The following is a 57671-nucleotide window of genomic DNA, read 5'->3' as shown; positions in this document are numbered from 1 at the left end:
GAAACCTGTCCAAATGGGGTCGATGTCTTTTTTGACAACGTCGGCGGCGATATTTTAAATGACGTCCTCACGCAAATTAATCTACATGCCCGTATCGTTATCTGCGGTGCGATTAGCCAATATAACAACACTACAGAAGTAAAAGGGCCGTCAAACTATCTGTCATTATTGGTCAATCGTGCCCGTATGGAAGGCATCGTTGTATTCGATAATATCAAAGAGTATCCGGTAGCGATGAAAGACATCGCAGGCTGGATTCAAGCGGGCGACATTAAAGTGAAAGACCATATCGTTGAGGGTATTGAGACTTTCCCTGATACCTTGATGATGCTATTTAAAGGTGAAAATTTCGGTAAACTGGTACTTAAGGTAGAGGGATAAATCATGACACTGAATACAAATGGAATTGCATCAGACGTCACTGGTAAACGTATTTTAATCACGGGCGGCGCGTCTGGCATCGGTGCGGCAAGTGCGTTATTGTTAGCCAGTCGCGGTGCGAAAGTTGTCATTGGCGATTTGGCAGAAGAGATGGGTGCTGCTGTTGCCAAGCAAGCCCAAGATGCTGGTAATAGCATTGTCTTTAAAAAGGTCGATGTGACTAACGGCGATGAAGTGCGGGCGCTATTTGCTTTTGCTATGGAAACGCTTGGCGGTCTTGATGTGGTGATAAATAATGCGGGTATCGACCATAAACCGGCACCGATGCATGAGCTAAGCGATGAAGATTTTGATCGTAATATCGCGGTTAATCTAAAAGGCGTCTGGCATTGTATGCGCGCTGCTGTTACTTGTATGGCGCCCAATGGCGGCGGTCATGTGATTAATATTGCCTCCATTGCTGGTTTACGTTCAGCACCACTGCTGACAGCTTATAGCGCGGCCAAGCATGGCGTTATGGGGCTGACCAAGTCTGCTGCTCATGAATATGCCCGTGTCAATATCCGCTTTAATGCGGTATGTCCAAGCTTTATCGATACGCCAATGGTGCGTAATACCATGGCAAAAATGGACGAGCGTGCCCAGCAAGCAACTATCAAAGCTAGCCCAATGCGGCGTTTGGGTGAAGTTGATGAAGTATCTGGCGCGATTGCATGGCTAGCTAGCGATGAGAGCAGCTTTATGAATGGTCATGCGTTTACCCTTGATGGCGGTATGCTGGCTTAATGTGCTTTCTTAAAAAGATTGATACGAAGTTTCTAAGCTCTGCTACACATTTAAAATGTATAAATAATATATGTAAAATATAAGGAATAATGATGAAAGATTTATTTGATTTAACGGGCAAGATTGCTTTAGTTACCGGTGCGAGCCGCGGTATTGGCGAATCTATCGCCCGCTTATTGGCGTCAAGAGGCGCGCATGTGATTGTCTCTAGCCGTAAGATTGATGCTTGCCAAGCGGTCGCGGATAGCATCATCGCTGATGGTCATAAAGCCAGCGCCTTTGCTTGTCATGTGGGCGATATGGATCAGATTGAAGCGATTTTTGAGCACATCAAAAGCGAATTTGGTCAAATCGATATCTTGGTCAATAACGCCGCGGCAAACCCTTACTACGGGCATATCTTAGATACGGATTTAGCGGCTTTTGATAAGACCGTTGAAGTCAATATTCGTGGTTATTTCTTTATGTCGACAGCTGCCGGCAAAATGATGCGTGAGCAGGGCGGCGGGGTGATTCTAAATACTGCCTCGGTCAATGGCTTGGTCGCAGGTGATAAGCAAGGTATCTATTCAATTACTAAAGCGGCAGTGATTAGCATGACTAAAGCCTTTGCTAAAGAATGTGGTCCATTAAATATTCGCGTTAATGCGCTGCTGCCGGGTTTAACCGACACCAAGTTTGCCTCAGCATTGACTACCAATGATAAAGTCTTAAAGATGGCATTACATGCGATACCGTTAGGGCGCGTGGCTAATCCTGACGAGATGGCAGGCACGGTATTGTATTTGGTGTCTGATGCATCAAGTTATACCACTGGCGCAACGATAGTCGTTGATGGCGGTATGCTTGCCTAGTTATCAATGAGTAGTTTGAAAGATAAAGACAGCACTTAACATAGAAAAACCGCATGATATTAAAATCGTGCGGTTTTTCTTATTACATATTTCCATTTTTTAGTTAGTGTACTGTTTTTTATATCAATACTAAGACAATAAAAAAGGCGCAGTACGACTCTCTTTGGACTTAGCTACCTCTTTAGGCGTGCCCGCGGCGACAATAAGACCACCTTCATCGCCAGCACCAGGGCCCATATCGATAATCCAATCGCTGTTGCTCGCAACTTGCATATCGTGCTCAACCATAATCACTGTATTACCGGTTGCGACCAGCCCATTTAACTGTGCCATCAGCATCGCGACATCAGAAGGGTGTAAGCCGGTCGTTGGTTCATCGCGCACATACAGCGTATCGCCGCGCTGGGTACGCTGCAGTTCGGTAGCAAGTTTGACACGCTGTGCTTCGCCACCAGACAACTCGGTCGCTGGTTGCCCAAGTCTTAGGTAGCCAAGCCCAACTTTTAGCAAGGCATCTAAGGCGCGCATTATTGGGGCATCATCAATGAAAAATTCAGAAGCCGCTTCGACCGTCAAATCGAGTACTTCAGCGATGTTTTTACCTTGATAAGTAATTTCTAAGGTTTCGTCATTGTAGCGCTGACCATGGCACACTTGGCAAGGCGAGTAAACACTCGGCAGAAATAGCAGCTCAACGCTGACAAAACCGACGCCTTCGCAATTTGGGCAACGGCCTTTTTTTACGTTAAATGAGAAACGTCCAGCATCATAGTGCCTTGCTTTTGCTTCTTTAGTGGCGGCAAATAATTTGCGCACATGGTCAAACAGTCCAGTATAAGTGGCCAGATTTGAGCGCGGTGTGCGCCCGATGGCTTTTTGGTCGACGGTGACTAAGCGTTTGATATGCTCCATACCATTGACTATCTCTCCGCCTATTGGCGTTTCTTGTTCTTGCTCCAGTAAAGCCGCTTCATCGGTGGGTGCTTCAATCACGGTTTTTTGCCCTAGCGCATTGTAGACCAGTTCAACCAATGCTTGACTGACCAAACTCGATTTCCCCGAACCTGAAACCCCCGTCACTGTGGTTAATACCCCTAAAGGAAATGCCGCATCTAACCCTTGTAGATTATTACGCTCGATATTGGCAAGTTTTAGCCAATGATTAGGTTGTCTTGGCTGCTGGCTTGTTAATTGATGGGCTTTTGGTTGCTGGGTTTTTGATTTTTTATTTTTGGAATCACCATTAAAAAGATATTGTCCAGTATAAGAATCAGAGATATCTTGCAAGCCTGCGACAGGGCCGCTATAGATGATTTCACCGCCATGACTGCCCGCTTTTGGTCCGACATCGACTATCCAATCGGCGTGGCGAATGACGCTGACATCATGCTCGACAATGAATAATGAATTACCCGCCGCTACCAGTTCATCTAGGGCGCCTAATAGCGCCTGAGTATCGACAGGATGCAGGCCAGCGGACGGTTCATCGAGCACATAAACCACGCCAAATAGTTTAGAGCGAATTTGAGTGCCAAGTCTTAGGCGCTGTAGCTCACCGGGCGATAAGGTAGGTGTGGTACGTTCAAGCGATAAGTAACCTAGCCCAAGTCTGGTTAACGCTTCTACACGCGATAAAATATCGCTGGTAATACGCTTGGCAACAATGGCTTTTTCTCGGTCGGGCATATCATCGCTGAGTTTTTTATTGGCAGCGCCGTGAAGTTTAAGCGCCAGTTCAGTCAAGGTTAATTGTGATAACTCGCCAATATCAAGCCCTGCAAATTTAACCGACAGTGATTCTTGTTTTAACTTTTTGCCATGGCAGCTTGGGCATTCTGAAATTTGCATGAACTGCGCCACACGTTTTTTGGTACGTGGACTTTGGGTCGTGGCAAAAGAATGTAAGACGAAATTTTTTGCACTGGTAAAAGTGCCTTTATAATTGGGCTTTTCACCTTTTTTAATCGCCTCGCGTACTTGCTCGAGATTGTATTCTGGGTAAACCGGCACTTCTGGGGTTTCATTCGTAAATAAAATCCAATCGCGGGTTTCCTTGGGTAAGGTGTTCCAAGGTTTGTCGATATCGTAGCCCAGTGTGGTCAATATCCGGCTCAGATTTTGCCCTTGCCATGCCGGTGGCCAAGCAGCAATGGCGCGTTCTCGAATGGTTTTCGTCTTGTCAGGTACGAGCAAATCTTCTGTGACCTTAAACACGCGGCCAATACCTGAGCAAGTAGGGCAAGCACCTTCTGGCGTATTTGGCGAAAAGGCATCGGCATACAACATGTCTTGCCCAACAGGGTATTCGCCTGCTCGCGAGTACAGCATGCGCAAACCATTTGAAATCGTCGTCACGCTACCAACCGATGAACGTACCGACGGCGTACCGCGTTGTTGTTGCAGGGCGACGGCTGGTGGTAAGCCTTCTATCGAATCGACATCAGGCTCGCCAACTTGGTCAATCAAGCGCCGTGCATAAGGCGATACCGAATCAAGGTAGCGGCGTTGCGACTCAGCAAACAAGGTACCAAATGCCAGTGACGATTTGCCTGAGCCTGATATACCGGTAAAAACGACCAACGCATTACGCGGTAAATCCACATCGACATTTTTGAGATTGTGCACCCGCGCGCCCCTGACTTGAATGCTTTGTGCAGCTGTAAGGTGGTGATTTTTGAGAGAAATGTTAGATTTTTTATGATTAGATTTCTTATTATTGGTTGTCATACAACGCTTATTCCTTTGACTAAAATCGGCTTGTTAACGCTTTGATTCAACAATACCGTATCTGTTTAATACTGTATTTATCTAAAGTCATCCTACCACCTTAAAATCAAATCACTGCGCAGGCTTACGCTTTATAGACAGAGGTTAGACACAGCAACGTCAAACGATAACATTTATAAGGTTTACCCTATAAATTGCAGATTATAGAGGTTAAGAAATACGGCGTTTTGGCCGCTATTAAGCGGGCAAGTGGCGCGTTAATTGAGAATGCTTTATCATTAACTTCATCTATCAATCATTTATAAAAGTATTTTATGATTTTTATCAGCAATACCATCAGTCTGAATGACAGTGAAGTAGAGATTAGCGCCATACGCGCGCAAGGGGCAGGCGGGCAAAACGTCAATAAAGTGTCGTCTGCGATTCATCTGCGTTTTGATATTCATGCCTCAAGCTTGAGCGATGTCATTAAGCAGCGTTTATTGGACAGCAAAGACAGCCGAATCACTAAAGAAGGTGTGCTTATTATTAAAGCGCAGCAGTTTCGTACCCAAGAACGCAATCGAATTGATGCGCTTGAGCGGCTGCAAAGCTTTATTATAAAAGCCACTCATGTCAATAAAACCCGCAAAGCGACCAAACCTAGCAGAAATGCCAAACGTAAACGCGTCGATGAAAAAACCCAACGCGGTAAGACCAAAGCGTTACGCGGTAAGGTGGATTTTTAAATAAGCGGCTTAATTTTTTAATAAAGCAAACAGCAAAATGCCAGCCCATTTAATTGGCTGGCATTTTTTTGTGCGTTGAATGAACTTTGGTTAATCTGCCCTTAGCTAACCAAGTCTTCTGCTTAATTCAGGAAAGCGCTTTATCATAAATAACATCAAGAGCAGCGACACACTGGCGATAGCGGCACCAACATAGCCGACGCTTGATATTGAAATATGCGTCACTGCATAACCCCCAAACAGCGCACCGGCGCCAATTCCTAAATTAATAATGCCTGAGAACATCGACATCAGCATGTCTTGCGCCGTGACATCGACCATGATGACTTTGGCTTGCATAGAGATAATCAGCAGCATCAGCGCCGCGCCCCACAGTAACGCAATGAAACTCAGCGCCCAGATAGAAGTCACGGCAAACAATAGCACCAGCATAGATATCAGCATTAATATGATCGATATCAGCATCAATCTGGTATTAAAACGATCACCCCAACGGCTGAATATCACACTGCCGGCAATCCCTGCCACCCCAAATAATAGCAAGACAACCGTCGCGGCGTTTTCACTAATAGCGCCAACCTGCCGCATAAAGGGTTCGATATAAGAATAAGCGGTATAGTGCGCGGTAAAGACCAGTAAAATAAGCAGATACAAACAGACCAATAAGGGGTTTTTAAGCAATTCTGGAATTTTTCTAAACGAGCCTTCAAACATACTGGGCAGCGTTGGCAATAGCCTTGCTTGCAAGATAAAGACGATAAAAGCAATCACCCCAATACCGCCAAAGGTCGCCCGCCAACCAAACCATTGACCGACCAAGCGCCCTAATGGCACGCCAAGCACCATCGCCAATGAAGTACCGGTCGCAAGTACACTAAGTGCCAGTGCTTTTTTGCCTTCTGGTGCTACGCGTATCGCAATCGCTGCGGTGATGGACCAAAATATCGCATGCGATAGCGCAATACCAACACGGCTAATCAGCAATACATCAAAACTCCATGCAAATACTGATAACACATGGCTGGCAATAAAAACCACAAACAAGCCCAAAAGTAAGCTTTTACGCTCAAATCGGCTGGTAAGCAGCATCAATGGTAATGACATGGCCGCGACAATCCACGCATACAGTGTCAACATCCAGCCGGTCTCAGCTGTAGTGATGGAAAAATCTTGGGCGATGTCACTTAATAGGGCAACGGGGACAAATTCGGTAGTATTCATAATAAAGGCGCTGACGCCCATCAAAAATACTTGGAAATACTGAGTTCGGCGAGCATTTGCGCTCACCTCAAGGTTATGTTTCATATGATCCAATACAAATAAAGAAGGCGCTAATAGTGCAAATTAGCTGAAAAATAATTCATGAGTTTAAGAATAACGGCGGCATAGGTCGTAATGATGAAAAAGAGGAGGTCAAGATAGCAAATCAGTTGCGGTATGTCAGAGCCTATCATCAGACCCTACTATTTTATCAGGAATCGACCGTTTTTTTGTAGGAGAGTCTTTAAAATTAGCGACCGAGTAACTGGTTGAATGGTTAAGTAAATACGATGATGGCATCAGTGTCAGTTACATAGTGTTTATAGTGAGGTATCGCTATTTACGCTTGAATATAGGTATGATGACGCCATAGGCTAGGAATGCCTGATAACGTGATTTTAAATAATCATTGATATTTTACTAAGATGGAATAAAAGAAAAGCAATCTATGAAAACAGACACCAATAAACCATTAGCCTTTAGAAGATACCCTTCAACGACGGCGCTGCAATGTTTTGAGACCGCTGCTCGTCATTTGAGTTTTACCAATGCCGCGCAAGAGATGCACATGACCCAAAGCGCCATCAGTAAGCAAGTGGCGCAGTTAGAGGAGATGCTAAACCTGTCTTTGTTTTATCGGACGCCGCACCGGATTTCATTGACCCCTGCTGGCAAGTCATATTATCTTGAAGTGTTAGAGATTTTAAAACATATCGAGGTGGCGACCACCAATTTGATGTCGCATAGCAGTAACACCGAGCTGCTAAAAATCGTCTCGCATCCGACATTTTGTGCCCGTTGGTTGATTCCAGCACTCAGTGGCTTTAGTCAAGAATATCCCCTTATTAACTTGGATATTAAAGAGCTGGCGGGGCCATTTTTTTCTGAAGACCAAAATGTCGATATTGCTTTTTTATATGGTGATGGCATGTGGAGCAATATGGAGTCTATAAAACTGTTCGATGAATACTGCGTTGCAGTCTGTCAGCCGCAGTATTTGCGAGATAAAACACTGAGTACTGAGTGTTTGACAAGTAGGGAGTGTTTGGATGACTATGTGTTATTGCAAATAAGTTCACGCTTAAGTGCGTGGTATGAGTATTTTAAGCAACAAGATATCAGCGTCGATGGCACCTTTGTAGGTCCACGTTTTGAGACTTTCCATGCTTGCATTTCTGCCGCCTTACTGGGTTATGGTATAGCCTTGGTGCCGTTACGTTTGGTTGAGCCCGAGTTACAATCAGGCGCTTTAGTGATGGCGTGGGATTATGCGGCAAAGGGTCGCGGCAGCTACTATGTGACTTATCCTGTCTCTTCAGGGCAATCGCATAAGGTCAAAGCGGTTTTAGAATGGATTACGGCTTATTTAGCAATCTCAGATGAACGTGAAAAGGCGTTAGGGTTGGTTTTATAATGTTGCTTTCTTATGTCTCTTTATACCCTAAAGTATTTCTTTATAACACTGGTCTTGTGACTTTTATTCTGCAAAGTTATTTGCTGTGAAAATTTAACAAGCTAAACAAAAAAACTGCCTTGATACGCAGTTTTTTTGTTTTTAAAGGATTCGTTTAGGGAGCTAATTTACTGGTAATGACAAAAAGGAATGCCACCACAACTATTATTCGTTTGCTGCTGGAATGATGTTTTGTTGAAATGAGTCAAACTCAAGGAAGAGATAGAGATTCATCATGGACAAGCTTTATAACGTGACCGATGCCTTTACGATGGTGCATCCGCTCACGCTCGTCAAAGGCAAAAATGCCAGAGTTTGGGACGACAATGACCGCAGTTATATCGATTTTGTCGGCGGTATCGGCGTTTTAAACTTTGGTCATTGCCACCCTCACATCGTTGACGCCATCATTCAGCAAGCCCAGTCGCTGATTCACTATGCCTACAATGCGGCAGCGCATCAGCCGTATCAAAGCTTTATGCCGCGATTGTGTGAGCTTGTACCTATCAGCGGCGAGCTGGCAGGGATGCTCACCAACTGCGGTGCAGAAGCAACTGAAAACGCCATCAAGATAGCACGCATGAAAACGGGTCGCACAGGCGTTATTGCGTTTGACGGTGGCTTTCATGGGCGCACACTGGCTGCGCTCAATCTCAATGGTAAGGTCGCCCCGTATAAGCGCGGACTTGGTGCATTAGGGAGCGGCGTTTATCACATTCCTTTCCCCAGTCCCGATAACAATATCAGCGACGAGCAAGCGATTGATGCGCTCCAGCGTTTATTTATGGTAGAAACCGATATCGATAATATCGGTGCCATTATCGTCGAACCTGTACAAGGGGAAGGCGGCTTTCAGTTGTTATCGCCCACCTTTGCGCAATATCTACGTAAGTTTTGTGATGAGCACGGCATGTTACTTATCATGGACGAAATTCAATCCGGTTATGGTCGTACGGGTACGCCGTTTGCTTTTACTCATTTAGGGATTGAGCCTGACCTTATTTTACTTGGCAAAAGTATTGCAGGTGGCTTGCCCTTAGGCGCAGTCATCGGCAAGGCTAATGTGGTCAATGGTTTGCCTAAAGGCAGTTTGGGCGGTACTTATTCTGGCAATCCAGTTGCTTGCGCCGCTGCCAATGCCACGCTTGATATCATGCAAGCTAATGACGTTTGGCAGTCAGCCAAGCATTATGCCCAGACGATTGAGACGACCATCCGCCAATGGCAGCAAGAAGGTATCTCGCCTTGGTTATTTGGTCTTACCGGTATCGGTGCGATGCGCGGTATCGAGCTGCGCCATCCTGAGCATGATGTGCATCCAAGTGTGATGGCGCAAGTATTAACCAAAGCCCGCGAGCGTGGTCTATTGCTGATGCCAAGTGGGCAATATCGCCATATCATTCGCTTATTACCGCCACTTACCATAGAGCCTGACACCCTAAAAGAAGGGTTGGATATTCTAAAAGAGGTGCTCATCGCGCTTCCTGATGGATTGCCTGCCGCTTAATGTTTAGGAATGCTTAGGAATGCTTAGGAATGTTTAGGAATGCTTAGGAATGTTTAGGAATGTTTAGGAATGTTTAGGAATGTTTAGGAATGTTTAGGAATGTTTAGGAATGTTTAGGAATGTTTAGGAGTGCTTAGGGGTGCTTAGGGGTGCTTAGGGGTGCTTAGGATTGATAGCGCATCGTCATAACCAAATGCTCGAAATCAAATACTTATTATTAAGCTAAAAATTTATTAACTCTATTACAAGGATGTTTATTTGTGAAAAATAGTAGCGTCAGTCCAGATAAGGATTTTATCTGCAGCGATGATATCCGCCATGATTTCTCTATGGCCATGTCAGCGATGTACCAAGATGAGGTGCCGCTATACGGCGACTTGGTTGATTTGGTCAGTGATGTCAATGCCGAAGTATTAACCTCACATCCCGATATTAAATCACAACTGCTGCATACGGGCGAGATTGAACGTCTAAGCATGGAGCGCCACGGGGCGATTCGGCTGGGTACCGCAGCAGAGCTGAGCATGATGCGCCGTCTCTTTGCCGTGATGGGTATGCACCCTGTCGGCTACTACGATTTAGCTCCTGCTGGCGTGCCCGTGCATTCAACAGCTTTTCGCGCGCTTGACTCGCATTCATTGCATAAAAGTCCCTTTCGCGTCTTTACCTCGTTATTGCGTTTAGATTTGATTGCCGATGAAACCTTAAGACAAGAAGCCACGGCCACACTGGCGCAGCGTCAGATATTCACTACGGGCGTCATTGAGCTTATTGAGGTCTTTGAGGCGCAAGGTGGTTTAACTGCTGCGCAAGCAGAGCAGTTTGTACAAGAAGCGCTAGAGACATTTCGCTGGCATGATAAAACGCCGGTGGCAAAAGCGCTCTATCAGCGTCTATTAAATCAGCATCCGCTCGTCGCTGATGTAGTCGGCTTTAAGGGTCCACATATCAATCATTTAACGCCTCGAACCTTGGATATTGATGCGGTACAACAAGGCATGCAAGCAAGAGGCATACCCTCAAAAGCCATCATCGAAGGGCCGCCACGTAGAGTTTGTCCTATCTTATTAAGGCAAACCAGTTTTAAGGCGCTACAAGAAGCGGTTGGCTTTAAAGTTGCTAATAATTCAGACGCTAGCCATGAAGAGTACGAGCAAGGGCATCATACCGCGCGCTTTGGAGAGATTGAGCAACGCGGTGTGGCGTTAACACAAAAGGGCCGCGCGCTTTATGATGAATTACTGGCCGCAGCTCGCCGCCAGCTTGGTGCTACCCCAAATGAGGACAATGCGGCTCAGTATAATCAAATTTTAACTGAGGTATTTACCGCTTTTCCTGATGATTATCAAACTCTACACGATGAGGGGCTGGCGTATTTTTATTACCAGTTGACGGATAGCACCCTTGATTCTGAAGACGGTCAAGCGTTGTTGGCCGCTACCTTAAGCACTGATGATTTGAATAAACTGCCTAATGCTAAGCTGACTGCTCTGATTAATGATGAAGTGCTTCGCATTGAACCTATCGTTTATGAGGACTTTTTGCCTGTCAGTGCCGCCGGTATCTTCCAATCAAATCTGCAACAGGCGCAGCCAAGCCAATATGACGGTTACTCAAGCCAACAAGAGTTTGAGCGTGATTTGGGCGCAGCCGTTTATGATGAGATGGCATTGTACGAAGCGATGCAGGCGCAAAGCCTTGAGCAGTGTCTGTCTAGTGTCAGTATTTAGTAAAATTTAGGCTAGAAATGACTAGCTTATAGCCGACTTATTAGCACGTCATTCCAAAAAGGAATGACTGCAAGAAATTTATTATTTTGCAACTTAGTAGGTAGCAGGGTAATTTTATAAGTCAGTCAAGGACGTAGTAAACCATTATACCAATATGCAAGGGATTGATTATGATTAAGCAATATATGTCTGCAATGGGCGTAGAAGAAGCACACTATCAAAATGGCGACTTTGAAGTCACCACCCCAATTGATGGCTCAGTCATCGGTAAAGTCACGTTAGATACAGTGGCCGACGTCGATACTAAAATCCAAAATGCCAAACAAGCCTTTCAAGAATGGCGTGTCGTTCCTGCCCCTAAACGTGGTGAGCTGATTCGTCTGTTGGGTGAAGTCCTGCGTGAGCACAAAGAAGATTTAGGTATCTTAGTATCGCTAGAAGCCGGAAAAATCAAAGAAGAAGGCCTTGGCGAAGTCCAAGAAATGATTGATATTTGTGACTTTGCCGTGGGCGTATCACGTCAGCTTTATGGTCTAACCATCGCCTCAGAACGCCCAGGTCACCACATGCGTGAGACATGGCATCCACTTGGCGTCATCGGCGTCATCTCTGCCTTTAACTTCCCAGTCGCCGTTTGGTCTTGGAACACGGCACTGGCCATCGTTTGTGGCAACCCTGTCATCTGGAAACCTTCAGAAAAAACCCCACTTGTCGCCTTAGCATGCCAAGCGTTATTTGAAAAAGCCTTGGCAAAATTTGGTGAAGCACCAGCACATTTATCGCAAATCATATTGGGTAAAACCGATATCGGTAATGCGTTGGTTGAAAATAAAGATATCGCTTTAGTCAGTGCCACCGGCAGTACGCGCATGGGCCGAGAAGTGGGGCCAAAAGTCGCTGAGCGTTTTGGTAAATGTTTGCTTGAGCTCGGTGGTAATAACGCCATGATTTTGGCACCCACTGCCGATTTAGATTTGGCGTTACGAGGCATTCTATTCTCAGCAGTAGGAACGGCAGGTCAGCGCTGCACCACCTTACGCCGTCTGTTCGTTCATGAGTCCGTCAAAGACGATATCTTACCGCGCGTTAAGTCTGCATACGAGACGGTGAGCATCGGCCATCCGCTTGAAGGCAATTTGGTCGGTCCACTAATCGATGAAGACAGCTTTAATAATATGCAAGCGGCGTTAGAAAAAGCCCGCAATACTGGCGGTAAAGTCACGGGCGGCGAACGGGTACTAATGGATAAATTCCCCGATGCTTATTATGTGACCCCTGCGATTGTTGAGCTTGATGAGCAAAATGACGTGGCACGTAGTGAGACGTTTGCGCCGATTTTATATGTCATGCCTTATAAAGAGTTCGACGATGCGCTAGCGATGCAAAACGATGTGCCACAAGGGCTGTCATCTTGTATCTTTACCAATGACTTACGTGAAGCTGAAACTTTCCTCAGCGACCGCGGTAGTGATTGCGGTATCGCTAACGTCAACATCGGCACCAGTGGCGCTGAGATTGGCGGCGCATTTGGCGGCGAAAAAGAAACCGGCGGTGGTCGTGAATCAGGTTCTGATGCATGGAAAGCTTATATGCGTCGTCAGACCAATACGGTCAACTATTCAACCGAGCTGCCACTGGCACAAGGCATCAACTTTGGCTAATAACAATGTGACGTGACGTGACGTGATGCTTGTTAAGTAGGCTCAGCGCCTATTTAACAAGCCAGTTATTAGCTATTTTGGTCGCCAATTATCAAGTATTTATTGTTTTAGTATGAAAGCCTGCGGAAGTGATGAATAACCATTCATGATTTCAAAACAGGCTTTTTACTCCCTTTTCAGTAACCTTTTTAGCACTTTTTTCAGCATTATCAGCAGCCATGGATTGGTTGTTTACACTACTGTTATATCCATGACAGCAGTATCCACTACTAAGGAAGGTAGGTATCTTATGATGGATGATAAACCTTATGACGAAGCTAAAGATGGCTACGGTCCGTCTTCTAGTTTTTTATTAGATATTGCACCTCTGGTGTTGACTGCCATTATTCTGATGGTGCAGTTTTTTGTATTCAAAGATTTTACCCCTCACATACCCTTAGCTTGCGGTATTTTAATCACTGGCTTGTTTATGAAGCTGCGTGGCCGTGACTGGGATGGCATGGAACAACGCTTTTTAAAGGTTGTCAAAATTGGTCTACCGGCCATGATTATCTTGATGGGCGTTGGTATGCTCATCGGTGCTTGGATTATCGCTGGTACGGTTCCCACGATTTTATATTACGGTTTTAGCGTTTTTTCTCCTTCATCATTCCTAGTCTCTGTCTGTCTTATCTGCGCCATTATTTCTGTCGCAACCGGTACATCTTGGGGCACGGTTGGTACGGTTGGTCTTGCCATGATGGGTATTGGGCTAGGCTTGGGCATTCCGCCGTCACTAACGGGCGGCGCCATTGTTTCCGGTGCTTTTTTCGGCGACAAAATGTCCCCTTTATCTGACACCACCAACTTAACCCCAGCGGCTGCCGGTATTGACCTTTGGGAGCACATCCGCGGTATGTTGCCAACCACCGTACCTGCCATGGTGACTGCATTGATTATCTATGCTTGGATTGGGATGGGCTACGGCGCAGAAAATGTCGATTTATCTTCAATCAGAGACATTCAAGCCTCACTAGCCGCCAACTATAACTTGAGCATCATTACTTTATTACCTGCTGTGGTCGTTGTCATTGCAGCGGTGATGAAAATGCCTGCTATTCCAACGGTATTATCAGGTGTGGTGGTTGCAGGATTGGTCGCGTTCTTTATGCAAGGCGTGGGTGTGCACGACATTTTTACTGTCTTACAAAATGGCTTCGTCAGTGAAACAGGCTTTGCTGTCGTTGACCAACTGCTGTCTAAAGGCGGCATCATGTCGATGACATGGGTTGTGACCTTGACCATCTTTGCTTTAGCTTTCGTCGGCTCAATTGAGCATTACGGTACGCTCAAAGCCATCATGGCAAAAATCAATAAGATGGTGAAATCAAGATTTGGTTTGGTAATTACCACGTATGCCAGCACGCTTGGTGTCGGTACGCTCATCGGTGACGTCTATACCACACTGGTATTGCCAGGCCGTCTACTCAAAGACAAATATCAAGAAATGGGCTACAAGCGCACGACGCTTACCCGCTCTATTGAAGATACCGGCACTCTGTTATCTCCTTTGATTCCTTGGAACATGGGTGGTAGTTTCGTCGCGGCAACCTTAGGTATTGCAACGCTTACTTATGCGCCATTTGCTTTTGCCTGCTGGTTATCGCCGCTATTTGGCTTGCTATGGGTATTCTTAGATAAATTTATTCCCCGTGAAGAACCTACTGTTAATAACGACACAAGCACGCTCTCCACTGTAGACAACGTGTAATTTAGAAGGAATATAAGATGTTGCAAGAGCAATGTTTGTGGAATATGACCGCCCCTATTATTGATACTTACAGCCAGATGAATAGCGATACTGAAGCGACTATTTGTATCATAGGCGGCGGTTATACAGGGTTATCGGCGGCGATTCATTTGGCAGAAAAAGGCGTCAAAGTTATCTTACTTGAGAGCCATACGATAGGCAGTGGCGGCTCCGGTAAAAGCGTAGGGCTCGTCAATGCAGGTACTTGGGCGCGCCCTGATGATTTGAATATTGCGCTAGGTGAAGCGGCAGGTGAGCGTTTAACTGAAGCCCTCGGACAAGCGCCAAGCTTAGTATTTGACTTAATCAAACGTTATAATATCGACGCCCAAGCCACTCAAGCCGGTAATATCCACATGGCACATAACGCTAAAGGTGAAGTCGATGTCGATATTAGATACGAGCAGCTTAGCCGCCGCGGTGCGAATGTTGAGGTATTAACCGGCAGTAAATGCCATGAGTATTGTGGTACTAAAAATATCAATAAGGCACTACTCGATCACCGTGCTGGTACCATAAACCCGCTGGCTTATGTCAGAGGGCTGGCCAAAGTAGCAAAAGATCTTGGCGTCACTATTTATGAGCATTCCGCTGTTGAAGCCTTAGAAAAGGTGGATGGCTATTGGTATGCAAGGACTTCTAAAGCGCGCGTGAAATCTGAGCGCGTCATTATTGCGACCAACGCTTATACCGAAGGCGAGTGGACAGAAATTAAAAAGACCTTTTATCTGGTTTATTATTATCAGATTGCATCTGAGCCGCTCAGCGGAGAGGCGGCAGATCGCATTTTACCATATAAAACAGGGGCATGGGATACACGCTTGGCCTTGTCTAGCTTTCGCCGTGATGACGATGATCGCCTATTATTGGGAACGGTAGGTGGTACACAGCTTAAACCAAAATCCTTTTATCAATCATGGGCCAATGCGGTGCAAAAAAGCTATTATCCAGATTTGCCAGCATTTAAGTGGCAGTACGAGTGGACTGGTAGTTTTGGCTTTACGCAAGATCATATTTTTCGAGTCATGGAGCCCGCTGAGGGCTTGCTGACCGCAACGGCTTATAACGGTCGCGGCATTACCACAGGCACGCTAATGGGTAAGTGCTTTGCAGATTATATAATGACCGGTAATAGAGACAGTATTCCCTTACCATTTAAGACTTTAGAAGAGGCAAAAGTTTCTTTTGGAAGCATTAAGTCAGGCTTTACTGAGCTGGGATTGACTTTGTATCATGCGGGTCAATGCCTAAGAATCATTGGGTAGAGAATTTGAATAGGGAATAAGGACACGCCTTAGTCTGATAGAAATGTTGAACTTTGCCTAAATTGCTAAGTCAGTTTAGGCAGTATTTTTCTTTAAATTGAATCGCCTATACCTTTTTATATTGAGCTGACTATACCTAAATAAAACCGCTCTCATGAGTGGACGACACTTCTGCAAACAACCAATCACGAAAGGCTTTAAGCGTTGTCATATGGGCAGATTCCGCTTGATAAACGACGTAATAAGCCAATGGCGAGCTAAAGGTAATCTCAGGAAACAATCGTACCAAGCGTCCGGCAGCGACATCATCACGTGCCATCACACTACGCGCCAACGCAACCCCATGACCATTGATGACCGCTTGGAGCACCGCTGCTGAGTTATTGATTTGCATCCCTCGCGAGGTATCTAACTTGGCGAGCGTAGCATTGGTTAAACTGGCTTGTACAAGCCAATCATCCCACGAAGGAAAGCCGATAAAACCATCCATGGAGCGATCATGGATGAGCATCTCTTGGGTCAAATCAAGCACGTTTTTTCCTTGTAACAATTGCGGCGAGCAAACCGGATAAATCTCTTCTTCCATCAGCTTTTCGCTAACTAATCCTGCCCAAACTCCAGCACCATAGCGCACGCCGATATCGACGTCTTGAACGGCAAAGTCGATTGATTTAGCACTGGTGTCAAGGCGTACATCGATATCTGGTTGCAGGCTTTGGAATCGATCGATACGCGGTAACAGCCATTTAGCGGCAAAGGCAGGGCTGACCGTCACCGTGAGTACGCCGCTATTTGAGCCTGCTTGTAACTGTGCCAATCCTTGTGCCAAGCTGTCTAAGCCTGCCCGAATATGAGGCAATGCCAGCTCGACTGTTTTTGTAGGAATTAAGCGCGATTTACCGCTAGGTTTGCGATAAAAAAGCGGTAAGCCTACCGCATCCTCCAAGCTACGTACCAGTTGACCGACGGCAGCAGGAGTCACGTTTAGCTCGTCTGCCGCCGCAGAAAAACTTTGATGACGGGCGCTTGCTTCCAAGGCACGTAGGGCGTTTAAATGCACGGCTTTCTTCATAGTGGCAAACATTTTCTTTTAGAGAGATGAATATTATCTCGTTTGTCAGCCGATGTAAATCAGCGGATAATTGACGGCATCAAACCTTATCTTTGGAAAATATTTATGCTCATTAATGCAGATTTTACCTGCCGTGCTTCATTAGCGCCCGAACACTACCAATGGGTGTCATCGCCGCAAAATGGCGTCGAGCGCGTCATGCTTGACCGCGTCGGCGCAGAAAAAGCCCGTGCCACCAGTATCGTGCGCTATGCCCCTGACTCCTATTTCCCTCATCATTTACACCCGGGCGGCGAGGAGATTTTGGTGTTGTCGGGTACTTTTTCGGCAGATAATATCGATTATCCAGCAGGTTGGTACTTACGCAATCCACCAAACTCTGGTCATCAGCCGTATAGTAAAGAGGGCGCAGTTATTTTTGTCAAACTTTGGCAAATGCCAGCAGCAGAGGCGCGTTATGTCGCCATCGATACCAATGATGCGGCAAATTGGCAAAAACAAGGCAATCGTGATGTCTGTCATTTATTCTCAGACGCCAGCGAGCAGGTCAGCTTACAACGCTTAGATGCTAATGAGGTGCTATTTACTGAAGCTGTCAAAGGCGGCGCTGAGATATTAGTGCTAGACGGTGAATTGATAGACGGCGAGCTGATAGATGTCGAATTAGTAGAGGAAAGGATAATAGATAACGCTCAGACTTACGCTCGCGGTGGTTGGATACGCTTGCCAGTAGGTGCGCTGCCACCAATAAAGGCAGGCGAGTACGGCGCTACGGTTTATCTTAAAACTGGTCATCTGTCTCATATCATCGGCGCTGACGTGGAAGGAGCATAATATGCAAACAGTATCTGTAGCGATTATTGGCGGCGGCTTAAGTGGCTTGTATGCAGCTTATTTATTAGAGAAAAAAGGTGTTGATTATGTGCTGTTAGAAGCGCGTCCAACCTTGGGTGGTCGTATTGTGACAGCGCGGGCAACTGACCTAAATACTGCACAAATAACAGATAACACCAGTGGCTTTGATTTGGGACCATCATGGTTTTGGCCAGAGTATCAGCAGCAGTTGGCGCGTTTGATTGATGAGTTGCAGTTAGAGAGTTTTGCGCAATTTGAAGAGGGCGATATGTTGGTTGAGCGCTCGCCCAATGAGCCTGCTATGCGTACGCACGGCTATAAAAGTGCGCCGCCGTCTATGCGACTTAAGGGTGGTATGGCGACATTGATTGACGCACTCTATCAGCGTTTAGATGCCACGCGGATTTTGACCAATCAAAAAGTGTGTCAGCTGCATAATACTGGGCACTATATTGAAATCACTAGCGAAGATGAGTCTGGGCAAGAGGCTGTTTTTCAGACACAGCAGTGGCAAGCGCAGCATGTGTTACTGGCGCTACCGCCTCGATTGGCAGAAGCAACCATAATATTCGAGCCTGCTTTACCGACCAATCTTACGACTCAGTGGCGAGGGACGGCCACTTGGATGGCGCCGCACGCTAAGTACCTTGCTGTTTATGACAGTCCATTTTGGCAACAACAAGGATTGTCAGGCTCGGCACGCAGCGGACAAGGACCGATGGTTGAGATTCATGATGCATCGGTGGCAGATGGTAACGGGGCACTATTTGGTTTTATAGGCGTACCTGCAGCCGCACGCCAAACTGTCTCTGCAGACGTATTAAAGCAGCATTGCCGTGCGCAACTGGTGCGTTTATTTGGGGCACAAGCAGAATCACCTCAGGCTGAATATCTTAAGGACTGGGCGCAAGAGCCATTCACAGCAGCCGCTGCCGATGCTAATAGTGATGGTCAGCATGCCACAGCACCTATGTCTAAAGCGCTATCTGGCGTCTGGGCAAACAGTCTGAGCGGTATAGGAAGCGAGTGGTCAGCGCAGTTTCCCGGTTATATCGCGGGCGCTATCGATGCGGCAAGCATCGGCGTTAAAAATTTACCTGAGTCGATAGCATAGTCAGTTCAAAATAAAAGCGCTACGTTATAGCTATGTGCGACTGGTATAAATTTTCCTTGCTGTTATCAAGTGTCACCATATTGATACTTAATAATCTCCATCAGTCTACTTGACTTAAAACTTCAACAGTCATTTCTCTACCTATTTAGACCATGCAGCTTTATCTAAGCCAATGTGGTCTAAATCAGCCTCTTCTAAAATAGTATTTTCTAGAACAACTTTCTCTAGAATAATGCTCTATAAAACCCAGATACATACTAGCCCTTCACATTGCTGTATTATTTCTATAAAATACCGACCGTGTGGTTTCTTTTATGAGATAGATAACTTTATCCTTATAAAACGGCTTTCTAAGCTTAGGATAAATAAATAACCCCTATCTTCTTTAAGGTAGAAACCTCATATCTGCGTCTTAGCATTATGGTTGAGAGCTTATGATGAGCTTGCAAGAGTCATCATTTTTAAGTGCTAGGCGTAAGATATTTAGTAAAGACTGGTTATACGGCGGTAGTTGCCATCACTAGCATTGTCAAAATTGTCAGAATTATTGATGGTATAGATAGCGGCAATAGTAGCAATAGTGGCGACAAACTTATTCTCAAACTCTTTGGTGCATGAACATCGAGATAAAAATGAAAACAGAAAATGCTTATAAACGTAAAAAACAGCCAGAAATCGTTCGTCGTGCACTGCTTGATCAGGCAGCACGCATCACGCTAGAGCAAGGGTTGTCTAAAGTCACTTTTCAAGCCGTCGCCGATGCGGTTGGGGTGACCAAAGGCGGGGTGATGCATCATTTCACCACCAAGAATGCGTTGATTTTGGAAGTATTCCATGACGCGATGAAAAAGTTTGAAACAGAGGTCGATACGGCGATGGCCAAAGACCCAGTGCGTTATGGTTCGTTTACCCGTGCCTATATCAATGCCACGATTAGCTTAGGCGAAAAAGGGCAGGAAGAGTTTGATAATCAGGCAACCTTATATGTATTGATGCTGGCGGACAGCGAGCTGCGCAAGCTGTGGGCTGAGTGGTCAAATGCGCAATTAGACAAGCATAAACCAACTGACAATACCGAAACCCTATGCATGGTGCGTCTGGTCGCTGATGGTATTTGGCTCTCTGATTTTTCCGGCATTAATATATCCGATAAAAAATCATTACGTGAGCGCTTGCTAAAAATGACCCAACCTGAACATGAATAAAACGCCGCTTTGTTTTGATTTAAACACAATACTTTAAGAAAAAATTTTAGAAATAAACGATATAAATTTATTTTAAATACTTAACCCATGACGACATTATTTGGTGTTGGCGTCCTTACAAAGCCTTTACCAGTCGTCGATAGGAGAACCTATGACAGATTCAAACATAAGCAACCCAAACAACTTAAAAGACATCATCGATTTAGAGCAAATACAAACCGCTTATATTAACGGTCGTTATTTGGCGGTCGATGAATCATTAGCGACTTTTGAAGATATTAATCCGGCGACAGGTGAGGTGCTCGCTATTATTCAACAAACAACTAATGAGCAGATTAATGAAGCGGTAAAAGCGGCGCAACAAGGTCAAAAAGTGTGGGCAGCGATGACAGCAGTTGAGCGCAGTCGCATTCTGCTAAACGCGGTTGCGATATTGCGCGAACGCAATGATGTACTGGCATTGCTCGAAACCAAAGACACGGGTAAAGCGCTTTCTGAAACCAAATATGTTGATATCGTCACCGGTGCCGATGTCGTTGAATATTATGCCGGTCTGGCACCAATGCTTGAAGGTCGTCAGATTCCGCTGCGTGATAGCAGCTTTGTTTATACCCGCCGCGAACCGCTCGGCGTGGTCGCAGGTATCGGCGCGTGGAATTATCCGATTCAAATCGCGATGTGGAAGGCAGCGCCAGCATTGGCTGCTGGTAATGCGATGATTTTTAAACCATCAGAAGTCACACCGTTAACGGCACTAAAACTGGCAGAAATCTTGACAGAAGCAGGCTTACCAGACGGCGTCTTTAACGTTGTGCAAGGGGATTATAAAGTTGGCGAAGCGCTAACCCAGCATCCTGATATTGCCAAAGTATCGTTTACCGGCGGCGTACCAACGGGTAAAAAAGTCATGGCAAGTGCGGCATCATCGTCGCTTAAAGACGTGACCTTAGAGCTTGGTGGTAAGTCGCCATTAATCATATTTGATGATGCAGACATCGATACCGCTGCTGATATTGCCATGATGGCAAACTTCTATAGTACCGGTCAGGTTTGTACCAATGGCACGCGTGTATTTATCCCTAAAGCGCTACAAGCCAAATTTGAAGAGGCTATTTTAACGCGTGTTGAGCGTATTAAGCTTGGCAATCCGCTGGACGAGAGCATCAACATGGGGCCATTGGTCAGCTTCCCACATATGGACAGAGTGCTTGGCTATATCGAGCAAGGTAAAGCGGGCGGCGCGCGTCTATTGACTGGCGGTGAACGTATCACGGCAGGCGAGCTCGCTGAAGGCGCATTCGTTGCACCGACTGTGTTTACGGATTGCAGCGATGATATGACTATCGTACGTGAGGAAATCTTTGGTCCAGTGATGTCGATATTGACGTACGAGACCGAAGAAGAAGTCATTCGCCGCGCCAATGATACGGATTACGGCTTGGCAGCAGGAGTGGTAACCGCTGATTTGACCCGAGCGCATCGCGTGATTGCACAGATTGAAGCGGGTATTTGCTGGTTAAATACGTGGGGCGAGTCACCCGCGCAAATGCCAGTGGGCGGTTATAAGCATTCTGGTATTGGCCGCGAAAACGGCATTGAAGCCCTTGAACATTATACGCAGACCAAATCTATCCAAGTAGAGCTAGGCAAGTTTGAATCGGTATTTTAAGCAGTTGTACGGTAAGAATTTTTAAAACAGTCAGGTTGGCGTATGAGGACTCATTTGTCCTTTTGGCACCGCCTTACTGATATGAAATGATGGATTTTTTTAATATTATGGAGCGTTTTATGACATCAACCACACCTGAATATGACTACATCATCGTCGGCGCAGGCTCAGCAGGAAATGTGCTGGCCACGCGCTTGACCGAAGATGCCAACATTAAGGTGTTGCTGTTAGAGGCGGGTCGTCCGGACCATCGCTTAGACTTTCGTACGCAGATGCCAGCGGCGCTCGCGATGCCGTTACAAGGAACCACTTATAACTGGGGTTATAAAACCGATCCCGAACCTTATATGAATAACCGCGTCATGGACTGTAGTCGCGGTAAAGGACTTGGCGGCTCATCATTGATTAATGGGATGTGCTATATCCGTGGCAATGCGCTAGATTTTGACGATTGGGCCAAAATTAAAGGCTTAGAGGATTGGACTTATTCAGACTGCCTGCCTTATTTTAAAAAGTTAGAAAATTGTGACGCTGGCGAGAACGACTATCATGGTGTCGGTGGTCCGGTTGAAATGACCACCTCCAAGCCAGGAGTCAATCCGCTGTTTGAAGCCATGATTGCAGCGGGCGTGCAAGCTGGCTACCCGAGCACGGATGACCTAAACGGTTATCAGCAAGAAGGCTTTGGGCCAATGGATCGTTTTGTCACGCCAAATGGTCGCCGCGCATCAACGGCGCGCGGTTATCTTGACCGTGCCAAACCGCGTAGCAATATCACTATTTTGACCGGTGCATTGACTGATGTGATTCTCTTTGATGGTAAGCGTGCTGTCGGTGTCAAAGTCGCCCATCAAGGTCAAATCAAAAAATTCTATGCGTCTCGTGAAGTGATTGTTTCATCGGGTGCGATTGCCTCGCCGCAGTTATTGCAGCGTTCAGGGATTGGTCCTGGTCAATGGCTTAAAGATGTGAGCGTGACTGAAATTCTAGATTTACCGGGTGTCGGTAATAACCTACAAGACCATTTAGAGCTGTATATGCAGTATGAATGTAAGCTGCCGGTCTCGATTGCGCCTGCCAATAAATGGTGGAATAAGCCTGCCATTGGTGCGGAATGGTTGTTTAATGGCACCGGACTTGGGGCATCAAATCAGTTTGAAGGCGGCGGTTTTATCCGTACCGATGAGAAGTTTACCCATCCTAATATTCAGTATCATTTTCTACCGTTAGCAGTGCGTTATGACGGCCGCAGCGCGGTGAAAGCGCATAGCTTCCAAGCGCATGTGGGCTCATTGCGTTCGCCAAGTCGTGGTCGCGTCAAGCTAACCTCGAAAGACCCAAGCGCGCATCCAAGTATCTTATTTAACTATATGTCGCATGAGCAAGACTGGCAAGAATTCCGCGCTGCCATGCGTATCACCCGTGAGATTATGCATCAGCCAGCGCTTGACCCTTATCGTGGACGTGCTATTGCGCCGACCGATGATTTGGTGACCGATTCGCAGTTGGACGAATATGTCCGTAACCATAGCGAGACGGCTTATCATCCATCATGTACTTGTGCAATGGGCGAAGGCAATGATTCGGTGGTCAATGGCGAAGGGCTGGTACACGGTATCGATGGCTTGCGCGTCGTCGATGCGTCGATTATGCCAAATATCATCAGTGGTAATCTAAACGCCACCACCATTATGCTCGCCGAAAAAATCGTTGATAAGATGAAAGGTAAGCAATTACCACGCTCGACGGTAGATTATTACGTTGCCAATGGCGCACCGCTCAGAGCCGAGCCGCTGCGTGATTACAGCTCTGTTGTTTAAAGGGCTGTCTAAACGAGTGTTTAAATGACCGTATAAGCTATTGGACAATAAACAATATAAGACCATTTCAAAAAAGAAGGCCTTTCACAGTAAAGGTCTTTTTTATCAGCGCTTATGTTAAGCAGACAGGGCTTTTATGGCGACCTCTGTTTAGCATTTGCTTTGCTATTTTAATAACAGTTTATATCTAGCAAATTTTATTTATTGGTACTGCTTTGTGCGTCATGCGGTGATACGTATTTTATGTGACTATTAGTCATAAAACTATTAATCATAAAACTATGCAGTCATAAGACTATGACGGACAAAGCAATATCAGACCCTGTTTAATTTACCTATTGAGGTCTTTTATGTACAGCTCGCCATCAGAAGATGCGACGAAACCCCTGACTCTAAATAAGACGGTTTTTTTAGGTTCAGCTATTATTTCTATATTATTGATCATCTGGACGATTGTGTTTCCAGATTATAGTGAGACATTATTAAGCTCAAGCATGGCATGGGTATCAGAGAGTTTTGGCTGGTATTATATGCTGGTGGTTGCCGCTTATAGTATTTTTGCCTTGTTTGTTGGTTTTTCTAAATACGGTGATATCAAGCTTGGGCAAGACCACGAAAAAGCCCAGTTCCCGTTTTTAGCATGGGCGGCGATGCTGTTCTCCGCGGGTATCGGAATTGATTTACTCTTCTTTGGTGCCTCTGAGCCGTTGATGCACTATTTAACGCCGCATACTGGTTTAGAGCCTGCCAGTGCTGAAGCCATGCGAGAAGCACTGTCGCAGACCTTTTTACATTGGGGCCTGCATGGTTGGGGTATTTATGCCTTAATTGGTATGGCATTGGCGTACTTTGCTTATCGTAAAAACATGCCATTGGCGCTACGTTCTCCGCTGACACCTATCTTTGGCGAGCGCTTAATCAAAGGCTGGCTTGGTGATGGTATTGATACCTTTGGCGTCGTCTGTACCCTAATGGGTATTGCCACCAGTTTAGGTATTGGGGTATTGCAGGCCAATGCCGGCTTGACTCATGTATTCGGTATCGAATCTAGCAAAATGGTGCAGAGCCTAATTATCTTAGGCGTGGTTATTGCTGCCGCTATTTCTGCCATGACCGGCGTTGAAAAAGGCGTACGCCGTTTATCCGAATTTAATATGCTGTCATCGATATTGCTACTATTGGCCATATTGGTACTGGGTAATACGGTTTATTTGCTTAATACCTTTACTCAAAATATTGGTCAATATTTCCAAACTATTATTTTTAAAACCTTTGATGTCTATGCTTATGATGGTACGGCTGGTGCTGATTGGAAGTCAGGTTGGACGATATTTTTCTGGGCATGGTGGGTCGCTTGGGCACCCTTTGTCGGTTTGTTTATCGCGCGTATTAGCCGTGGTCGTACTTTGCGTGAGTTTGTCTTTGGCGTGATGTTTATTCCACTTGGTTTTATCTTTGCATGGTTCTCTATCTTTGGTAATTCAGCGATAGATTTGGTCGCCAATGGTGCCACTGAGCTTGGTGAAATCGCCGTTAATGATGCGGCGATGGGTATGTTTGCCTTGTTTGAATACTTCCCTTACAGCGATGCTTTTTCATTGGCAGGTGTGGTAATTGGCCTGATATTTTTTGTGACGTCTGCTGACTCAGGCGCTTTAGTCCTTGCGAACCTAAGCTCAAGAGGTATGACCAATGATACCGACGCACCTGTTTGGTTGCGCCTATTTTGGGCGGCAGCTACGGGTTTGATTACTTTAGGCTTATTGTTTGCGGGTGGTTTTGCCTCGCTACAATCGGTGTCTGTGATTGCCGGTTTGCCGTTCTCACTTATTTTAGTGCTTTACATGATGGCTATGTGGAAGTCATTAAAAGAAGAGGGTAATAAGCGCAAAGCCAGTACCGTTGGTACGGCAAACGTGCTCGATAGTGGTAAAGGTTGGAAAGCGAGCTTGCAACGTATCGTCAGTTTCCCAAGCCATAAACAAGTCGAACGCTTTTTACAAACGGTCGTTAAGCCTGCCATGATTGAAGTTGAAAAAGAGCTAAAAGATGGTGGTCTTAAGACGGCATTGGATATCCGCAATCTGGCCAGCATTGGTAAAGATATAGACGCTGGAATGGATGAAGATGACGGTCAGATAGATGGGGTAAAACTGCGCGTCGGTCATGGTGATGAAGATGACTTTATTTATGAAGTCAATCTCATCAAAGCTGAGCGACCGAACTTTACGCTCAACACTTCAAGCAAGCAGGCCGAGTTTTATTACCGTGCTGAGGTATTTTTAAGTGATGGCTCGCAAGAGTATGACTTGGTTGGCTATACCAAAGAGCAAGTACTAGTCGATATTCTGCATCAGTACGAGTGTCATATGCAGTATCTGCATTTAGAACGTTAATACATTTATTAAATCATTCATCAAACGCCAGTATATGGCTTGCTAGATTTTAGATATCTGATTCACAATTTGGCAAAAGATAACCCCATAAGTTGCATTCAGCTTATGGGGTTTTTTTATATAAATTGGTTCAATAAATAATAAGCTTAATGATAAATTTAGTGATAAATCTAGTAATAAGTGATTGGGCGACAGTAGTTGTCGCACAGCTTTTTTAGCCTCTTTATTTTCATAAAGTTTTATATTATAGTTATTGAGTCAGGCAAAAATAATATGACAAACAGTTAACCCTCGGGGCGCAACGCTTCACTTTTTAACTGAGTTGTCTTTAGCAAGCATTTTTAATGATGTCCTTTGAACAGTATTTTTTAAACAGTATTATTTTCGTTTACTCCTAAACCACTTCGCCTGCACAAATCCAAATCTAAACCCCAAAGAACATATTGATTGATAATCAGAAAAACTGAACAGAAAAAAGCTCGTTGATTTTAATTTTTTAAGAGTAATAACGATAAAAAAAGCAGCTTTACGATAATGACAAACTACGGCTAAACAATTAGAAAAAACACCGAATCCTACATTCTAAAACCGATTAACTTACTTAAATTATAGCTAATGACGTCATTTAATGAAATGGTGAATAGACTCGGCTGGCTTAAAATTGCGCTTACTAAAGCCTAAAAAAAAAGAAAACAGAACGAAAAACAATACGAAAAATACTGCAACGAACAAACTAAAATCAAAATAATAAGGATATGACAATGACAAAGTTAACCTATCAATTTGAGCAAAAGCGGATAAACAATGTGCAGTGGTCGGATGGCGCAAAACTGTCTGGAATAACGGCACTGGCGAATGATGAGAAAGGGCGGGTAAGAAACAGCCCATTGTTTTATCTTGAGACGGTTTCGATAAACAATTATGAAGACGATGTGTATTTTGTCAATAATACCGATGATACCTTGAGCTTTGTCGCGCCGTTTAGGCTGTGCCGAAACATAAATGAAGCGAGGGCTAAGCTCGGTGATATTAGCGCTGAGAACGTAGAAAAAGTAAAACTTTATAGTGATTATATGGATAGTTTATACACGGACGTTTTACCGAAGCAAGGGGTGCGTATTGGCAGTATGCATATCATTTATGATAGCGATGCGCTGATGCAGTGGTTTATCAGTGTGCCTTATAAGGGCGTTAATACGCATTATGGCATTTGGTGCTTTAACGTAGTGAAGAAGGGCGGTATTAGCGGGTCTTACCCATTGCTTTTGCAGGACTTTAGCAAGCCCTCAAATGTGGTCAGTAGCGATTGTGTGACTGAGCGCGATGAGATGCCGATAGAGCCTTTACTCTATGAGGAGCGCTGCTCGATGTTAGAGCAATTTATCGAACAGTATGGCGTGGCTGACGCCATATTTATCTTGGCCATTAATGATGTGCTCTATCGCTATTGTGTGGGCTGGAGTGCGCCCTACAATGAGTCGGATATTCAGGCAAAAGATATTGCGCGTAAATTAACAGAGCAAAAGCCAAAAGATACTGAGGCGGTAAAAGCCATTGTCCAAGCCATTTATGATTTTTGGTTTAACAAAGGTTTTGCAAAAAATATCTCAATGCAGGCTTGTGAGGAGATTTTGAGTTTATACCAAGCGCAGATTGCCAATCAAAAAGCGGTTTAAATAATTGGGCAGATTAATAACAATAAATCTAAAGAATAATGATAAAAGGAGAGAGCTATGATGTTTCCTATCGAAAATAACGAGACGTTTTTATTGTTTTTTCATGGTCTCGATTCGAGTTGTGAGACCAGTAAATACACTTGTATCACACGTGAACCGAAGTATTGTCAAACGGTCAATTACCGCGAAAATTTTGCAGAAATATTTGAAATTTACGATGATCTAATTCGTGAGAAAATGGCACAGTATCCACGCGTGGTGCTGGCAGGGCATTCGCTTGGTGGTTGGTTTGCCAATCATTTTGCTCATAAATACAACTTACGGGCGCTCTTGATTGCGCCTTGTATTTATCCAAGTGACGTTTTAGCGGACCGTATTCCGGCAGTGGCCGATATGAAACTGTCTTTTCCGACATCAAACACTGAGATGGTGCGAGTTATGGTGGAAGTCGACGATGAAAGTTTGGATGTGGCGGTCGCTAGACGAACCCTGGTTAATCTGCCTGAAAGCTGGGAAGTTGATTATTTCGACGGCGGTCATCACCGTATCGCTCGCAGTAGTGATATTTGGTATCACTTGGTTCATTTGTGTGAAGACCCTATTGTTTGGATGGATGAAGCGACGTATCATGGTGAAGATTAAGATATTTCTTTAAAAAAGAAGCATTGATATCAGTATTTATTTTCTATGAGCTGATGTGCTATCATTATTAAACGAATCATTTATCGTGGGTTTAACAGTTTTGTCGTTACCAATTGCTATTGCAAATTATCATGACTGCAATGGGTGGTGGCGTACAAACCTTGCAACTTCCAGCACGATATAAAACAATCCTGGTAAAGCGCATGAGCCTGTACTCCGACATCCTCATTTGTGCCTGATTTTATACTTTTTCGTCGGAGTTATAGGAATCTAAGGTCTTCACTATCATGAGCCAATCTGCCAATCAATCCAAATATACTCGCCGTTATCATCCGCGTCATCCTTTAGCACAATATACAATCACTCAAATAGACACCCTTGAGCTGTGCGCGCAAGATATTGTCAAAGCCATGGGTTATTCTATTAAGTACACGATTCCTGCCTGTGATCGTTTGCGTCATGTGTTGTCTAATAAACATCTTGGTCTTGATGGCAGCTATATGGATAAATGCTTTACCGCCGATGAGTTTTTAGCCAAGCTGTTTTTGGTACTAGAACTGCCTTATGAGCGCTTTGCCGAAGACATTGCCCAGATTAAATATGAGTTGGCGCATTGTCCTCAGCCGCAACCTCGATATCGCTTACAAGCCGATGTCGATTATAAATTTACTGGCGGCGCAAATTGGATGTCGCGTTGGGGAGTCTCGTTCTTAGAGCAGGTACGTTTGCCAAGTGGATTTGCTAAATTGGATGAAGCTGCGCGTAAGGCAGTGATTAAACAAGGTATCCGCGAGCATTATCGGCAGCATGATGGTCAACTGCCTTATGATGGGATTATTAAAGGCTATCGCTTGATTGTTGAGCAGCAAGATGAAGTGGTCGGTAAAATAGAATATGGATTGCCAAAATCCAGCAGCGTTTAATAGCCTAAGCATTATTAATTTATAATTTTAGACAATCACCTTTACAATGCTTTAGGTTAAATATTAGATTAAACCCAAGCCTCACTACTATGAAAAGTCGTGAGGCTTTTTTATTGGGTAACTATTGTTTTAAAATTGAGCGAACGTTTTTTAAGCGGGCTCGCCACCATATCCTTAAACATCAAACCTAGCCTTGAGAGCAAGTACGGGCATTGTTATCATGAGTAGGTGAAGGTATGGTCATGACCACTGCTAAAATCCGCACATACCTTAGCCATAAAACGCTAGCTTTTATGTTTAAAATTATTAATCTCAATTTAAATTTCAATTTAATGGCGAATCCTATCTATGACTTCCTTTTATCCATGTCTGTACTCTTTTCGTCGCTGCCCTTATGCCATGCGTGCCCGCCTTGGCATATTGTTTGCCGAGCTGCAGGTAGAGCTGCGCGAGATAACGCTAAAAAATAAGCCGCCACAGATGCTAGCGATTAGCCCAAAAGGTACGGTACCTGTTTTGCAGCTTTTAGATGGCACGGTGATTGAAGAGAGTAGAGAGATAATGATATGGGCGCTTGAGCAGCAAGATCCGCAAGGATTGCTTCATGATGCAGCTTTACATGACGCGAATGTATTGATTAATAAAAACGATAACGAGTTTAAATATTGGCTCGATCGCTATAAATATACCGACCGTCATCTCGAGATGACCCAAACAGAATATCGACAGAAAGGTGAAGAGTTTTTACAGCTTTTAGAGGAGTTACTGACTAAAAATCCTTATTTGTTAGGGAAGGGAATCACGCTTGCTGATATTGGGATTATGCCTTTTGTCCGTCAATTCGCTCATGTAAATCGCGATGTTTTTTACAATCTCCCTTATCCAAATTTGCAGCGTTGGCTACAAGATTGGCTTCAGCATCCGCTTTTTTTGCAAGCGATGACCAAGTTTCAGCCGTGGCAAGATGGGGATGAGGTAGTGGTTTTTCCTTTGTCTTCAATAAGCTAAGATTTAGTCTGACTGTGATAGTTACTAACTCCGTGCTGTAAGTAAGCTTGAGGTATCAGGCTTATGAGATTTAGCCCCTTTTTTAGCTAAATCATAATATTAAACCACTTCTCATTTCTATTCGCTCTTTGGTCTTTGGTCATTGATAAGTCATATCATCTATGCCGAAGAAAGCGTACAGCTCGACAAATATTTTTATCCTTGCTAATATACAAGCACATCGTGGGTTTAACGCTACTTCCAGCACGATGAAAAACAATAACTGGTAAAACGCACAACTCCTTTTTCTCTGTAAAGTTAAAGCGACTGTGCTGAATCATTTTGGCATACACAGAGTAACAGGAGCGCCTCATATGACTATTTCTAGTCAATCGACAACGACAACGACAACGACAACGACACTGCAATCTATCATTCTAAAACGCATCGAGCAAAAAACGCTATCCCATCATGAAATACTGACGCTAATGGGGTATCATAATCATCCTAAAACGACAGACAAAGCCATTAATCGCTTGCAAACAGTTCTATCTAGCCCTGCGTTGGGACTGACTAATAAAACCTACGATTTTAAGTATGCTGCCTCGGAATTTATTGAAAAGTTATGTAGCGTTTTGGGCATCGATAAAGCAGTATACCAACCCCTTTTAACAGAGTTAGAGCGCGATGCCAGTCATTCATTAAATGCCATCACACCGATTGTTCATGCTGATATTACCTTTAATGAAGACTTTAGGCCGTCATTCAATTCATATATGGCGGTGGACAAATTTAAACGCATCTCGTTAGATGATGAAGTCAGGCTATTACCGCGTCAAAAGCAGCTAGACATCATTAATGAGCGCATCACTGCACACTATAAGGCGATGCAGGGTAAAATTCCATTTGCTGGGGTGATTAAAGGATATAAAGTAGTATTCAATAATGGCCGCGACGATGAAGCACGACTTTATATTGCACATCACCAGCTATAAAAGACGCGTTATAAAAACACATTTATACAAGACTATTGATAATTAAGATATAAGGCATATTGCAATGCAAGAAACACAGAACCCTATGGAACAAGCGCAAAACGCGGTAGAACACAGACCGGTATTCATGCCTAGAGTCAATAGTGACAATTTGGTCAAAACGGACATGGTGAGGTTTGAGCGGCATGTAGGGTTTGCCAGTAGACAAAAGAAAAAATCCATCAATGATATGCATCAAGTCATTCGCAAAAAATATGGCTTTAGTCATGTCTTAGAGCTATCGAGTAAATCTGGCAATAAGTTGAGTTTTCCACTCAGTCCATTGAGCTTAAAGCTAACGAATGAGTATGATGGTCAAGCGTATAGTGTCGAAAACGCCTTTCAGAGCAGCATGATTTTTGAGGATGGTGGCCCCTATACTGACTTGCTGACAGTCCCGCCAAGACAAGCCAAAAAGGATGAGCGTTTAACAACCTCAGGTGAACTGATTGGCTATAATTATTTTGGTATGGAATGGAGTGTAGAGCCATTGACTACATTTTATGACTGGCTGTATGTGAATGCTCTAAAGCAAAATACTCATCTGCATGAGGAAGTCATGCAATATCAAGCTTTTACGGATCGTGAGTTTAATCCTAAGAAATCTATCCATTGTGCGGCTTATGCGCTAGCGATGTTTGTCGCGCTCAATAAACGTGGGTTGCTCGATAATGTTGAAGATCCAACGGTGTTTTTTAACTTATATCATGAGTTTAAAGTGAGTAACACCGAGCACCTTTTGGAAGAGGGTTGGGTCTGAATGATTTATAAAGCAAAATCCTTATACATCGTCAATGAGCTTTAAATCACGTAGAAATTATATAGAAATCACGTAGAAAGATTTCTACTGTTTATCAAGCATAGCTCACCAAAAACCAGAGTATAAAAAAAGCACCAAGCCATTAAGGTTCGGTGCTTTTTTTAGCTCAGCTTTTTATTTATAGTCTAGCGCAGACATTTACAGCAGCTCTTTACGCAGCTGAGCTGGAGTCTTAGGAGATAATAAGCTAGGTGCGACGTCGAGTACGGTTTTCGCACCGGTCTCACCTGCCAAGTTCATTTTATAGGCGGCGCGGGCATAGGCCACGAGCACGCTAGAGGTAAACTCAGGGTTACTGCCGAGCTTTAATGAAAACTCTAATACTTGATTATTCTGCTCATCATCCATGCCACTTACACCACTGCGAATCACAAAACCGCCGTGGGGCATTTTTTGGTGTTCATGCTCAAACGTTGGTTGGTCGATAAAGTGCACCTTGGTATCGTAGTCGGCAAAGTAGTCCGGCATGGTCACGATGGTGTTGCGTACGGTATCGGCGTCTGCGCCATCTGCTAATACAATATAACATTCGCGGGTGTGTTTCTCGCGGGTACTCAGCGTTGGCTGCTCGCCATTTCGTACCCGTGCCATGGCAGGTTCTGACGGAATGGTATATTGCACGCCTGACTTCACACCATCTACGCGGCGTACCGCATCTGAGTGGCCCTGACTTAAGCCCTTGCCCCAAAAGGTATAGGTTTCGCCAACCGGTAAAATGGCTTCGCCGTATAAGCGGTTGATGGAAAACAAACCGGGATCCCAACCGACGGACAACATGGCGACTTTGTTGGCTTTCTTGGCCGGTGTATCAAGTGCTGCAAAGTACTCAGGAATCTTAGCGTGAGTATCGAAGCTATCGACAATATTAAATAAACCAGCCAACGCTGGGCCTTGCTCAGGCAAATCAGACTTAGAGCCGCCACATAATATCAGCACATCTATCTCGTCTTTATATTGAGCAATATCGTCCATGGCGTACACGGGTACGCTGTCGTCAATCAGGGTGACGGAGGCAGGGTCTCGGCGGCTGAATACACAGACTAACTGCATGTCTGGGCTTTGTTTGATCGCGGCTTGCGCGCCGCGGCCGAGGTTGCCGTAACCGGCGATGGCGACTCTAATTATTGGGGTCATTATGATTAGCCTTACGTTGGTGTAGCGGACAGTCACTTACTACTGGTGTGATAAGTATCAAGTAGCACATGCTATCTAATTAGTACTTGTTGTGCAATAAGGGTTTGCAGTAAGTTGAACGGTAATACATTGATGGTTTACACAAATGGCATCTATTTTAGAGGATTACTATAACAAGTGATAGGGTACTGTCATACTAAATTTGAACTGCGTTTTAGATGCTCACAAAGATGTATGGCGTAGGGTGGGGCGAAATTTTCTAGTGAAATTAAATCAGAATCTCTCTAAACTGACATCGATTAACGTTTATTACTATAACTTAAGCGCAGTAATGGTCACGGCCATGAGACTACTTGTACCTTTAAACAATGAGCAATAAACAATGAGCAATAGGTTTTTGCCCATCTCTCCTGAAACGTGAACTGAATTTACTATATAATGTCAGCCATCTCGTTGTTGATAATCCATTCAGTTGAGGTCTTTTTCTTAGTAAGAAAGACTTTCTATTAGTTAAAAACGGTGCTTTATGTTTAACGCTTCTTCGACTCGCTTAAATAAATACATTAGCGAAAGCGGTATTTGCTCCAGGCGCGACGCTGATCGCTTTATTGAACAAGGTAATGTGTACGTCAATGGCAAGCGTGCTCAAGTAGGCGCGCAAGTAGTTGCTGGAGATGTAGTAAAAGTTAACGGCCAGCTTATTGAGCCACGGGAAGCAGATGATTTCGTTTTTATTGCGTTGAATAAACCAGTAGGCATTGTGAGCACCACAGAAAGCTCTGAGAAAAACAATATCGTTGATTCTGTGAGACATAGCGACCGTATTTTTCCGATTGGGCGTTTGGATAAAGATTCCCAAGGTTTAATCTTTTTAACGAGCAATGGCGATTTGGTTAATAAGGTGTTACGTGCTGGTAATAACCATGAGAAAGATTATGTGGTGACGGTAAATAAGCCGATAACGGATAGTTTTATTGAAGGTTTAGCCGGTGGCGTACCTATTTTGGGCAGGATGACAAAAAAATGTCCGGTCACTAAGGTGTCGCCTAACGTGTTTAACATCACGCTAGTGCAAGGTTTAAATCGTCAAATTCGCCGTATGTGTGAGCATTTTGGCTATGAAGTCGTGAAGCTTGAGCGCACACGTATTATGAATGTGAGTCTTAAGGGTCTTCCCGTTGGAGACTGGCGAGATTTAACCCCAAAAGAGATGGCTGTTTTACTGAAGTCTATAGAAGACTCTTCTTCAGAAGACAGTACTGCTGCTAAGAAATCTCGTAAGGCGCCACGAAAAAAACCTCGTACGGATACTTCTTCAAAGTCAAAAGAATCTTCAAAACCAACAGGCGCAGCAAAGGGAAATGCGAAACATCCCAAAGATGGTGCTAGAAAGCCAGCGGGTTCTAAAGGTAAAGACAGGCGTCCTTTTGGTGATAGCAAGAAGCCTGCTGGCAAGGGTAAACCTGCTGCAAATGGCAAGCGCCCTGCAAAAGGTCGAGGTTCTTCGCGGTCCTCAAAACGATAGATTGATAGGTAGTGGCAGCGCCACTCAAAAGGCACCAATTCTCATCCAAAGAGTAGCGCCTGTGTGGATAATGACTTTTGATGCAGTAGCGCAGTCAAGTTAGGTCAGCAACCAAGGTAAGTAGTGATATAATGCCCCGATAATCGATATTTTATGAAGGGTTTACATTATGGCTCGTACCGCTAGCGCATTACACATTTTAGTAAAAGACAAAGAGCTGGCTGACGACATTATTGCCAAGCTTAAAAAAGGTGCCCAGTTTGATGTGTTGGCTAAGAAGCACTCAACCTGCCCATCCGCTAAAAAAGGCGGCAGCTTAGGTGAGTTTAAACAAGGTCAAATGGTACCGGCATTTGATAAAGTCTGCTTCAATGGCGAACTCTTCACCCCACATTTAGTGAAAACCAAGTTTGGCTGGCATGTGGTTAAAGTGCTTTATAGGACGTAAGCGTTAGAGCCTGTAATGGCATAAAAGCTTTGAGCTGTTTTTAATAGATGATGCACAAGAAAAGCTAGACAACTCAAGCTGTCTGGCTTTTTTTACGGTTAATACTTATCTGTTTGCCAAAAATCATGCTCACATTGTCACTATCCCCAAAAACAACACCGCTCATCGATAGAAATTTTTATAACAAACATAAAAAAATAGCGTAGCCCTTATACTTAAGGACTACGCTGTTCTACAGTTTTTAAATATCAGTATGTGAGCATCTATAGACGCCCGATAACACTTGATGACAACAGTCAAGCGTCAACGCTGTTAAGCATTACTTTTCAAATACGCTAACATGGTGTCTGCATCTGATACTTCAAACGGGTCAGTTGGGCAGTTGTCGTCAAAACCAGCTTCCTTAAATACTTTTTTGATGGCTTTATTGTCGACATACATCGAATAACGCCATGAGCGCATACCAAAGCCAAGATTACTCTTATCAACAAGCATGCCCATTTTACGAGTGAACTCACCATTGCCATCAGGAAGCAAGAAAACGTTTTCACGGTTTTGCTTTAAGCCCCATTGGTACATGACGAAGGCATCATTGACAGAAATACAAACGATTTCATCTATGCCTAACGCCTTAAACTCATTGTAAAGCTCTTCATAGCGAGGTAGATGGCTGGTCGAACACGTTGGCGTAAAGGCACCTGGTAATGAGAACACAACCACTTTTTTATTGGCAAATAACTCATCTGTGGTTAAGTCTTGCCATTTAAATGGATTGTCTCCTCCGATAGATTCATCACGAACACGAGTTTTAAAAGTCACATCAGGTACATGGGTAATCATTATTTACTCCGATTTAGGTTATTGTCTTTTTGTTTTGTAAAATACTTCACTTATATGATAATAGTTATAGCAGTTCATAAGCAAATCTTTAAGCTGATAGTCACTATATAAGCTATCAAAATAAATGAGAAGCCCAATCCAAAAATAGACTGTGTGAGAATTTAAGTTTGTTATCGCTTAATCATAATATTAAACCACTTTTCATCTCTATCTACTCTTTGGTCGTTGGTAAGCCAAATTTCATCTTTGAACTCATGGTTGGTTTTTTGCTTGATAGTTTCCCAGCGTTTTTCATTCATATCGCAAAAAAAGCGGTTGTCTTTCACGTGCTCATTATCGCCATATTTAAACGATGCGTAAAAAACTCCATCATCAGTTAGCATGTGTCGCAACCCATCTATTAATTCAGGCAGCTCCTTATAAGGTACATGGAGTAATGAGGCGCATGCCCAAATAGCGGTAAATTGACGTTGCCAGTTTTTTTGGATAATATCTTGAAAAGTAGCGCAGTGCCACTCAATCGTATCTTGATAGTCCCTGCGCTTTTGAGCAGCTGCTTTTGCAAGGTCAAGTAATGCCGAGCTACTATCAATAGCAGTAACATTGAAGCCTAAACTGGCAAAATGCATACTGTCACGACCTGAACCGCAGCCTAAGTCTAGTATATTTTGATTGCTTATTGGTCTGACAGGTAGATTATCTATAAAGGGTTGATATAGCAGACGCATATTCACATCGATGGTTTGCTCGATGAATGAGTGTGCATTACTATTATAAAAGGCTAGGGTGTTTGATTGGTTTATCATAGGTTATATATCGCTGTTTATTATCAGAAAAGACTACAGCCTTGTTGTTTAGGTTGCCAAACATGAATCAAACGTTCTTTTGAGAAGTTAAAGGACTTTTGCAAAAACTGTTGACGCATCTTTTCATTCTTACCCGTTTGATTGATTAAAGTCTCACGTAAGGGGTGGTGACTGCCAATCAAATATTCGTTGCGTGTGTGCAGTCTTTTTAATAATTCAGTATTAGGTACTTGAGCAGATTTACCGTCTATACCACGGTTACAATCAGAGCAAGCAAGCACTAGATTCCAAACGCCATCGACATTAACCGGACGACAGCAACCAGCGGTTGCTACTTGGGGTTTTAAAGTGTGCGGAAAAAAGTGGTCAACGTCTGCTAGCATCAGGTCATTAGGAGCAACACTGATTTCTGTAAAGCAATAAAAGCATCTGCTCTTTTGATAACCGTTTAGGGCACCTCTTGAGCTGGTGATATCGATGCGGCGATGTTTAGTATCTTGAGTAAATAGCCGCTTGGTATCCTGGTCAAATTCGACTGCAATTAAACCTTTACCAATATTGAGCTCCCATGCTTTTTCCACCAAATTCCAACGTGATTCTGTCTCAAAATTCAAATTTTCAGCCGAGTGATCAAACACATAGAATAATTTAAATAAGTTATCTGTTAGACGTATACCTTTATTATGTTTGCGCTCATCAATAAAAAACTCTTCATCAATCACATCATAAAACCGTTCTTGCACTGCTTTAGTATTGACCACATGAAATGCGTCCAAAACGTATTTAAATCCTTCTTTATTCGTAATATCAATAAGTTCGTCTTCGCTAATCTGATGATGGTTGAATTGAATGCAAGCATTGATAAACTTACCACTACCAAAAGTGCTTTGTTTAGGACTGTGTTTTAGGTGTTGACACAGGTGCATGGCGTAGGGCAGTGCCAAATCTTCTAATGAAATTAAATCAGAATTTCTTTCTAAGCTAACGTCGATCAGAGCTTTGGCAAGCGCGAATTTATAAGAAGCTGTATTTCTACCAAACAAAATAATCGCTCGCCAGTAGTTTTCTAGCGTGGGTTCAACGTCTATAAAGTTCATGAATGGCTCAGTCTGTCGTTAATTAGAATGGACTGTAGTGATAGTCGACTCTAATAGTACTATAACTTTAACGGTCGAAACGAGCTTTTAGTTTTAGAAGTAGGGCACAGTTTGGGCACCAAATGGGCACTGCACCGAAAACGAGCTTTTTGATTGAGTAGCTAAACTTAACTGGATTAGAAAAGATATTTCGAAATACCTTCTACAAGCCTTGAAAGTTGGACAAAAAAAAGCCTCACCGCTCATATAAAGAGTAGTGAGGCTTTCTTTTCATGCTTAGGATAGCCAAGATGGTCTTCCATCTCAGCTCCTAGTGCAGTGTCGATAAAGGATTGCATGAGCTGCTTTTGAAAGTCTTTGATGTCATCAAAGCTGTTCATGCTACCAGCCATTTGCTCGGCCAGTTTCTTAATGTCAGATTGGGTAGTCATTGCTTATAATCCATTATCAATCAAATAAGCCACCTTAGCATTTTGCAAGGTGGCTTGGTTTTTTTACTGGAGCTATGATCCATCTACTATTCACTAAGTACAGTTGCTCATATACTGTGCTTCGGTTAAGTCTGGGTTACGACAGTCTTTCAATCCATCATACCCATCGTCATAACCTGAACGTTCAATAATGAATTTACGTAAATCAGACTCTGTACCACCACCAAGTGTAAAATCGTTTAATAAATCTATCATGTCTTGTGATATCTCAATATCATTGTCAACGAGATAATCAATGTGTGCCGCTTGTGCTGGTGTTAGTGGCCCTGTTATCTCTACAGCATTAGCGCCTGTTCCGTTATTATCGTCGTCGTCACTTAAAGCATCATAAGTAGTCTCACTTACGTCTGATGTAGTATCAGTATCCTGCTGTTCATCTAGATTTTGGAATACATCATCGTAGGTTTCACTTGTATCCTCTTCTTCAGCCCAATCTAAATCAGCGACAGATGATTCTGCGACTTTGTTGTTAGATTTTTTATCCTTTGAGTCTAAAGAAAAATTAATTCTTGTGACTTTCCAGCTTAGCCAATCTCTATGCATGATCACATCTAATGATTCATTCGGATCATCAGCATCAATAATCTGAACTTTGAAACGATTAAAGGATAGGTAGCCAGCTTTATAATCAATATCCTCGTTTTTGGCTTTAGGCTTATCTTCAGGCGTGTCATTATTTAAGTCAAAATCTAGTTTTTGCCCTTGGAGCATGAGTGCTACACCATCTGGCGTTACTAAACCATCAATGAGTGGATCTATCATGGCAGCGGCTAACATGGTGCCTAATGCCTCAAACCCATCTTGCTCATCACTTGCAGCAAGCTCCTCAACCATGGCCGCTTTAACTTGATCCTTCATGCTTTGCTTAACGCTAGGGAAATCAATATAGCCTGAAAGTTTATCGGCATCTCCTTGTTGAGCAGCATTTTTAATATTGTTTAGAACAAGATAGGGGGATGCATAAAGGTAGATTGCAAATATAACGAATAACCCAACTAGCCAAGGTAAAAACTTTTTCAAAATATCTCTCCTGAATCCCTAGTAATATTAGGGCTTGATAAAGCAGCATTGGATTATTAATTGGCTTAGATTCTTATAATTGCCGGTATTACTTACGTCAAATTTTGTACTGATTAATTCTTACATGCCAGTAATAATCAGTAATTAATTTTAACATTAGTAAATATCTAAAACAATTTGATAAACTTTTATTTGCAGATCAGCTCGACCTCATAAATATGATTGTTATCTTCGATGAATTGAATCATGGTTTAGTCAGTGGTCGAGCTCCGTCTGGGCGGAAAAAGCAGTAGCCTTGCGTATAATCTCGTTGGTTTGCTTGAGCTGTTTGTTCTCACGTTCAAGCATCTTTGAGGCGCTCTTTGTTACTTTATGCTTATACCGTTCCAGGAATGATTTGATCGATGTGCTTTTTATGCCACGATCGTAGGGTTTCAGGTGTGCAGCCAATCTTAGGGCGATGGCTTTAACAGCTGACCAGTTGGATGGATAGTCGCATGCCGCTTCAATCAACATGCGAACGGCGCCTTCTTTAATTTCGGGAATGTAGTTTCGTGTTTTCATTGTCGTATTCTCTCAGTTCAAGCTAGTTACCACCCACACTACCCAAAAATCGACTGACAGCTTCTGATATATCCGAGAGAGAGTTTTCCGTGACATCGAGCTGCTCCAATGCTTTTAGATTGGTAATACTATCAGGCAAACTTTGTAGGCCATTATGATAGAGTCCAAGACTTTTTAATTGATGTAGATTGCCTATAGAGCTTGGCAGGGTTTGAGATCAGAAGCACGTATCTCTAGTTTTTCAAGGTTTGTTAAATTTCCAATACTATCAGGCAAAGCTTTCAACGATTCATTGGCATACAGCTCAATACTAGTAAGCTTGCTTAGATTGCCAATAGAGTCTGGTAACTCCTGAACCTTAGATCCCCTCATATCAAAATGGGTAAGAGATGAGAGATTCCCGAGCTCATCAGGAAAACTCTCTAAGCTTTTTGAAAGAATCTTAAGCGATTTAAGGTTCTTTAGTTGACATAGTACTTTTGGGAATTCAGTGAAATCGCAGTTCATATAAACCAGCGTCTCTAAGTTATCTAGTTGAGCAATCTCGTCCGGCAACTCATTAAAACCTCTGAGTCTAAGATACTTTAGATTTTTTAAATGGCCGATAGCGCCAGGTAATGGCTCAGTAGACTCACTTTCGCTTTGTAATACTGACTTATTATCAATATAACTATAACTCGTTGATTTTCCATATCCCAAATCCAGTCGCTCTAGCTGGCGTAACGCTTCAGGTTCACGAGGGACGCTGCTATCAGGGCTGCCTGATATATTATGGTTGTCAATCCAGTCCCATATCTCTATCATCCAGTCTTCAACGTGCGTATCTTGATTGATATTTGTATTGTCATTTTGGTTGGTTTTATCGCTATATGCTGTCATAAGATTACCTTTTAATGCCTGTTAAATAATGAGAGCTAAATGAGGTGAGTGCATTCAAATTCTTAGCTGGTTTTACTGTTATGCGTCAAAATGCAGATTAGTTGGGCACAGTAATAAAACCAAGGTAAGCCATATTCTTAACATAGCTTGGACTATCAGTGACTGAGACTGATAAAGGTTTATGAAGCTGTTTGGAGGGCTTGCTTAAAAAAGTGGAATAGCAGAAAGCGCTCATAAGACTCAGTCGCTGAGTATGAGGAAAATCATTAAAAAGTATAAGAGTTGGAATCAATTGACTAGAAGTAGTCATAAAGAAATCTCCTGTTGCTCTGTCTGTGTCAAATTGAAACGACACAGTCACCTTACAGAGCAAAAAGGAGTTGTGCGTTTTACCAGTCTTTGTTTTTCATCGCGCTGGAAGTAGCGGTAAACCCACGATGTTTTTTTATGATAGCAAGCGGCTTATTATTTGTCAAAAGCTAGATTGAGCTATTCTGAAGAAACTCTAGAGAACAATGGCAATATCTTAGCGACTGCAAAGCAGTTAAGATAGCCATGGAAACCTTATCTAACTGGCAGAATAAAGCGAATGAAGGCTATTGTATTGTGTCAGCGTGCTGAGTCTTTGATAGTACTGGGGCAGTCTGTTATAAATGTTTCCATTAGAGCAGTCTATTTTAAGTGGTCTATTAACAGGTTTAAGAGGCTTTTTAGGCGGTTCCCTTGGGCTATAGATCGCCAAGACAGGTGTGGCTTGATTTTTATCGTCATGCTGCGTAATCAAAATCTCCCAAGTTCAACTGTACGGATTTGACAGCAGGGATCATAGAGAGTGGGATGAATTTCATAATAGAGAATACATTTACGATCGAATCTGTCCAAAACTTAATGACTGCATCTACTGCAGCACTAGGTTGTGGACTACTCATTGGTCTAGAAAGAGAGCGTAGCAAACAACGTGAAAATCAACACAGCTTTGCAGGTATTAGATCTTTTGCAATTTGCTCTTTATTAGGGGCAATTTGTTTTTCTTTCGGTTTATTTATGGGGCTCATAGGAGCATTGATAGTAGGTGGTATAACTATCATCTCTACTAATAAACAAATTGAAGATCCAGGTGTAACCACTGAACTTGCTTTTATACTCACCTATTTTATAGGTGGACTATGTTTATGGCATATTCCTTATGCAGCGGCACTTACAGTTGTCCTTACCTTCCTTCTAATGACAAAGCATTCAATGCATGGAGTAGCGGTTAGATGGATTACTGAGCGTGAATTTAAAGATGGTATCTTTTTACTGGCCTTACTTTTAATTGCACTTCCTTTAACTCCCGATAGGGATCTTTGGGGTTCAGTACTAAATCCCTATATTATTTTAAAATTATTGATATTGATTTTAGACATTCATGCTCTAGCACTTATGGAAAAGATGCTTCTACCATCACGCCACGCCCTGTTTTTATCTGCTTTAGCATCAGGATTTATATCCAGTACAGCCACGATTGCAAGCCTTGGAATAGAAGTTCGTCAGGGTCGTGCAGATGCAAAAGAAAATGCTGGAGCTGCCCTTATATCCTGTGTCGCAACAGTGGTACAGCTTCTTATTATTGTTGCAGGTGTAAGTTTTAGTTGGCTTAAAATCTTATTATTCCCCTCTATTATTGCCATGATAGTTTTAATTATTCCTGGGATATGGTTGATGAGAAAAGCTCGATCCGAAGAGAAAGCTAAGTTAACTGATACACCGATGTTTAGTTTAAAAGAGGCAGGTATCATTGTAGTGACACTTACTATCATTCAAGTAATTGTTTATGGTTTAAGTTTATGGCTGGGTGACGCCGGTCTTATTGCAGGAACCGTACTGAGTTCTATGTTTGAGGTGCATGCAGCAATGGCTGCTGTAGTCATGCAAGGGAACCCAACCAACCCTATTTTATTGCTCGCCTTATTATTGGGTTTAGCGACACATGCAATTTCTAAATCAATTAATGCGGCAATTACGGGTGGTTTTCAATACGCACTTGCTTTTGTTCCAATCCAAATTATTCACATGACTGTTTTAATTATCTTGATATATACCATGACGAATAATTAAAAAATTTCTCTCATTTATTGGTGTAATGGACATTTTTCATGCTGATACAGGGTCTAATGTGTAGTGGCATAATAAATTAGGACAGTGCATAAGAGGTTTATACTAACCCAAAGAAGGAAAATAGTATAACCAGCAAACGTAACTCTAGTGGCACACTAAATTTGGACTGTGTTTAAAAGAAGAAATGCTGCGCACGAAAAAGCCAGACAACCTAAGCTGTCTGGCTCTAAAATCTTGAAAGACTTATCTATGATTAGGTTCCCGCCACACAGCATGCTCACATACCTCACAGCACCAACTCTCTTTTGAGCGCATATAAGGGATGTCTGCTGGTATCTGCAGAGGGCACACATAACCACAGTATTCGCATCGCACATCATCTAAATAAGCAAAACACTCACCGATTGTCTCAAACAGTACTCGAGTGCTTATTCTATACTTCTCACAGATGGTTTCTACATGCACGATATAATCACTTGCGTTATCATATGACCAGTAATCCTCACAGATTCTTAAATCGCGTGCGTTCTGCGTCATATTCGGCTGAAGCTTTACACTCATCACATTCTCCTTAGTAGCCGCCATAGCCAGAGTGCGGTAATAGCTCGTAAAGCTCGCTCTGAAGTTGATAACGCATATCCTCAATCACATAGTCAAGATTCACATCCAAGCGCTTCTGCACCCATATACGCAGTGCCATATCGTTATCAAAGCAGCGCTTCACTCCCAAGAAGCGAGCAAGGTTATAACCCGATGAAACATACAACTCACGCATCAGTACATTAGCAATCTCATTCGCATCATCACTGATTGCACCGTCAGGTTTAAACTCGCTAAACAGCTCTTCATAATTGATAATTGTCATAGTGACGTCTCCTTGTCAGTTTGTGCATTAGAGCTATTCAATGCGCTGGTTAACTTCTCCTTGCTCGCGAGTAGCAAGTTATCCATCGCTGAGCCATCCTGACGGGTGATATCAGGCACATAGCGGCTATACACCCGAAACAGCATCTCAGTACTACTGTGACCCATCTGCCGGGCTATCCACTCAGGATTCTCACCAGCAGCGAGCCAAAGCGTCGCTGCCGTGTGCCGAGTCTGATAAGCACGCCGATGTTTCAGGCCGAGTAGGGCAAGCGTGGGTTTCCATACCCGCCGGTTCACATTGCGATACTCCATCGGATTGCCTTGTGAATTGCAAAACACAAACTCTGACTTACCAAAGGTGCGTGCCTTCTGCTCTAGTAGGGCGTCATAGACCAACTGCGACATCGCAATATCACGTTGTGAGCCTAACGTCTTAGTCGGGCCCATCTCCCCATTCACTAATGCACCACGGATACTGATTTCACGCCGATCAAAGTTAATGCAGTCCCACTTAAGCCCATCGATCTCACTAGTTCGCATCCCGGTAAAAAAGCGAATGGTGTAGTAGGGCTTATAATCCGCACGGACATGTTTTAAAATCAGCCATACCTCAGAAAGTGTAAAAGGATGTACATCCGGACGAGCTTGCTTGAGATTCTTAATATTTTTATAAGGCATCTCAAACTCATGGCGATCTGATGCTTCTTCTAGTATCATACGAAGAAGTATCATGATCTGGTTGATCCGTGCTACTGACAGACTTGACTGACCATCTTTACCGTAACGAACTTTGGCGAGAGAGCTACGGAAGGTCAGCAAGTCTGGTTTTTTTATCGCATGTACTGCTTTACCACCAAACTCAGGCAACAAGTACTTATCAAGAATAATCTTTATTTTTTGCCGATAGCTTGGCCGCCATTCAATTTTCTTCTCCTCATACCAAATATCGACAAACTGCCTAAAGGTTGGGTTACGACTGATACAAGCTTCCGCTCTATCAGCCAGTGCTGTCATCTCTTTTAAACGCGTACTCTTTGGAAAGTAAGCACCATAGTCAAAGATGCCTAGGGTTATTTCTGCATCTATCTTTTTCAAAACAGTCGCTAATTTTTTTCTGTTAGCTGGGTTATCTTCCAAGCTAGTCTTTTCTCGACAACGTATACCTAGGTAGTAGAAGTCAGCGATTAGTTTGCCAAACCGTCCTTGTATAGTAGCCATGATAAATCTCCTTCTATTATTGAAGTGCCATACCGTTGATAGCGCTCATAACCGGCTTGCACATATCCTCTTCGATACGCTCCCATACATACAGAATCTTACGGCCACCAAAAGGGCGTATGTAGTGAATGTTTTCAATCAAAACGGTGTCTTTCATTTGATTGCGGATAGTACGTGCGTCGTATTTGATACGTTCGGCTAACTCATCAGTTGTTAAATAAGTATTGCTCATGATATTTACCTCTTTTCAGTTATTAAGTAATTGCATTAAGTGATAGAATAAAAATTATTTTATCAACCTGTAAGAATGCACCTTGAAGTAATCAGTAATTATTTACCCGCTTAAAGGTAATTAATAATCGATTTGTGTACTATATTATCTTTTTACCTCAATGTAAAGCATTTTTACCCGAAAAGAGGTAGTAATTATGATTGTGTCTAAACTCCCTGTTATTCTGGCAGAGAAAAAACTGCGTGTAGCAGATGTTGTAAGAGCAACAGGCATGAGTAAATCAACGCTTCATAAACTATATAATGAAGAGTCCTCAAGAATTGATTTCAATACTATCGACCAGTTATGTGAGTTTTTAGACGTGCAGGTAGGTGACTTATTTATTTACAAGCCAAATATTAAAGATGATGATGAAGAGTCTTAAAAATCTATAAAACTGAAAATATATGTGCAGAGAAATAAGTGGCAGAGCGATATATATAAGACGTTTCAAGGTGTGAAATTAAGGTTGGGGTTATTATTAATAATTGCTTTTTCATGATTTGGTCACGTTTTGGTCACGCTATGAGCTCAACATACAAAAGCGGTAAAAAAGGAAAAGCGATGTTAAGAAAATATTTCTTAGCATCGCTTTTTATAAAGATAAGAATAATAAGTTGGGTTCAATTACGAAATCAGTGTTTATAGCGTGGGCACGAAATGGTCACGTTTTGGTCACGGTGCTGATTTTTGAGCTTTTAATATGTTAGATAAACTTAGCAATTAGACTGAATAGCTAATACTGGAAAACGCTGTAGCCCTTAAAACTCGGACAAAAAAAAGCCTCACTGTTAAGTGAGGCTTTTTAAGTATTTGGAGCGGGAAAAGAGATTCGAACTCTCGACCCCAACCTTGGCAAGGTTATGCTCTACCACTGAGCTATTCCCGCTAATTATCAATTAACTATCATCAGTTGATGAAGGCGTATTATACGCAGTTTTTCGAAGGTGTCAATACCTATCACGAAAAAAAGTAAAAGTTAGCACATTAGCTATGTCATCCGCCCCTCATCGTATGTTATAACAGATAGTTGTATTCTACATTCCAAAAGCTTTGCATTAAATAAATAAGCTGGGATGCGGTTTATAGTGAGCAACCATCATATACACCATTATCAATACTTATAATGATAAGTCATAAGGATAAAAAATGAGTCAACAATATACAATCGCTGATTACTTATTTGATCGTATCGCTGAAGCGGGTGCGACAGAAATATTTGGCGTGCCCGGCGATTTTAATTTAACGTTTTTGGATAACGTGATTGCTTCTGATAAATTGCGCTGGGTCGGTAACACCAATGAGCTAAATGCTGGTTATGCTGCTGATGGCTACGCACGCGAGCGTGGCTTTGCCGCTATGGTGACCACCTTTGGCGTGGGCGAGCTGTCGGCAATTAATGCCACGGCAGGCTCTTTTGCCGAGTATGCACCGGTACTGCATGTGGTCGGTGCACCAAGCACGGCGCTGCAAGATTCAAAACGCCGGATTCACCATACATTGGGTGATGGCGTATTTAATCATTTTATCAAAATGGTTGAACCCGTCACCGTCGCGCGCGCGCATATCACGCCTGATAACGCGGCCTCTGAGATTGATCGCGTCATTCGCTTGATTCTTAAAAAGCATCGCCCCGGCTATTTATTATTATCACCAGATGTGGCGAAAATACCGATTTATCCACCAACGACCAAGCTTGATGACAGCCAAGAAGATATTACTAGCCAAGCAGCGTTGGCCGACTTTAAACAAGCGCTAATAGAATTTTTACCTAACAAAACCACCACTTTGATGGCAGATTTGATGGTGCATCGTTTGGGGTTACAAAATCAGCTAAAAGCCTTAATCGCTGATACCGACATTCCTTATACCACGCTGTCATGGGGTAAAACCCTGCTTGATGAAAACAGTGAGCGTTGGGCGGGTACTTATGCAGGCGTGGCATCACGTCCTGTGGTTAAAGACGCAGTAGAAAATTGCGAATGCTTAATTAAAATCGGCGTGCAATATACCGATACTACCACCGCAGGTTTTAGCCAAGATATTGATGAAAAAGTCGTGGTCGATTTGCATTATGAGCGTGCGTCTATCAGCGGTCGAAACTTTGCACCGATTGCACTAAAAGATGCTCTGCAAACCCTGCATGAAGTCATGACCTCGGGTATTGAGATTGTGCCCAAGCAATTCTGTAAAGAGATGAAGCCGCATGAGCAAAACGGCAAGGATGATGAGCCGATTCGCCAAGATGACTTATGGCATATCATCGCTGACTCTCTCGATGATAAAAACCTCGTGTTCTCTGACCAAGGTACGGCGTACTTTGGTATCAGTGATGTGCGTCTGCCAGAAGGCGTGACGTCTTATGGGCAACCGATGTGGGGTTCAATCGGTTATACCTTACCAGCGAGTTTGGGTGGTGCTATTGCTTCACCGCATAAGCGTAGTATCTTATTGATTGGTGATGGCTCTGCTTTATTAACGGTACAAGAAATCGCGGTAATGATTCAAGAGCGCATCAATCCGGTGATTGTACTGATTAATAATGACGGCTATACCGTTGAGCGGGCGATACATGGTGAAAACCAACGCTACAATGACATTCCTAAGTGCGATTGGCAAATGATGCCAAAAGCCTTTGGTGCGACGGAAGAAAATAGCTTAATTATGAAAGTGGAAACCGCTGGCGAATTAAAAGCGGCGTTGAAAAAAGCCGCTGCCACCAAAGATAAGCTGGTGATGTTAGAAGTGATAGCAGATAAGCATGATATTCCACCATTATTGGCTGATATCAGCGCTGCCCTTAAACCTAAATAGCCTAAGTAATATAAAGGGTTTTAAATTAAAATAGATTAACACTTAGTAATCACTTTATTTATTAAAAAAGCTTATAAAAAAATCCCTGTTTGTGAACTGACCCCCAAATGTTGGACGGTTTAGTTTATAACAAGGACTGAGTTCTGTATTGCACAGGACTCAGTCCTTTTAATTTAAGTTGAATACGCTCATGATTATAATAATGCATATACTCATGAATCTGTTTCTCTAACTGCTCAATAGTTTTCGGTTTCTCAATATAAATCGTCTCGCACTTCAGCGTACCGAAGAACCCCTCCATCAGTGCATTATCTAAGCAGTTGCCTTTTCTGCTCATACTTTGCTTAATTCCATGCTGTTTAAGCGTCGTGCTAAACGGTTTCATTTGATAATGCCACCCTTGATCTGAATGCAGCATTAATCTCTTACCACGGCACGCCTTTGTCTTATCAAAAGCACTAGCTAGCATCTTACCAACTAAGTCATAAGTGGGTCTCTTTGAGAGCGTATAGGTGATGATCTCATTGTTATAGCAATCAAGTATGGGTGACAAATACAGCTTATCATCACCCACCTTAAACTCAGTAATATCGGTCAGCCAGCGCTTATTTGGTTTATCTGCATGAAACTGGCGCTTTAAATAGTTCTTCGCAATCTTGCCTTGTTGTCCTTTGTAAGATCGGTACTTCTGACGTCTTATCTTTGCGCTAAGCTTCATGTTACGCATCAGCTTAGCGATGAGCTTATGGTTATGATAAACCCCTAACTGCTTTAGCGCGGCCGTGACTCTACGATAACCATACCTGCCTTTATGCTTGTGGTATATCTGAGCAATATGATGTTTTAAGTCTGCATATTTGTCTTTAACATCAAACTGACACCTATGGTAGTAAAAGACACTCTTAGCCATCTTAGCGATGTTTAGCAAAGCAGATAAAGGGTGCTCTTGTCTTAGTCCTTCGATGAGCCTTGCTTTTTCAAAGCTTGTTTCTTCTTCTGTTTGAGCAAGGCATCCAGCTTTTTTAGGTAGGCGTTCTCCGCACGTAGGTACTCATTCTCACGCTTAAGCTCTGCTAGCGTCTTTTCATCATCTGGCTTGTCTGTAATAAAGGGTTTACTCATGGCGGTTCTACCTTTAGGTTTGGATATTAGTCCAGACATACCATAAAGCCGATACGCTTTGTGCCAGTGGCTAATTAAGGCCGGTGAGCTGATGTTAAACGTTAGAGCGACCTCGGATTGACTTAATCCTTCCTTAAGCATGGTCGTAATCACGTGATGTTTAAACTCACTGCTGTATTTGGCCTTACTTGTCTTTGGCTTAATGGCATCTATGCCACCGCTTTGGTATTGTTTAACCCATTTTTGTACAAGTTTCGAATCTACTTTAAACTTCTCACTTGTGGCAAGTCCGGTATGTCCTTGCCGATAGTATGCGATGACTTTTATCTTAAAGTCTAGGTCGTAATGCATAAAAATACCCCATAAGTTGTGTCCAACTTATGGGGTTCAGTTCATTGGCGTCATGCTAAATAGGGATTTTTTATGTTGTAGTATGGCAATTTTTATAACATTAATAATTCGCGTGGCTAAGGTTCTACAGCGCTAATGATTTATTATCGACCATTTTGCGTGGAGTATTCGTTATCATGCTAAATTATGCGATTAACACATGATAGGAGATGGGCCGTCATGATTTGGCTAAAAATGCTTATTGGCGCTTTGATGGTATTACTGATTCAACTTTTTGCGCAGACGCGCTTTTTTTATCTGGCAGCATTGGCACCGCTGTTTCCCACATTTACCTTAATTAGCCATTTTATTGTTGGCACTGAGCGTAGCCCTGCTGACTTAAAGGTAGCGTTGATTTTTAGTATGTTGGGTGTCATTCCGCACCTTATTTATACCTTGGTGGTGTTTTTTAGCATCAGTTATGTCAGCTTATATAAGGCGCTTTTATTGGGCGTGGTCGCTTGGACAGTGGCAGCGGCTATCTTAGTGATTGCATGGCAATACATTCAAGCTTAATGGTGATTTAAAAACGGCAATATTTTCTACCATTCAAACAATAGAGTAAAAGTGGCTTTTTATAAACTGATGTTTTATAAACTGATAAAGCAAATGAAACGATTAATAAATGACTAATAAAGGATTTTAAGACGATTGCTATGAATATAGGTTCTCTAGCTTTGGTCAACGATGTTATTCTTAAGGACGGTTTTATTATTTTGTCTGCAATATCAAACACGATGCTATCCGCCGCAAAATAAGGTCAATATCAATATCAATATCAATATAAAGATTAGTACTTAGATCAATACTATCGCAATCATTCCACTCGTTATCACTGATAAAATAGGGCTTAAAAAAAGATGGATACCTTAAATATCCTGTATCTCGTAGGAGCAGTTTTAATTTTTGCCAGTATCATGGCAAGTACGTTATCGGCGCGTTTGGGCGTTCCTCTTTTGCTATTGTTTTTAGTCGTTGGGATGTTGGCGGGTGAAGAAGGCCTGTTAGGTATTGAGTTTTCTCAATACGGTCTTGCGAACTTTGTCGGGCAAGCGGCATTGGCTTGTATTTTGTTAGATGGTGGACTGCGCACCTCTTTTAAATCTTTCCGAGTCGGGCTAAGACCAGCCATCACGCTTGCCACGTGGGGCGTACTGGCGACGGTCATGATACTGGGTGTGTTTGTCACGTGGCTACTCGATGTCGATTGGCGCTTTGGATTATTGATGGCGGCTATTGTCGGTTCAACCGATGCGGCAGCGGTATTTTCATTGCTGCGTAATGGCGGGGTTAAGCTTAACGACCGCGTCCAAGCGACGTTGGAGCTAGAATCCGGTGCCAATGACCCGTTAGCCATTTTATTGGTAACGGGGTTGATTGCTTTAAATGTTGACCCTGCCGGACAGACAGTATTTGGCTTTTTAGGCTTGCTATTACAGCAGCTTAGCTTTGGCCTCGGTATGGGCTTGCTGTTTGGCTATTTATTGTCAAGGTTATTGCCCAAGGTACATCTGGCAGAAGGCATGTATGCCATCTTAATACTATCGGCTGGCTTGGCGGTGTTTGCAGCGACCAATTTAATCGGCGGTAGCGGGTTTTTAGCCGTTTATCTTACTGGGGTGCTGATAGGCAACCATAAAGTACGCTCAACCGAGCATGTTATGCGGGTGATGGATAGCTTTGCTTGGTTATCACAAGCGGTCTTGTTTGTGGTGCTGGGTCTATTGGTCACACCATCAAACGTGCTCAATGTTTGGTATTACTCGGTCGCCATTGCCGCCTTTATGATTTTGATTGCCCGTCCTATCGCCGTTTATAGCAGCGTTAAACCTTTTAAATTTAAAGACAGAGAAATTGGCTTTATTTCTTGGGTTGGCTTGCGCGGTGCTGTGCCTATTACCCTTGCTATTTTACCGGTGATGGCAGGTATTGATGGCGCCTTTATGTTGTTTGATATTGCCTTTGGCGTGGTGGTTTTATCTTTAATTTTGCAAGGTACGACCATTCCCTTTATGGCCGATTTATTTAAAGTACGTATCCCCAATAATAAAGACCCCGAAGAAAAGCATGAGGTTTGGGTATCGGACAAAGCGAGTATTACGTTATATCAGTTCCAAGTAAAGTCAGGGGCGTTTGCGATTGGTCGCCATCCGATGGGCATCTCTAACCGCGTCAACCCTGATGAGATTAGCGTGTTTGCCTTGGTACGCGGGCAGCAGATTGTCATTGTCGATGAAAATACCAAGCTCAAATTCGGTGATAGTGTCTGGTATGCCATGCGCGGTAATCATGCCAGTCAGATAGCTAAGATTTTTAATGATACAACCTTAGACCGTAAAGCCATCGATGACTTTTATGGTGATTGGCTACTATCACCGAGTGTTAAACTGGGCGATTTGCCATTTTTTACCGGTGTAATGACTTCTGAGTCTTTGGTCGATAAGTTAAAATCCAAACCAGAAGACCACGAAAAAAGCATGTGGGAGCAAACGGTTGCTGAATACGTCAAAGACAGCTTGGATATGGCGCCGGTATCGGGTGACACGGTGGCGATTAATGATGAATGGTCACTGGTTATCAAAGAAGTCGATGATAAAGGTAAGCTTAGAACCATAGGCTTAAAACGCGAAGAGCTACCCAAGGCGGGGTAGCTGTTTGCCGTTGTTATTTATCGTTATTGTCTATACAAAGCTCGTGATTCTATAAAAGCCCCGTCATTTGCTGTAGAAAATCAGCGACGTGCTTATGCAGATTTTCTCGATAAGCCCAATGATGCTTGACCTCATAACTTGCCTCATTGGGCAACAGTATTTTCATCATCCCCATCTCTTCATAACGCTTTGCCAAGTCATTGGGCAAGTAGCCGACATGATGACCCGCCAAAATCAACTGCGCGGTCGCCTCCATATGGTAAGTGGTGGCGCTTAACGTTTTTGGGCGGACATGATTGATACTCAAATCGGTAATATAACCTCGTTTTATCCAAGGATAATTTTGTTCCAAATCCTCAAAGGTTAAACCGTCTGCCTCATAAAATAGCCGATGCTCGCGTCCGCAGCAGACGACTTGCTTTTCGATAAATGCTGGCTGGAAGGTCAATAGGGGTGGAAAGCTGCCAAAATAGCCCACGCCAATATCACTTTCATTGCTAAGTAACTTGTCGAGCATACTCTCAGGGCTCTGCACATCGATAGAAAAATGTATCAATGGATTATTACGATAGCTTGCTGCCAAGCACTGACGTAACGCATCATAAAAAACCGTCGGCATTTGATCGATAAGACATAACCGAATATGACCGCCGCGTACCGAATCTAATTGCCGAATATAATGCAATTGATGCTGAAAGCTTGCCACCGCTTCGGTAAAACTTAAGCAAGCCTCGTAAACCGCGGCACCGTCCTCGGTGAGCTTAAAGCCCGCGCGCCCACGATGACAAAGTGTCATACCCAAACGATCTTCTAAATGCGTTAAATGACCGCTAATGACAGACGGCGTGACATTTAAGCGCGACTGCGCGGCGGTCACACCTTGACACTCCACGATGGCCATAAAGCTCCGCAGGGTTTTGATATCAATTTTTATTAATTCATCTAGCATCGAAAGTCATGTCCCCGTATCTATTGTCTTAACCGATTTTTTTATAAAACTTCTATAAATAACGAATAAATCAAAGTTACTACGAAAAATCAGAAGTTTACTTCTAAATTTTACCATGGTCTCGCCTCTGATATTTAGGTATTGTCAGAGCTATAGAAAAAGTGACATAGACAAAAAGTAATATAGACAAACTGTCTGTTTTGACCAATCGATACAAGGATGTGAGTGATGAAATTCAATCAACCATTAAGCGGCAACGATATGCCAAGATTTGGCGGCTTCGCTTCTATGATGCGCCTGCCAACCCAAGCCGACGCTGAAGGACTGGATGTAGCATTTGTTGGGGTGCCTTTAGATATTGGCGCCTCAAACCGTAGCGGTGCAAGATTGGGACCACGCCAGATTCGCGATGAATCACGCATGATTCGCCCTTATAACGTCGCCACTCGCGCAGCTCCCTTTGAGTCCTTACAAGTCGCTGACATTGGCGACGTGCCTATCAATACCTTTAACCTGCTAAAAAGCGTCGATATTATTGAGAAATTCTATACCGATAAAATCGTCAGTCATGGCGCTATTCCTTTAACGTTAGGCGGTGATCATACCATTGCCTTGCCTATCTTGCGTGCGCTTGCCAAAAAACATGGCCCTGTGGGTATGGTGCATATCGATGCGCATGCCGATATCAATGATGAGATGTTTGGTGAAAAAATCGCCCATGGCACCCCGTTCCGCCGTGCTGTCGAAGAAAACCTCATCGATGGCAATCGTGTGGTACAAATTGGCTTACGTGGTACAGGTTATAGCGCTGAAGAGTTTGATTGGTCAACCGAGCAAGGTTTTCGCGTAGTGCCTGCTGAAGAATGTTGGTATAAATCACTGACACCATTAATGGCAGAAGTGCGCGAAAAATTAGGCGCTGGCCCTGTTTATTTAAGTTTTGATATTGATGGTATTGATCCTGCTTTTGCACCGGGTACGGGAACCGCTGAAATCGGTGGCTTGACGTCAACGCAAGGTATTGAAATCATTCGCGGTATGCGTGGACTTGATGTGGTCGGTGGCGATTTGGTAGAAGTGTCACCGCCGTATGACCCGTTTGGTAATACCTCTGTATTAGCTGCGAACTTATTGTTTGAGATGCTATGTATCCTACCGGGCGTGCGCTATGACGATAAGGTTAAAGCCATTTATTGAGCATGACCTATAATTCCAAACTGTGCTTTATAAGGAATTAAAGGGCAGTTTGGGTTTAGCTTGGATTTGATACTGAACGACTTATTTAATTGCTATTGAATTTTTTTAGGATGATTAACTCATGACGCATTCTCTACAAACGCCTTCTTCATTGCCAAATTCCGCGCCAACTGCCTCATCTCTAACTTGTGGTGAGCTGCTTGTTCAGTGGCTAGAGTATTATGGGGTGGAGACGGTATTTGGTATTCCGGGCGTACATACGGTCGAGCTATATCGTGGCCTGCCCAATACCGATATTCGCCACGTGACACCGCGTCATGAGCAAGGTGCAGGCTTTATGGCCGATGGTTATTACCGCGCTTCTGGTAAAGTCGGGGTGTGCTTTATCATCACCGGTCCCGGCATGACCAACATCATGACGGCGATGGCGCAAGCATTGGCAGATTCTATCCCGATGCTAGTGATATCTAGTGTCAATAAAGTGCAGCATACTGGTAGCGGTGAAGGGCACTTGCATGAATTGCACGACCAGCAAGGTATGGTCAGTAAAGTGGCGCTTATGAGTAAAACCGTCTGGCAACCTGAGTCATTACCAAAAGTCATCGCCGAAGCTTTTGCGTTATTCAATGGCGCGCGTCCAGGGCCGGTGCATATCCAGCTGCCCATTGATGTGATTACCGCCGATCCCAGCCATGCCGCCAAGCCGCCTGAGCTAAATAAGATAGATGCTTCTCTAAACAGCCAATCTACTAATAATATTTTGACGCAACTACAAGCAAATAAACCACTACCTCATCCTGCGCAATTGGATTTGATTATTGAGCAGCTTAAAAGCGCAAAAAACCCAGTCTTACTTTACGGCGGCGGCTGCGTTGATGTTAATCATGACGCACAAAAATTGGCAGAACTTATCGATGCGCCGACATTTTTGACCATCAATGCCAAAGGTTTACTGCCACCTGCTCATCCGCTGAGTTTGGGTAGCAATCAGTCATTGGCTGTTGGTCGCGCTGTCATTAGCGAGGCCGACTTAGTATTGGCGATAGGTACTGAGCTTGGCGAGACTGATTATGACGTCTTTTTTAATGGTGGGTTCCAAATCAATGGCACGCTGATTCGTATCGACTGCGATGCTCAGCAATTACAGCGTCCGTTTAGAGCAGATATTGCGCTATTGTCAGATGCGCAAATGGCTATCAGTGGTCTATGTACGCGCTTAGAGAATCAACCGCTGAATCATCAAGCCGCACCGCTAGTAGCAAAGGTAAAGCAAGCGTTGATAGAAGAGATGACGCCAGATTTTGCTGGTCAAAACGCACTGCTACAGCTGATTCGAGATGAAGTAAAAGACGTCATTTTCGTTGGCGATTCAACCCAACCTGTTTATAGTGGCAACCTTGGTTTTGAGGCTTTAGCCACGCGTCGATGGTTTAACTCATCGACTGGCTTTGGTACTTTGGGTTATGGTCTGCCTGCTGCGATTGGTGCCATGATTGGCTCAAAAGCGCCAGTTATTAGCCTGATTGGCGATGGCGGCATTCAGTTTACCATCGCAGAACTCATCTGCGCCGCCGAGCTTGAGCTGCCATTGATTGTGCTGTTATGGAACAACCAAGGTTATGGTGAGATTCGCCGCTATATGGAAGAGGGTGGCCTGCCACTGATTGGGGTCAATATTAAAACCCCGAACTTTGAGCCATTAGCCGCAGGATTTGGCGCAGGTTATCGTCGAATCACGGATAAGCAGCAGCTGCTCGACGCATTGCAAAAGGACATCAAAGGCAAGCAACCGATGATTTATGAAGTTGATGAAGCTGACGAATTTCTTCTTGAAATTGGCAAGAGTTTTGCCTGTTTTAGCTGATGTAATCAAGCATCATTTACACGAAAAATAACTAATAAAACGGCATTCAACTATTTGCTCAATTCGCTAAAACTAGGGATAGGTCAGACAGCGAAAGGAAGAAATTTGGCGATCGTCGCCTATCAAGGAGGATTAAATGACGAATTATATCGATAAGTCGCAGCAGCCGATTTTGGGAAATGACCCTGTCGATCTAGAAACGCCGCAAGGGGCGCAGTGGCAAGCATCCATGTGGAAGTTTTTGCTATTTTCAGCGCTGGGTATGGCATTATTTATCATACCTTTTCAGTGGGATGGCAAAATCACCATTTTACTGGGCGTATTAACCGATACTCTGCAAGCAGTGCTGGGAGGTTATGTTGTTTACGCGGTATTGGCAATTGTGACGACATCCTTTATTGGGGCGCTGGCAGTTAAGATATTAAGACCCAATTTGCATGAAGGCTCTATGTGGGCAAAGCTTTTTGATGTGGACTTGTTTTGGCTCGGTGCGCGCTTTTTGGGCGCCCTGTTTGCATGGATGATTTACCTACAAGTTGGCCCTGAGTTTATTATTAACCGTAATACCGGCGGCGTGATTTTTGAAGACCTGATTCCTATTTTGATTCCTTTGTTCTTTTTTGCCATTTTATCTTTACCGTTTCTGACAGATTTTGGTTTGATGGAATTCTTGGGTACTTTATCCAGCAAAGTCTTTGTTAAATTGTTTAAGTTACCCGGTCGCTCTGCGGTCGATGCGATGTCTTCTTGGTTTGGTGCCGCTTCCATTGGCTTGCTGGTCACCATGCAAGAATACAATAAAAGCTACTATAGTCTGCGTGAAGCGGCGATTATTGCCACCACCTTTTCGGTAACGTCCATCGCCTTTACCTATGTCGTTGCCAAAACCATCGGCGTCGATAATAACTTTGTTTTCTTTTATCTAACCATCGCTTTAACTGGCTTTATTGCCGCTATTATTATGCCGCGCATACCGCCGCTATCGCTAAAACCTGATACTTATCACTCGGGTAAAAGCATGCTGGATGAAGGTATTCCTGCTGAATACTCTACCTACCAATGGGCGGTCAATC

Annotated in this window: 50 protein-coding genes and 1 tRNA gene (1 of these 51 running past the window's edge); 32 read left to right on the top strand and 19 right to left on the bottom strand. The window is 43.5% G+C overall.

Annotated features, from left to right (window positions below):
- From JMX94_RS10710 to JMX94_RS10700, 3 genes are all read left to right on the top strand, one after another.
- On the top strand, positions 1-381 hold the 3' portion of the coding sequence (locus JMX94_RS10710; protein ID WP_201565334.1) for an NADP-dependent oxidoreductase. It extends 627 nt beyond the left edge of the window; the window shows 381 of its 1008 coding nt (coding positions 628-1008); the start codon falls outside the window, past its left edge; it ends in the stop codon at positions 379-381.
- Positions 382-384: 3 nt separating this feature from the next.
- A complete protein-coding gene (locus JMX94_RS10705; RefSeq protein WP_201565333.1) occupies positions 385-1167 on the top strand; it encodes an SDR family NAD(P)-dependent oxidoreductase in 783 nt (260 codons plus the stop codon).
- An 89-nt stretch (positions 1168-1256) separates the two neighbouring features.
- On the top strand, positions 1257-2021 hold the full coding sequence (locus JMX94_RS10700; RefSeq protein WP_265088957.1) for an SDR family oxidoreductase: 765 nt from the start codon (positions 1257-1259) through the stop codon (positions 2019-2021).
- A gap of 129 nt (positions 2022-2150) precedes the next feature.
- Here the strand turns inward: JMX94_RS10700 and JMX94_RS10695 are convergent, their stop codons facing one another.
- Entirely contained in the window at positions 2151-4748 is a 2598-nt protein-coding gene (locus JMX94_RS10695) for an excinuclease ABC subunit UvrA (RefSeq protein WP_201565331.1), read from the bottom strand.
- 314 nt (positions 4749-5062) lie between these two features.
- Here JMX94_RS10695 and arfB point away from each other — a divergent pair, with 314 nt between their 5' ends.
- Positions 5063-5476 carry an alternative ribosome rescue aminoacyl-tRNA hydrolase ArfB gene (gene arfB / locus JMX94_RS10690; protein WP_200662785.1) on the top strand — a complete coding sequence of 138 codons (414 nt, stop codon included), beginning with the start codon at positions 5063-5065 and terminating at the stop codon, positions 5474-5476.
- A 105-nt stretch (positions 5477-5581) separates the two neighbouring features.
- Here arfB and JMX94_RS10685 read toward each other — a convergent pair whose 3' ends face one another.
- Positions 5582-6781 carry a sugar transporter gene (locus tag JMX94_RS10685; RefSeq protein WP_201565330.1) on the bottom strand — a complete coding sequence of 400 codons (1200 nt, stop codon included), beginning with the start codon at positions 6779-6781 and terminating at the stop codon, positions 5582-5584.
- Between the two features lie 403 nt (positions 6782-7184).
- On the opposite strand from JMX94_RS10685, the gene JMX94_RS10680 reads away from it, so the two are divergent.
- The 6 genes from JMX94_RS10680 (at position 7185) to JMX94_RS10655 (ending at position 16141) form a co-directional block, all read left to right on the top strand.
- Complete coding sequence (locus JMX94_RS10680; protein WP_201560731.1) at positions 7185-8150, top strand: LysR substrate-binding domain-containing protein; 966 nt, start codon at positions 7185-7187, stop codon at positions 8148-8150.
- A 274-nt stretch (positions 8151-8424) separates the two neighbouring features.
- A complete protein-coding gene (locus tag JMX94_RS10675; RefSeq protein WP_201565329.1) occupies positions 8425-9696 on the top strand; it encodes an aspartate aminotransferase family protein in 1272 nt (423 codons plus the stop codon).
- A gap of 329 nt (positions 9697-10025) precedes the next feature.
- Positions 10026-11426: a VOC family protein gene (locus JMX94_RS10670; RefSeq protein ID WP_374220418.1), complete on the top strand. Its 1401-nt coding sequence runs from the start codon at positions 10026-10028 to the stop codon at positions 11424-11426.
- A gap of 170 nt (positions 11427-11596) precedes the next feature.
- Positions 11597-13087 (top strand): aldehyde dehydrogenase family protein, encoded by a 1491-nt coding sequence (locus JMX94_RS10665; protein ID WP_201565327.1) that lies wholly within the window; start codon positions 11597-11599, stop codon positions 13085-13087.
- A 289-nt stretch (positions 13088-13376) separates the two neighbouring features.
- Positions 13377-14837: a Na+/H+ antiporter NhaC gene (gene nhaC / locus JMX94_RS10660; protein ID WP_201565326.1), complete on the top strand. Its 1461-nt coding sequence runs from the start codon at positions 13377-13379 to the stop codon at positions 14835-14837.
- 17 nt (positions 14838-14854) lie between these two features.
- Entirely contained in the window at positions 14855-16141 is a 1287-nt protein-coding gene (locus tag JMX94_RS10655) for an FAD-binding oxidoreductase (RefSeq protein ID WP_201543901.1), read from the top strand.
- Between the two features lie 136 nt (positions 16142-16277).
- Here JMX94_RS10655 and JMX94_RS10650 read toward each other — a convergent pair whose 3' ends face one another.
- A complete protein-coding gene (locus JMX94_RS10650) occupies positions 16278-17213 on the bottom strand; it encodes a LysR substrate-binding domain-containing protein (RefSeq protein WP_201565325.1) in 936 nt (311 codons plus the stop codon).
- 105 nt (positions 17214-17318) lie between these two features.
- On the opposite strand from JMX94_RS10650, the gene JMX94_RS10645 reads away from it, so the two are divergent.
- From JMX94_RS10645 to JMX94_RS10590, 12 genes are all read left to right on the top strand, one after another.
- Complete coding sequence (locus JMX94_RS10645; protein ID WP_201565324.1) at positions 17319-18047, top strand: cupin domain-containing protein; 729 nt, start codon at positions 17319-17321, stop codon at positions 18045-18047.
- 1 nt (position 18048) lies between these two features.
- Entirely contained in the window at positions 18049-19182 is a 1134-nt protein-coding gene (locus JMX94_RS10640) for an FAD-dependent oxidoreductase (protein ID WP_201565323.1), read from the top strand.
- Between the two features lie 632 nt (positions 19183-19814).
- Entirely contained in the window at positions 19815-20387 is a 573-nt protein-coding gene (locus tag JMX94_RS10635) for a TetR/AcrR family transcriptional regulator (RefSeq protein WP_201565322.1), read from the top strand.
- A 151-nt stretch (positions 20388-20538) separates the two neighbouring features.
- Positions 20539-22056 (top strand): betaine-aldehyde dehydrogenase, encoded by a 1518-nt coding sequence (gene betB, locus JMX94_RS10630; protein ID WP_227673609.1) that lies wholly within the window; start codon positions 20539-20541, stop codon positions 22054-22056.
- Between the two features lie 119 nt (positions 22057-22175).
- Entirely contained in the window at positions 22176-23876 is a 1701-nt protein-coding gene (betA, locus tag JMX94_RS10625) for a choline dehydrogenase (RefSeq protein WP_201565321.1), read from the top strand.
- 350 nt (positions 23877-24226) lie between these two features.
- Positions 24227-26272, top strand: a complete 2046-nt coding sequence (gene betT / locus JMX94_RS10620; RefSeq protein ID WP_201565320.1) for a choline BCCT transporter BetT — start codon at positions 24227-24229, stop codon at positions 26270-26272.
- A gap of 761 nt (positions 26273-27033) precedes the next feature.
- Positions 27034-27948 carry a hypothetical protein gene (locus JMX94_RS10615; RefSeq protein WP_201565319.1) on the top strand — a complete coding sequence of 305 codons (915 nt, stop codon included), beginning with the start codon at positions 27034-27036 and terminating at the stop codon, positions 27946-27948.
- 57 nt (positions 27949-28005) lie between these two features.
- Positions 28006-28590, top strand: a complete 585-nt coding sequence (locus JMX94_RS10610) for an alpha/beta hydrolase (RefSeq protein ID WP_201565318.1) — start codon at positions 28006-28008, stop codon at positions 28588-28590.
- 287 nt (positions 28591-28877) lie between these two features.
- Positions 28878-29513, top strand: a complete 636-nt coding sequence (locus JMX94_RS10605; protein ID WP_201565317.1) for a hypothetical protein — start codon at positions 28878-28880, stop codon at positions 29511-29513.
- A gap of 348 nt (positions 29514-29861) precedes the next feature.
- A complete protein-coding gene (locus JMX94_RS10600) occupies positions 29862-30521 on the top strand; it encodes a glutathione S-transferase (RefSeq protein WP_201565316.1) in 660 nt (219 codons plus the stop codon).
- A 353-nt stretch (positions 30522-30874) separates the two neighbouring features.
- A complete protein-coding gene (locus JMX94_RS10595; RefSeq protein ID WP_201565315.1) occupies positions 30875-31495 on the top strand; it encodes a hypothetical protein in 621 nt (206 codons plus the stop codon).
- An 85-nt stretch (positions 31496-31580) separates the two neighbouring features.
- Positions 31581-32294, top strand: coding sequence for a hypothetical protein (locus JMX94_RS10590; RefSeq protein ID WP_201565341.1), 714 nt, complete (start codon positions 31581-31583; stop codon positions 32292-32294).
- A 198-nt stretch (positions 32295-32492) separates the two neighbouring features.
- On the opposite strand, the gene JMX94_RS10585 is transcribed toward JMX94_RS10590, so the two are convergent.
- Positions 32493-33488, bottom strand: coding sequence for a diaminopimelate dehydrogenase (locus JMX94_RS10585; protein ID WP_201565314.1), 996 nt, complete (start codon positions 33486-33488; stop codon positions 32493-32495).
- Positions 33489-34014: 526 nt separating this feature from the next.
- Between JMX94_RS10585 and rluF the strand changes: the two genes are divergently transcribed.
- A complete protein-coding gene (gene rluF, locus JMX94_RS10580; protein ID WP_201565313.1) occupies positions 34015-35013 on the top strand; it encodes a 23S rRNA pseudouridine(2604) synthase RluF in 999 nt (332 codons plus the stop codon).
- A gap of 169 nt (positions 35014-35182) precedes the next feature.
- Positions 35183-35461 carry a peptidylprolyl isomerase PpiC gene (gene ppiC / locus JMX94_RS10575; RefSeq protein WP_201565312.1) on the top strand — a complete coding sequence of 93 codons (279 nt, stop codon included), beginning with the start codon at positions 35183-35185 and terminating at the stop codon, positions 35459-35461.
- Between the two features lie 312 nt (positions 35462-35773).
- Here ppiC and JMX94_RS10570 read toward each other — a convergent pair whose 3' ends face one another.
- From JMX94_RS10570 to JMX94_RS10535, 8 genes are all read right to left on the bottom strand, one after another.
- Positions 35774-36301 (bottom strand): peroxiredoxin, encoded by a 528-nt coding sequence (locus JMX94_RS10570; protein WP_201565311.1) that lies wholly within the window; start codon positions 36299-36301, stop codon positions 35774-35776.
- A 170-nt stretch (positions 36302-36471) separates the two neighbouring features.
- Positions 36472-37107 (bottom strand): bifunctional 2-polyprenyl-6-hydroxyphenol methylase/3-demethylubiquinol 3-O-methyltransferase UbiG, encoded by a 636-nt coding sequence (locus JMX94_RS10565; protein WP_201565310.1) that lies wholly within the window; start codon positions 37105-37107, stop codon positions 36472-36474.
- 23 nt (positions 37108-37130) lie between these two features.
- Positions 37131-38204 carry an HNH endonuclease domain-containing protein gene (locus tag JMX94_RS10560; RefSeq protein ID WP_201565309.1) on the bottom strand — a complete coding sequence of 358 codons (1074 nt, stop codon included), beginning with the start codon at positions 38202-38204 and terminating at the stop codon, positions 37131-37133.
- A gap of 242 nt (positions 38205-38446) precedes the next feature.
- Positions 38447-38635, bottom strand: a complete 189-nt coding sequence (locus JMX94_RS10555; protein WP_201565308.1) for a transposase — start codon at positions 38633-38635, stop codon at positions 38447-38449.
- 93 nt (positions 38636-38728) lie between these two features.
- Complete coding sequence (locus tag JMX94_RS10550) at positions 38729-39715, bottom strand: DUF2939 domain-containing protein (RefSeq protein ID WP_201565307.1); 987 nt, start codon at positions 39713-39715, stop codon at positions 38729-38731.
- A 255-nt stretch (positions 39716-39970) separates the two neighbouring features.
- Positions 39971-40279, bottom strand: a complete 309-nt coding sequence (locus JMX94_RS10545) for a hypothetical protein (protein ID WP_201565306.1) — start codon at positions 40277-40279, stop codon at positions 39971-39973.
- 22 nt (positions 40280-40301) lie between these two features.
- Entirely contained in the window at positions 40302-40475 is a 174-nt protein-coding gene (locus JMX94_RS10540) for a leucine-rich repeat domain-containing protein (RefSeq protein WP_227673613.1), read from the bottom strand.
- Positions 40472-41158, bottom strand: coding sequence for a leucine-rich repeat domain-containing protein (locus JMX94_RS10535; protein ID WP_201565305.1), 687 nt, complete (start codon positions 41156-41158; stop codon positions 40472-40474). The genes JMX94_RS10540 and JMX94_RS10535 overlap by 4 nt, the downstream gene beginning before the upstream one ends.
- Positions 41159-41995: 837 nt before the next feature.
- On the opposite strand from JMX94_RS10535, the gene JMX94_RS10530 reads away from it, so the two are divergent.
- Positions 41996-43255, top strand: coding sequence for a DUF4010 domain-containing protein (locus JMX94_RS10530; protein WP_201565304.1), 1260 nt, complete (start codon positions 41996-41998; stop codon positions 43253-43255).
- Between the two features lie 571 nt (positions 43256-43826).
- On the opposite strand, the gene JMX94_RS10525 is transcribed toward JMX94_RS10530, so the two are convergent.
- The 3 genes from JMX94_RS10525 to JMX94_RS10515 are packed head-to-tail and all read right to left on the bottom strand — an operon-like array spanning position 43827 to position 45572.
- Entirely contained in the window at positions 43827-44120 is a 294-nt protein-coding gene (locus JMX94_RS10525; RefSeq protein WP_201565303.1) for a hypothetical protein, read from the bottom strand.
- Positions 44117-45340 (bottom strand): site-specific integrase, encoded by a 1224-nt coding sequence (locus JMX94_RS10520; RefSeq protein WP_201565301.1) that lies wholly within the window; start codon positions 45338-45340, stop codon positions 44117-44119. Before JMX94_RS10520 ends, JMX94_RS10525 begins: the two co-directional genes overlap by 4 nt.
- A gap of 16 nt (positions 45341-45356) precedes the next feature.
- Positions 45357-45572, bottom strand: a complete 216-nt coding sequence (locus tag JMX94_RS10515) for a hypothetical protein (RefSeq protein ID WP_011513303.1) — start codon at positions 45570-45572, stop codon at positions 45357-45359.
- A gap of 196 nt (positions 45573-45768) precedes the next feature.
- Between JMX94_RS10515 and JMX94_RS10510 the strand changes: the two genes are divergently transcribed.
- A complete protein-coding gene (locus JMX94_RS10510; protein ID WP_062536160.1) occupies positions 45769-45996 on the top strand; it encodes a helix-turn-helix transcriptional regulator in 228 nt (75 codons plus the stop codon).
- 429 nt (positions 45997-46425) lie between these two features.
- On the opposite strand, the gene JMX94_RS10505 is transcribed toward JMX94_RS10510, so the two are convergent.
- A tRNA-Gly gene (locus tag JMX94_RS10505) sits at positions 46426-46500 on the bottom strand.
- 260 nt (positions 46501-46760) lie between these two features.
- On the opposite strand from JMX94_RS10505, the gene JMX94_RS10500 reads away from it, so the two are divergent.
- The gene (locus JMX94_RS10500; RefSeq protein WP_201565300.1) at positions 46761-48425 is read left to right on the top strand and encodes an alpha-keto acid decarboxylase family protein; all 1665 of its coding nucleotides are present in this window, start codon (positions 46761-46763) and stop codon (positions 48423-48425) included.
- A 124-nt stretch (positions 48426-48549) separates the two neighbouring features.
- On the opposite strand, the gene JMX94_RS10495 is transcribed toward JMX94_RS10500, so the two are convergent.
- Together JMX94_RS10495 and JMX94_RS10490 are read right to left on the bottom strand one after the other, a co-directional pair.
- Positions 48550-49389: an IS3 family transposase gene (locus JMX94_RS10495; protein ID WP_227673612.1), complete on the bottom strand. Its 840-nt coding sequence runs from the start codon at positions 49387-49389 to the stop codon at positions 48550-48552.
- Positions 49377-49898, bottom strand: a complete 522-nt coding sequence (locus JMX94_RS10490; RefSeq protein WP_201564789.1) for a helix-turn-helix domain-containing protein — start codon at positions 49896-49898, stop codon at positions 49377-49379. Before JMX94_RS10490 ends, JMX94_RS10495 begins: the two co-directional genes overlap by 13 nt.
- 219 nt (positions 49899-50117) lie before the next feature.
- Between JMX94_RS10490 and JMX94_RS10485 the strand changes: the two genes are divergently transcribed.
- Both JMX94_RS10485 and JMX94_RS10480 read left to right on the top strand, forming a co-directional pair.
- Positions 50118-50453 carry a GlpM family protein gene (locus JMX94_RS10485; RefSeq protein ID WP_201565299.1) on the top strand — a complete coding sequence of 112 codons (336 nt, stop codon included), beginning with the start codon at positions 50118-50120 and terminating at the stop codon, positions 50451-50453.
- 344 nt (positions 50454-50797) lie between these two features.
- Positions 50798-52588 carry a potassium/proton antiporter gene (locus tag JMX94_RS10480; protein WP_201565298.1) on the top strand — a complete coding sequence of 597 codons (1791 nt, stop codon included), beginning with the start codon at positions 50798-50800 and terminating at the stop codon, positions 52586-52588.
- Between the two features lie 49 nt (positions 52589-52637).
- On the opposite strand, the gene JMX94_RS10475 is transcribed toward JMX94_RS10480, so the two are convergent.
- Positions 52638-53537: a LysR family transcriptional regulator gene (locus JMX94_RS10475; protein WP_201565297.1), complete on the bottom strand. Its 900-nt coding sequence runs from the start codon at positions 53535-53537 to the stop codon at positions 52638-52640.
- Between the two features lie 228 nt (positions 53538-53765).
- Here JMX94_RS10475 and speB point away from each other — a divergent pair, with 228 nt between their 5' ends.
- The 3 genes from speB to JMX94_RS10460 form a co-directional block, all read left to right on the top strand.
- Complete coding sequence (gene speB, locus JMX94_RS10470; protein WP_011513879.1) at positions 53766-54734, top strand: agmatinase; 969 nt, start codon at positions 53766-53768, stop codon at positions 54732-54734.
- Between the two features lie 121 nt (positions 54735-54855).
- Positions 54856-56598, top strand: a complete 1743-nt coding sequence (locus JMX94_RS10465) for a 5-guanidino-2-oxopentanoate decarboxylase (RefSeq protein ID WP_201565296.1) — start codon at positions 54856-54858, stop codon at positions 56596-56598.
- 136 nt (positions 56599-56734) lie between these two features.
- On the top strand, positions 56735-57671 hold a 937-nt coding region (locus tag JMX94_RS10460; RefSeq protein WP_201565295.1), incomplete at its 3' end, for a YjiH family protein.

It is taken from the genome of Psychrobacter sp. CMS30, assembly GCF_904846565.1.
GTDB lineage: Bacteria > Pseudomonadota > Gammaproteobacteria > Pseudomonadales > Moraxellaceae > Psychrobacter > Psychrobacter maritimus.
This window is presented reverse-complemented; position numbering and strand designations above follow the sequence as displayed.

Bases quoted from the DNA above. Each gene is read 5' to 3' on its own strand.
- JMX94_RS10605 (WP_201565317.1), top strand. From the start codon at position 28,878: ATGAGCCAATCTGCCAATCAATCCAAATATACTCGCCGTTATCATCCG.
- JMX94_RS10680 (WP_201560731.1), top strand. From the start codon at position 7,185: ATGAAAACAGACACCAATAAACCATTAGCCTTTAGAAGATACCCTTCA.
- JMX94_RS10570 (WP_201565311.1), bottom strand. From the start codon at position 36,301: ATGATTACCCATGTACCTGATGTGACTTTTAAAACTCGTGTTCGTGAT.
- JMX94_RS10695 (WP_201565331.1), bottom strand. From the start codon at position 4,748: ATGACAACCAATAATAAGAAATCTAATCATAAAAAATCTAACATTTCT.
- rluF (WP_201565313.1), top strand. From the start codon at position 34,015: ATGTTTAACGCTTCTTCGACTCGCTTAAATAAATACATTAGCGAAAGC.
- nhaC (WP_201565326.1), top strand. From the start codon at position 13,377: ATGATGGATGATAAACCTTATGACGAAGCTAAAGATGGCTACGGTCCG.
- JMX94_RS10635 (WP_201565322.1), top strand. From the start codon at position 19,815: ATGAAAACAGAAAATGCTTATAAACGTAAAAAACAGCCAGAAATCGTT.
- speB (WP_011513879.1), top strand. From the start codon at position 53,766: ATGAAATTCAATCAACCATTAAGCGGCAACGATATGCCAAGATTTGGC.
- betB (WP_227673609.1), top strand. From the start codon at position 20,539: ATGACAGATTCAAACATAAGCAACCCAAACAACTTAAAAGACATCATC.
- JMX94_RS10655 (WP_201543901.1), top strand. From the start codon at position 14,855: ATGTTGCAAGAGCAATGTTTGTGGAATATGACCGCCCCTATTATTGAT.
- JMX94_RS10675 (WP_201565329.1), top strand. From the start codon at position 8,425: ATGGACAAGCTTTATAACGTGACCGATGCCTTTACGATGGTGCATCCG.
- JMX94_RS10520 (WP_201565301.1), bottom strand. From the start codon at position 45,340: ATGGCTACTATACAAGGACGGTTTGGCAAACTAATCGCTGACTTCTAC.
- arfB (WP_200662785.1), top strand. From the start codon at position 5,063: ATGATTTTTATCAGCAATACCATCAGTCTGAATGACAGTGAAGTAGAG.
- JMX94_RS10615 (WP_201565319.1), top strand. From the start codon at position 27,034: ATGACAAAGTTAACCTATCAATTTGAGCAAAAGCGGATAAACAATGTG.
- JMX94_RS10525 (WP_201565303.1), bottom strand. From the start codon at position 44,120: ATGACAATTATCAATTATGAAGAGCTGTTTAGCGAGTTTAAACCTGAC.
- JMX94_RS10555 (WP_201565308.1), bottom strand. From the start codon at position 38,635: ATGACTACCCAATCTGACATTAAGAAACTGGCCGAGCAAATGGCTGGT.
- JMX94_RS10610 (WP_201565318.1), top strand. From the start codon at position 28,006: ATGATGTTTCCTATCGAAAATAACGAGACGTTTTTATTGTTTTTTCAT.
- JMX94_RS10510 (WP_062536160.1), top strand. From the start codon at position 45,769: ATGATTGTGTCTAAACTCCCTGTTATTCTGGCAGAGAAAAAACTGCGT.
- JMX94_RS10500 (WP_201565300.1), top strand. From the start codon at position 46,761: ATGAGTCAACAATATACAATCGCTGATTACTTATTTGATCGTATCGCT.
- JMX94_RS10565 (WP_201565310.1), bottom strand. From the start codon at position 37,107: ATGATAAACCAATCAAACACCCTAGCCTTTTATAATAGTAATGCACAC.
- JMX94_RS10650 (WP_201565325.1), bottom strand. From the start codon at position 17,213: ATGAAGAAAGCCGTGCATTTAAACGCCCTACGTGCCTTGGAAGCAAGC.
- JMX94_RS10645 (WP_201565324.1), top strand. From the start codon at position 17,319: ATGCTCATTAATGCAGATTTTACCTGCCGTGCTTCATTAGCGCCCGAA.
- JMX94_RS10475 (WP_201565297.1), bottom strand. From the start codon at position 53,537: ATGCTAGATGAATTAATAAAAATTGATATCAAAACCCTGCGGAGCTTT.
- ppiC (WP_201565312.1), top strand. From the start codon at position 35,183: ATGGCTCGTACCGCTAGCGCATTACACATTTTAGTAAAAGACAAAGAG.
- JMX94_RS10640 (WP_201565323.1), top strand. From the start codon at position 18,049: ATGCAAACAGTATCTGTAGCGATTATTGGCGGCGGCTTAAGTGGCTTG.
- JMX94_RS10700 (WP_265088957.1), top strand. From the start codon at position 1,257: ATGATGAAAGATTTATTTGATTTAACGGGCAAGATTGCTTTAGTTACC.
- JMX94_RS10585 (WP_201565314.1), bottom strand. From the start codon at position 33,488: ATGACCCCAATAATTAGAGTCGCCATCGCCGGTTACGGCAACCTCGGC.
- JMX94_RS10465 (WP_201565296.1), top strand. From the start codon at position 54,856: ATGACGCATTCTCTACAAACGCCTTCTTCATTGCCAAATTCCGCGCCA.
- JMX94_RS10490 (WP_201564789.1), bottom strand. From the start codon at position 49,898: ATGCATTACGACCTAGACTTTAAGATAAAAGTCATCGCATACTATCGG.
- JMX94_RS10560 (WP_201565309.1), bottom strand. From the start codon at position 38,204: ATGAACTTTATAGACGTTGAACCCACGCTAGAAAACTACTGGCGAGCG.
- JMX94_RS10530 (WP_201565304.1), top strand. From the start codon at position 41,996: ATGAATTTCATAATAGAGAATACATTTACGATCGAATCTGTCCAAAAC.
- JMX94_RS10485 (WP_201565299.1), top strand. From the start codon at position 50,118: ATGATTTGGCTAAAAATGCTTATTGGCGCTTTGATGGTATTACTGATT.
- JMX94_RS10515 (WP_011513303.1), bottom strand. From the start codon at position 45,572: ATGAGCAATACTTATTTAACAACTGATGAGTTAGCCGAACGTATCAAA.
- JMX94_RS10595 (WP_201565315.1), top strand. From the start codon at position 30,875: ATGACTATTTCTAGTCAATCGACAACGACAACGACAACGACAACGACA.
- betA (WP_201565321.1), top strand. From the start codon at position 22,176: ATGACATCAACCACACCTGAATATGACTACATCATCGTCGGCGCAGGC.
- JMX94_RS10665 (WP_201565327.1), top strand. From the start codon at position 11,597: ATGATTAAGCAATATATGTCTGCAATGGGCGTAGAAGAAGCACACTAT.
- JMX94_RS10670 (WP_374220418.1), top strand. From the start codon at position 10,026: ATGGCCATGTCAGCGATGTACCAAGATGAGGTGCCGCTATACGGCGAC.
- JMX94_RS10590 (WP_201565341.1), top strand. From the start codon at position 31,581: ATGGAACAAGCGCAAAACGCGGTAGAACACAGACCGGTATTCATGCCT.
- JMX94_RS10545 (WP_201565306.1), bottom strand. From the start codon at position 40,279: ATGAAAACACGAAACTACATTCCCGAAATTAAAGAAGGCGCCGTTCGC.
- JMX94_RS10480 (WP_201565298.1), top strand. From the start codon at position 50,798: ATGGATACCTTAAATATCCTGTATCTCGTAGGAGCAGTTTTAATTTTT.
- JMX94_RS10685 (WP_201565330.1), bottom strand. From the start codon at position 6,781: ATGAAACATAACCTTGAGGTGAGCGCAAATGCTCGCCGAACTCAGTAT.
- betT (WP_201565320.1), top strand. From the start codon at position 24,227: ATGTACAGCTCGCCATCAGAAGATGCGACGAAACCCCTGACTCTAAAT.
- JMX94_RS10600 (WP_201565316.1), top strand. From the start codon at position 29,862: ATGACTTCCTTTTATCCATGTCTGTACTCTTTTCGTCGCTGCCCTTAT.
- JMX94_RS10705 (WP_201565333.1), top strand. From the start codon at position 385: ATGACACTGAATACAAATGGAATTGCATCAGACGTCACTGGTAAACGT.
- JMX94_RS10535 (WP_201565305.1), bottom strand. From the start codon at position 41,158: ATGACAGCATATAGCGATAAAACCAACCAAAATGACAATACAAATATC.